We start from the raw sequence: 54,339 nt of genomic DNA, 5'->3' as shown, positions 1-54,339 counted from the left end.
GACGGCGACGAACTCGTTCATCGTCAGCCGGCCGGTGTTGACGCCGTGGGTCCACAGCGCGGTCATGCGGTCCTCGATGCCGGCGGTGCCGTTCGGGATCCTGGTGAAGTCGTCGCGGCCCATCGCCTTCTGCTCCGCGCAGAAACAGCAATGGTCGGTGGCGGTGGTGTGCAGGTGCCCGGCCTGAAGTCCGCGCCACAGGGCGTCCTGATGCTCCTTCGGGCGGAAGGGCGGGCTCATGACATGGCCGGCGGCGAAGTCCCAGTCGGGGTTGCGGTAGACGCTGTCGTCGATCAGCAGATGGCCGGCCAGAACCTCGCCGAACACGCGCTGGCCGCCGCTCTGGCCGCGCTCGATCGCCTCCAGCGCCTCCTTGGCCGAGACATGGACGATGTAGACCGGCACGCCGAACACGCGGGCGACCTGGATGGCGCGGTTGGCGGCCTCGCCCTCCACCTCCGGCGGGCGGGACAGGGGGTGGGCTTCCGGTCCGGTCAGGCCCTGGGCCAGCAGCTTCTTCTGGAGCTGGAAGACCAGTTCGCCGTTCTCGGCGTGGACGGTGGGGATGGCGCCCAGTTCCAGGCAGCGCTGGAAGCTGTTCACCAGCGTCTCGTCGTCGGCCATGATGGCGTTCTTGTAGGCCATGAAGTGCTTGAAGCTGTTCACGCCATGGTCGGCCACCAGCGTGCCCATGTCCTGCCGCACGCTCTCGTCCCACCACGTCACGGCGACGTGGAAGCTGTAGTCGCCGGCCGCCTTCTCCGCCCAGCCGCGCCAGGTGTGATAGGCCTCCATCAGGCTCTGCTTCGGGTTGGGAATGACGAAATCGATGATCATCGTCGTTCCCCCGGCGAAGCCGGCGGCGGTGCCGCTGAAGAAATCCTCCGTCGTCACCGTGCCCATGAAGGGCAGTTCCATATGCGTGTGCGGGTCGATGCCGCCCGGCATGACGTAGCAGCCGCCGGCATCCACCGTTTCGGCCCCCGCCGGCACGTCCAGCTCGTCGCCCACCGCGGTGATGATGCCGTCCTGGCAGAGGACGTCGGCGCGGCGGGTTTGCTCGGCGGTGACGACGGTGCCGCCGCGGATCAGGATGGTGGACATGCTCGGGCGCTCCCTCAAAGGATTGGTGGGACGGAGTCGGTGGGCGTTTCGGAGAGGTCGGGTTCAGGCAGGCCGGCGGCGCGCAGGACCATGCGCAGCACCTCCGCCGTCATGGCGGCGAAGTCCTGGCGGGTCAGGCTGCGGCGGCCCAGCACCCTGCGGATCTGGACGTCGAAATCGGCGTAATGCTGGGTCACCGCCCAGATCATGAACAGGAACTGGCGGGCGTCGACCGGGGCCATGCGGCCGGCGGCGACCCAGCCGTCGATCACCGCCGCCTTGGCATCGACCAGCGATCTCAGATCCTCCGCCAGAAAGCGTTCGACCTGGGTTCCGCCATGCAGGATCTCGTTGGCGAAGACCTTGGAGGCGTGCGGGCGGGTGCGCGACGCCTCCATCTTGGCGGTGACGTAGGCGGTCAGCGCGGCGGACGGATCGGCGTCGGGGGTGAAGGAGCCGATCGGGGCCAGCCACATCTGCAGGATGTTGTCGAGCACCGCGCGGTAGAGATCCTCCTTGGTGCCGAAATAATAATGCAGGTTGGCCTTGGGCAGGCCGGCCCGCTCGGCGATGTCGGCCATGGTGGCGCCGGCGCAGCCGGCCTCGGCGAAGACGCGCTCGGCCGCCTTCAGGATGCGCTCGACGTTCTCGCGCCGGATGCGGCCCTGGGGCAGAGTGGTGTCCGTCGTGTCGGCAGCCGTTCGCGGCATTGCGTTCGCCATTGCTGTTGAGGTGCCCTATCCCGCCTCGGGAGAGGGAGAGGATCACGCGGGCGCTTTCACCTGCTCGGCCATGGCGTCGGCGCGGTCGAGCACGGCGTGCAGAAGCACCTCGCAGCCGGCGGTCACCCATTCGGGCGTCGTTTCCTCGACCTCGTTGTGGCTGATGCCGTCGATGCAGGGGATGAAGACCATGGCGGTCGGCGCGACCTTCGACAGGTAGCAGGCGTCGTGGCCGGCGCCCGACACGATGTCGCGGAAGCTGTGGCCGGTGCGCTCCACCCCCTTGCGGACGGCGGCGACGCAGCTCTCGTCGAACCTGATCGGGGCGTAGTACCAGATCTGTTTGAAATCGCTCTCCAGCCCGATCTCTCCGGCGATGCGCTCCACCTCGGCGCGCAGTTCGCCGTCCATGGCGGCGAGGATGGCGTCGTCGGGATGGCGGAAATCGACGGTGAAGAAGACGCGGCCGGGGATGACGTTGCGGCTGTTGGGGTGGATCTGCATCAGCCCGACCGTGGCGCAGGCGAGCGGGCCGTATTTCATGCCGATCCGGTTGACCGCATCGACGACGCGGGCCGCTCCCAAGAGCGCGTCCTTGCGGCGGACCATCGGGGTCGGGCCGGCATGGGCCTCCTGGCCGGTGAAGGTGATCTCGTACCAGCGCTGGCCCTGGCAGTCGGTGACGACGCCGATGGTCTTGCCCTCGATCTCCAGGATCGGCCCCTGTTCGATGTGGGCCTCGAAATAGGCGCCGACCCTGCGGCCCCCCACCTCCCGGTCGCCGGCATAGCCGATGCGGGCCAGCTCCTCGCCCATCGTCCTGCCGTCGAGGTCGGCGCGCGACAGACCGTAGTCCAGGTCGAAGACCCCGGCGAAGACGCCGGACGCCACCATGGCCGGGGCGAAGCGCGAGCCCTCCTCGTTGGTCCAGACCGCGACCTCCACCGGGGCCTCGGTGACGTAGTTCATGTCGTTCAGGCTGCGCACCACCTCCAGCCCGGCCAGCACGCCATAGACGCCGTCATACTTGCCGCCGGTCGGCTGGCTGTCGAGATGACTGCCCATGATGACCGGCGGCAGGCTGTCGTCGCGGCCGGGCCGGCGGGCGAAGATGTTGCCCATCCTGTCGACGGAGACGGTGCAGCCGGCCTCCTCGCACCAGCGCACGAACAGGTCGCGGCTCTGCTTGTCGAGGTCGGTCAGCGCCAGCCGGCACACGCCGCCTTTGGGGGTGGCACCGATCCGCGCCATGTCCATCAGGCTCTGCCACAGGCGCGAACCGTTCACGGCGACATTCTGCGGGGTGGACATGTTGCTCTCTCCTGAACGTCGTTCTTATGGGTGAGGCGGCGCTTCAATCGGCGGATTCGGGAACGCGCATCGGATTGCGGGCGTCGTTGGGCCAGGTGACGTAGGGCAGGCCGGTCTGCTCCGGCACCATGGTGATGCAGTCCGGCACCGGGCAGATGTGGCTGCACAGGTTGCAGCCGACGCAGTCCCCGTCGACCACGGTGAAGACGCGGCGGCCCTCGCCGGCCCCATTCCCTCGATCGATGCGGATCGCCTGGTGCGAGGTGTCCTCGCAGACGATGTGGCAGCGGCCGCAGTCGATGCACAAGGCGGGGTCGATCACCGCCTTGGTCGAGAAGTTCATGTTCAGGTCGTTCCAGTTGACGACGTTGCGCACCGCGCGGCCGCTCAACTCGTCGAGGGTCCGGTATCCCTTCCCGTCCATCCAGTTGGACAGGCCGCCGATCATGTCCTCGACGATCTTGAAGCCGTAGGTCATCGCGGCGGTGCAGACCTGGACGTTGGTGGCGCCGAGCGCCAGGAACTCCGCCGCGTCGCGCCATGTGGTGATGCCGCCGATGCCGCTGACCGGCAGGCCGCGCGTGTCGGGATTGCGGGCGATCTCCGCCACCATGTTGAGCGCGATCGGCTTCACCGCCGGGCCGCAATAGCCGCCGTGGCTGCCCTTGCCGTCGACCACCGGGGTCGGGGCCATGGCGTCGAGGTCCACCGCGACGATGGAGTTGACGGTGTTGATGAGCGACACGGCGTCGGCGCCGCCGCGCTTCGCCGCTTCCGCCGACCACAGGATGTTGGTGATGTTGGGGGTCAGCTTGACGATCACCGGCAGGTTGACGGCGTTCTTCACCCAGCGCGTGACCTGCTCCACCATCTCCGGCACCTGCCCGATGGCGGAGCCCATGCCGCGCTCGCACATGCCGTGCGGGCAGCCGAGGTTCAGTTCGAGGCCGTCCGCCGCCCCGGTCTCGGCGATGCGGCGGGCCAGCCCGGCCCAGGAGGTTTCCGTCATGGCCGCCATCAGCGAAACGACCATGGCGCGGTCGGGCCAGTCGCGCTTGACCTGGATGATCTCCTGCAGATTGACCTCCAGCGGCCGGTCGGAGATCAGTTCGATGTTGTTGAAGCCGATCATCCGGCGGTCGGTGTCGAGATGCGCGCCGTAGCGGCTGGAGACGTTGACCACCGGCGGATCCTCGCCCAGCGTCTTCCACACCACGCCGCCCCAGCCGGCCTTGAAGGCGCGGACGACGTTGTAGGCCTTGTCGGTCGGCGGGGCGGAGGCCAGCCAGAAGGGGTTGGGGGAGCGGATGCCGGCGATGGTGCTGCGAAGATCGGCCATGATGTGGCTCCCTTTCCTCAGGCGGTCAGGTGGCTGTGGATGGCGAGCGCGGCGAGTTTGCCGTCCTGCACCGACTGGACCGTCAGATCCTCGCCGGTCGCGACGCAATCGCCGCCGGCCCAGACCTTGGCGAGCGTGGTGCGGTAGGACGGGTCGATGGCGATCTTGCCGCCGGCGACCTGCAGGCCGTCCAGCGCATCGGCGGACAGCTTCTGCCCCACCGCCTTCAGCACCATGTCGGCCTGGAGGGTGAAGGTCTCGCCGGTGGCGGTCAGCTTGCCGTCGGTCAGGCGGGTGCGATCGAAGGTGATGGCGGTCTCGCCGATCGCCGAAGGGGCGGCGAAGGTCTTCAGCACGACGCCCTCGGTCAGGGCCAGTTCCTGCTCCCAGGCGGTGGCGCCCATCTGGGCACGGCCGCGGCGGTAGACCAGGGTGACGTCCTCCGCGCCCAGGCGCTTGGCCTGGATGGCGGCGTCGATGGCGGTGTTGCCGCCGCCAATCACCACGACCTTGCTGCCGACGGCGGGCGGCTGGCCGGGGGGAGCCTGGCGCACCCGCTCGATGAAGGCGGTGGCGTCCTCGACTCCCGGACGTTCCTCGCCGGGGATGCCGAGGCGGTTGTTGGACCCGAGGCCGAGGCCGAGGAACACCGCGTCATAGCCGGCGCGCAGGCCGTCCAGCGACAGGTCGGCGCCCAGCTTGCGGCCATGCTCAACGGTGATGCCGCCGACGCCGAGGATGAAGGCGACCTCGCGCCGGGCGAAGTCGTCGGCCATCTTGTAGGGGGCGAGGCCGTATTCGTTGAGGCCGCCGGACTTGGCCTTGGCCTCGAACACCGTCACCTCATGGCCGAGCGTGGCGAGGCGGTGGGCGCAGGACAGGCCGGCCGGGCCGGCGCCGACCACCGCCACGCGCTTGCCGGTGGCGGCGGCGCGCGGGAAGGGGTGGGCCGGTTCGCCGTCGATCAGCCGGTCGGTGGCATGGCGCTGCAGCCGGCCGATGGCGACGGGGCGATCCTCCGCCCGGTTGCGGACGCAAGCCTGCTCGCACAGGGTCTCGGTCGGGCAGACGCGGCCGCAGGTGCCGCCCATGATGTTCTCCGACAGGATCGTCGTCGCGGCGCCCTTGAGGTTGCCGGTGGCGATCGAGCGGATGAAGGCCGGGATGTCGATCCCGGTCGGGCAGGCCTTGATGCAGGGGGCATCGTAGCAGAACAGGCAGCGGTTCGACTCGGCCAGCGCCTGCACCGGCGTCATCGCCGGCGTCAGGTCGGCGTAGGGCGAGGGCGGACGGTCCGCATCGGGTTCCGGGGCGTCGGCAAGCGTAGCGATCAGGGTCATGGCGGATGGCTTCCCTTCGGTCGCAGAGCGGCGTGTCTACCGAAGCGTCAGCAACCCGCGTGCCAAAGGTTCCAACCAGCAACGATGAAGGGCGCACAGGGCCGAAAAGCTGACTGCTCGGTCAGGAACTGACGGTATGGACAGGCATGGATCGATCATGCCAGCCATGCGGATTGCACGCAACTCAGCCTTTTGGCGCCTCTTTTGGCGGCGATACGAAAGAAAACCAGTTGAATTTGGCCGGTCGTGGATAGGAAATTACGCCGTATCAAAGAGTTGCCTTGAAGAAGGGGCTGCCTTCGATTTCGGCAGCGCGCTTATGCGTCAAGGGATAGGGGTGTCGAAATGTCCGCTGTCTCCAGCCTGCTGATCGACCGCACCGCCACCCCCATCGGCGAATTGATCGTCGTCGCGGATGACGAGGGCGCCTTGCGGGCCATCGACTGGGCCGAGCATGAGGATCGGCTGCACCGACTGCTGCGCCTGCACCATCCCGAGGGGTACGAATTGCGGCCCTCAGCCGATCCGGGCGGGCTGACGCGGGCGATGGATGCGTATTTCGCGGGCGAGCTTGCGGCGATCGACCGGTTGCCGGTGCGCACCGGCGGGACGCCGTTCCAGCGCGCGGTGTGGACGGCACTGCGCGGGATTCCCTGCGGCGGGACCGTCAGCTACCGCGAACTGGCGGCGCTGGCCGGGCGCCCGGCGGCGGTCAGGGCCGCGGGACATGCCAACGGCACCAACCCGATCAGCATCGTGGTGCCCTGCCACCGGGTGATCGGCTCCGCCGGGGCGCTGACCGGCTATGGCGGCGGGGTGGAGCGCAAGCGCTGGCTGCTGACGCATGAGGGGGCGTCCTGCCCGGATCGCCCCCCACGGTTCTCCTGATTGATCCGGAGATCCGCCGTTAGGCGCCGAAGCCGCCGTCGATGGTCTGGAACGAGCCGGTGATCATCGCCGCATGCGGACCGGCGACATAGGCGGTCAGTTCGGCGACCTCGTCGGCATGGATGTAGCGCTTGATCGCCATGAATTCGCGCATGGCCGGCGCCATCGGGCCGTCGGCCGGATTCATGTCGCTGTCGGTCGGGCCGGGCTGGATGGCGTTCACGGTGATGCCGCGGTGGCCGAAATCGCGGGCAAGGCCGCGCACCATGCTCTGCATCGCCGACTTGGTCATGCCGTAGGCGGCACCGCCGGCGAAGGGCATGCGGTCGCCGTTGACCGAACCGATGACGATGATGCGGCCCCCGTCATTCATGCGCCGGGCCGCTTCGACCGACGCGTGGTAGGGCGCGCGGACATTGATGTCGATCATCCGGTCGACGGTATCGGGATCGAAGGTCAGCGGATCGCCGATGACTCCCGTGCCGGCATTGACGACCAGCACATCCAGCGCGCCGCGATCGGCCACCGTGGCGATCAGGGCATCGCGGTCGGCGCTGTCGGTTTGGATTGCTTCCGCGCCCGTCTCGGCGGCGAGGGCGTCGGCGGCATCCTTGGACGCCGCGTAGGTGAAGGCGACTTCGGCGCCGGCCTTGGCGAAGCGGCGGACGATGGCCTTGCCGATGCCGCGGCTGCCGCCGAGGACCAGAACCTTGCGGCCGGTGAACTCACCCATGATGTGCTCCTTGAGAAAATGTAGTGAGCGCTATATAAATTCAGACAGGGGGTTTGCGCAAGGAGAAAATATAGTGGTCGCTACAGAATCGTCTTCTAAGGAAACATCGGGGGCACGCGGGCGGCGGCGGTCCTTCGATGTGGACGAGGCGGTCGAAACCGCGATGAAGCTGTTCCATGCGCGCGGCTACGACGCCGTGGGCGTGGCGGAGCTGGGGGCGGAGCTCGGGATCAAGCCGCCGAGCTTCTATGCGGCCTTCGGCAGCAAGGCCGGGCTGTTCGAGCGGGCTCTTCAGCGCTATGCGGCGGGGGAGGCGAACATCTTCGCCCGTGCGCGGGAAGGCGGCGGCGGCGTTGCCGAGGTGATCGGGCGCACGCTGCTGCTGGCGGCGCGGCTCTATCCGGAGCGCAACGGCGTGGCCGGCTGCCTCGTGCTCGACGGCGCGCGCAACAGCGCCGATCCGGAGGCCTGCGCGTTGGCCGAGGCGCTGAAGAAGGCCGCCGTATCGGAACTCCGCGACTTCATCGCCGGAGAGGCGCCGGACCGGGCCGGCGAGTTGGCCGACTTCGTGGTGATCGCGATGAAGGGGATGTCGGCGGCGGCGCGCGACGGCGCGGACGAGGCGGCGCTCACCGTCTTCGCGGAGATGGCGGCCAACGCCTTCCGCCGCGAACTGGCGGCGGTATAAGGGCCGCGACTGCGGCCCCGCAGGCCCATGCCTGCGAAGGCAAGCGGCCGGACGGCCGCCGTTTGAGGGCGGGCATAAAGCCTGATGTGTCGGGCTTTATGCCCGATGATATGACTGCAAAGGCCCGGACCGGCGGTCAGGCCGGCATGGCCTCGCGCGGGATGATGGCGCCGCGGTGCTGGATGACGGCGGCGGCCAGCTTGTGGGCGGCGCGGGCGGCGTCGGCCGGGCCTTCGCCGCGCAGGCGGGCGGCGAGATAGCCGGCGCTGAAGCTGTCGCCGGCCGCCGTGGTGTCGACCACCGTGGCGACCTTCTGCGCCGGAACCTCGATGGCCCTGCCGTTCTCGATCACCACGCAGCCGGGCTGTTCCAGCTTCAGGACGATCTCGGCGACGCCGGCGTTGCGGACGCGGGCCAGAACGGCGTCGGCATCGGCGTCGCCATAGAGGTCGCGCAGGTCGGTGACGCCGGGCAGCGCGATGTCGGTCAGCCGCAGCATGCGGTCGAAGGCGACGCGGGCGGTTTCGATGTCCGGCCACAGGCGCGGGCGCCAGTTGGTGTCGAAGGCGATTTTGCCGCCGCGCGCCCGCACCCGGTGCAGCAGCTCGAACAGCCGCTCGCGCCCCTCTTCGCCCAGGATGGCGATGCTGATGCCGGAAAGATAGACGATGCCGTAGCCCTCCAGCGCCTTGGAAAGCTCCGGCGTCTGGGGCAGGGCGAACAACTCGCGCGCCGGGGCCTTGTCACGCCAGTAGAGGAAGCGGCGCTCGCCGCCGGCATCCGTCTCGATCAGGTAGAGGCCGGGCAGGCGGTTCGGCACCCGCAGGACATGGGACGTGCCGACACCCTCCGCCGCCCAGGCGGCGACCATGCCGTCGCTGATGCTGTCGTCGCCCAGCGCGGTGACATAATCGACCGGCGCGCCCAGCCGCGCCAGATAGACCGCGGTGTTCAGCGTGTCGCCGCCGAACCCCATGGTCAGCGACCCGTCCGGCCGGCGGAACATCTCGATCATGCATTCGCCGAGAGCGGCGACGCGGTTGGCGGTGTCGGTCATGCTTCTTCTCCACAAGCCGGGGATCGCCCCGGCAAATCCTTTGTCATCCTTGGTCATGCAGCCGCGGCGCGGCGCTGCCGCGCCCGCATCCGTTCGCGGTGCGCGGTGTAGAGGCCGCTGGCGATGATCACGCCCGTGCCGACGAAGGTCCAATGGTCGGGCACCGCGCCGAAGACGAGGAAACCCAGCGCCGTGGACCAGATCAGCTGGACATAGGTGAAGGGCGCCAGCACCGATGCCTCGCCCTGGCGGTAGGCCAGGATCAGCAGCCATTGCGACAGGGTGTAGACCAGCCCGATGAAGGCGCCGAGCAGCATCTCCCACGGCGTCGGCCATGCCGCGTTCAGGGGAAGCAGCGCCGTCAGCACGATCAGGCCGGTGAGCGCGCTCCACACCATGGTGGTCAGCGGGTTTTCCTGCACCGTCATCTTGCGCGTCGCGACCAGGCCCAAAGCCCAGCTGAAGGCGGTCAGGATCGGCAGGAGCGAGGCGGCCTGGAACCCCTCCGCCCCCGGCCGGATGACGATGACGACGCCGGCCAGCCCGACCATCAGCGCCGCCCAGCGGCGGATGCCGACCGTCTCCTTCAGCAGCAGGATCGACAGCGCGGTGACGAAGACGGGAGAGACGAAGCTGATCGCCGCGGCCTCCGCCAAAGGCAGATGCTGCATCGCCATGATGAAGAACAGCGCCGAGCCCAGCATCCCCATGCCCCGCAGGATCTGCAGCCCCGGTCGCGTCGTCCTGAAGACCCGCAGCGAACCGCCGCGCAGCGCCAGCGGCATCACCAGCGCGGTGAAGACGACATAGCGCATCCAGGCGATCTCGGCCGGCGGCAGGGTTTGGGCGAGATATTTCGCCGTGGCGTCGGAGCAGGACAGGCAGGCCACCGCCAGCACCACCAGCAGGATCGCCCGCATCGGCTCCGTGCCCTTGGATCCCGATGCGGCCGGCGGATTGACCGTCGGCTGGATCGGGGTCTGCGGCGCGTTCACCGGTTCGGGACCGGCTTCGGCATCGGTGCGGGGGTCGGTGTGGCGAATGGAACTGTCTGGCATGGCGCCGGCTCGTCATCGGTCATGGTCAAGGGGGGCGGACCCCTTACATAACCGCTCCCATCTGCCAAGGTGCGAATTCATCGGCGCCGACGCCGAGTTCCTCGCTCTTGGTCTTGCGGCCCGAGGCGGTGTCGAGAACCAGCTGGAAGATCGCGCGGCCGACCTCCTCGATCGAGGCGTCGCCGGTGGCGATGGCGCCGCAATCGATGTCCATGTCGTCCGGCATCCTGCGGAACAGCTCGCTGTTGGTCGCCAGCTTCAGGCTGGGCGTCGGCTTGCAGCCGAAGACGGAGCCGCGGCCGGTGGTGAAGCACAGCACGGTGGCGCCGCCCGCCACCTGTCCCGTCGCCGACACCGGGTCGTAGCCGGGGGTGTCCATGAAGACGAAGCCCTTGCCGGTGATCGGCTCGGCATAGCGGTAGACGGCGGTCATCGGGGTGGTGCCGCCCTTGGCGACCGCGCCCAGCGACTTTTCCAGGATGGTGGTCAGGCCGCCCTTCTTGTTGCCGGGCGACGGGTTGTTGTTCATCTCGCCGCCGGCGCGGCTGGTGTAGTCCTCCCACCAGCCGATGCGCTCGACCAGCGCCTCGCCCACCTCGCGGCGGATGGCGCGGCGGGTCAGCAGATGCTCGGCGCCATAGACCTCCGGCGTCTCGCTCAGCACGGCGGTGCCGCCGTTGCGGACCAGCAGGTCGACGGCATGGCCCAGCGCCGGGTTGGCGGTGATGCCGGAATAACCGTCGGAGCCGCCGCATTGCAGCGCCAGCGTCAGGTGGCTGGCCGGCAGGGCCCGGCGGGTGACGTCGTTGACCTCGGGCAGCAGCGCCTCGATCCGGCGGATGCCTTCGCGGGCGGCGGCGGCGGTGCCGCCCATGTCCTGGATGCCGATGGGGATGACGCGGGATCCCGCTTCCAGGCCGGTGGCCTCCATCAGCGTGTCGATCTGGTTCACCTCGCAGCCGAGGCCGAGCAGGATCACCGCGGCGAAGTTCGGGTGGCGGGCGTAGCCGGCGATGGTCCGGCGCAGCGTGTCCATCACCTCGCCGCTGCCGGCCATGCCGCAGCCGTAGCCGTGGGTCAGCGCGACGACGCCGTCGATGTTGGGGTAGGCGGCCAGGGCGGAGCCGCGGAAATGGTCGGCGATCATCCGCGCCGCGGTGGCGGAGCAGTTCACCGAGGTCAGCACACCGATGTAGTTGCGGGTGGCGACGCGGCCATCCGGGCGCAGGATGCCCTGGAAGGCGGCGCGCTCGGCCTCCGGGATCGGCTCGACCGGCTGGACGTCGGCGCCGAAGGCGTAATCGCGCGCGAAGTCGCTGCCCATGCCCATGTTGTGGACGTGGACGTGGTCGCCCGGCCAGATCGCCGCGGTGGCGAAGCCGATGACCTGATTGTACTTGCGCACCGGTTCGCCCGGCGCGATGGCGCGCACCGCGACCTTGTGCCCGGCCGGCACCGGCCCGCTGGTCGCGACGCCCGACACCTCATCGGGGCCGGGCAGAACGGTGCCGGGCTCCAGGTCGGCGCCGGCGACGACGACGTTGTCGGCGGGGTGCAGGCGGATGGTCGGCGATGCCATGGGGCGATGTCCTCGGGGCGCGATGATCCCTCTCCCCCAGGGAGGAGAGGGAGGGAGGCCGTTACAGCTTGTAGGCGTTCTTGGCGAGGCGGTAGGCGAGATCGACCGCCAGCTCCGCCGCCTCGTCCTCTTCCAGCCGGTGTTCGGCGACCAGCCGGGCGAGGAAGCTGCAGTCGACGCGGCGCGACACGTCGTGGCGGGCCGGGATCGAGCAGAAGGCGCGGGTGTCGTCGTTGAAGCCCACCGTGTTGTAGAAGCCGGCGGTCTCCGTGATCATCTCGCGGTAGCGGCGCATCCCCTCGGGGCTGTCGTGGAACCACCAGGCGGGGCCGACGCGCAGCGCCGGGTAATGCCCGGCGAGCGGGGCCAATTCGCGCGCATAGCTGTCCTCGTCCAGGGTGAACAGGATGATGGTCAGGTCGCGCTCGTTGCCGAAGCGGTCGAGCAGCGGCTTCAGCGCCCGCACATACTCGGTGCCGCTGGGGATGTCGGCGCCCTTGTCGCGGCCGAAACGCTCGAACAAGAGGCTGTTGTGGTTGCGGAAGGAGCCGGGGTGGATCTGCATGACCAGACCGTCCTCCAGGCTCATCCGCGCCATTTCCGTCAGCATCTGGGCGCGGAACAGCTCGGCCTCCCCGGCGGTCGCGCCGCCGCGGCGGACGATGTCGAACAGCGTCTCGGCCTCCGCGCGCGGCAGATCGGCGGTCGCCGCCGTCGGGTGGCCGTGGTCGGTCGAGGTGGCGCCGAAGCTCTTGAAATACCGGCGGCGGTCGGCGAGCGCGGCGAGATAGCCGTCCCAGGTCGCTGTGTCCTTGCCGGTGATGCGGGCCAACTCGGCGAGGTTCTCGCGGAAGCCCTCGAATTCGGGATCGACGACGGGGTCGGGGCGGAAGGCGGTGATGACCCGGCCCTTCCAGCCGCTCTCGCGGATCGCCTTGTGGTGCTCCAGCGTGTCGAGCGGCGATTCGGTGGTCGCCAGCACTTCCAGGTTGAAGCGTTCGAACAGGGCGCGCGGGCGGAATTCCGGCTTGCGCAGGCACTCTTCGATCTGGTCGTAGATGCGGTCGGCGCTGGCGGCGCTCAGACGCTCGGTGACGCCGAACACCGTCTCGAAGGCATGGGTCAGCCACATCGCTGTCGGCGTGCCGCGGAACAGGTGCCAGTTGGCGGCCAGAAGGCGCCAGATGGCACGCGAGTCGGACGAGGTTTCCCCGCCGTCCTTGCGCGGCACGCCCAGCTGCTCCAGCGGAATTCCCTGGCTGTAGAGCATGCGGAAAGCATAGTGGTCGGGCTTGACGAACAGGCTCGCCGGGTCGGGGAACGCCTCGTTCTTCGCGAACCAGGACGGGTCGGTGTGGCCGTGCGGGCTGATGATCGGCAGGGCGCTGACTTCGCCGTAGAGGCGCCGCGCGATGTCGCGCTGCGTCGGGTCGCTCGGGAACAGACGGTCGGGGTGAAGCATCGGAAGCCTCTGCGCTGCAAGTGGGTGACAAAAGCAGGGTTGGGAGAAGGCAGGGTCCGTGCGGGGACCGTCCCTACCGGCCGATTGTACAATATTAATATATCAGATATGATTGCAAGTCCAATCATGCTCCCTGCCAACTTCTCGGTTCTCAATGGCCTGCACCCCCCGTTGCGCCCGGAGCGGGAAGGCCGTTGCTGACGCTGGCGACGGGTTTGACCTTGGTGAAGCGGGGCGGGTAGATTGCAGGAAACGAGGAACGTCCCACGGGCGGAAGTCCGCCGCCCGGTTACACGCCTGCCGGAATGGAGTGATCGGTGAAGAAGGTCGCGACGACAGACGATGAAGGCGGCCTGGCCTCTGCAACCGCCGGGCGCGCCGCGGCTCCGGCAGCGACGGTCCGCCCGCCGCGCCGCGCCGCGACGGTGGCGTCGCGCATCTACCGCGACCTGCGGGCGGAGATCGTCTCGCTGAAGCGCAAGCCCGGCGATGCCATCGCTGAAAAGCAGATCGCCGAGATTTACGGCGTCAGCCGCACGCCGGTTCGCGAAGCGGTGCTGAAGCTGGCCGACGAGGGGCTGATCGAGATCTTCCCGCAATCCGGCACCTTCGTGGCGCGCATTCCGCTGGACGGCCTGCCGGAAGCCTTCGCCATCCGCAAGGCGCTGGAAGAGGCGACGGTGCGCTATGCCGCGGCGCGTGCGACGCGCAGCCAGATCGCGGCGCTGCGGGCCAATCTCGAGTTGCAGAAGGAAATGCAGGAGGCCGCCGATTTCCACGGCTTCCATCAGGCCGACGAGGCGTTCCACGCGCTGGTCGCGGAGATCGCCGGCTATCCCGGATTCTGGACGCTGATCCAGCAGACCAAGGTGCAGATCGACCGCTACCGCCTGCTGACCCTGCCGGTGCTCGGCCGCGTCGCCGAGGTGATCGCCGAGCACACCGCCATCGTCGATGCCATCGCGGTCAACGATCCCGCCGCCGCGGCCAAGGCGCTGGACGAGCATCTGGACGACCTGCAGATCTCGGTCGCCGACATCCGCCGCGACTATCCGCGCTACTTCACCGCACCCGGCGATCTCGCCTGATCCGAGGCAGGGTTCCGGGGAGAAGGGGAGCGCGGCGGTCCCCTTCTCCGGGTGCCGGTCAAGACTGCGTGGCGTCGGCCGCGGCGGCGTAGGCCACCGGCCCGTCCAGGAAATCCTCGCGGATCGGTGTGAAGATGTCGAGCAGCACGCCCGGCTCCACCGCCACCACGCCATGCAGCACGTTGGACGGCACCATATAGCCGTCGCCGGTGTTCAGCCGCCGGGTGCGGCCGTCGATGGTGACGTCGAACGCCCCCTTCTCCACCACGGCGCACTGGACATGCGGGTGGCGGTGCTGCGCGCCGATGGCGCCGGCCTCGAACTCCACCCGCACCATCATCATGGCGTCGTTGTAGCCGAGGATCTTGCGCCGCACCCCATCGCCCAGATCCTGCCACGGAATGTCGCCCGCGGTCACGAACACGTCGGTGGACATCGGTCTTCCTCCATCTTCCCCTGGGATCCCGCCGCCGCCCCGGACAGAGGGGACGGCGGGTGTCGGTTCACGTCAGCGCGCCAGCCAGCCGCCGTCGACCGGCAGGGTGATGCCGTGGACATAATCGGAGGCGTCGGAGGCCAGGAACACCGCAGGGCCGCCCATGTCGGACGGCACGCTCCAGCGCCCGGCCGGGATGCGGCCGAGGATCTCGGCGTTCCGCTTCTCGTCGGCGCGCAGGGCCGTCGTGTTGTTGGTCTCGACATAGCCCGGCGCGATGGCGTTCACGTTGATGCCCTTGCCCGCCCATTCGCAGGCCAGGAGCTTCGTGATGCCGGCGATGCCGCTCTTGGATGCCGTGTAGGACGGCACCCGGATGCCGCCCTGGAAGGACAGCATCGAGGCGATGTTGATGATCTTGCCCTTGGCGTCCTCGCCCGCGGCCCGGCGCGCGAAGACATGGCGGCCGAACGCCTGGCAGAGGAAGAACACCGACTTGATGTTGACGTTCATCACCTCGTCCCAGTCGGCTTCGGTGAAGTCGATGGAATCGGCGCGCCGGATGATGCCGGCATTGTTGACCAGGATATCGACATGGCCCAGCCCGGCGACGGCCTCCTCCATGATGCGGGGAACCGGTTCGATGCTGGTGAAGTCGGCGGCGATGGAGACGAAGCGGCGGCCGGCGCGCTCCACCATCTGTTGCGTCTCCACCGGCGCGGTGCGGCCGGCCACCGCAACGTCGGCGCCGGCCTCGGCCAGCGCCACGGCGATGGCCTGCCCGATGCCGGTGTTGGCGCCGGTGACCAGCGCCGACCGGCCGGTCAGATCGAAGGATTTGGTCATGGATCCGGTCATGGTTTCGTCGGGCCTCAGCGCAGGCGGTCCATGGGGACGAAATCCATGTCGGTGAAGTCCTGGTTGTCGCCGGCCATCGCCCAGATGAAGGTGTAGTTGCGGGTGCCGACGCCGGAATGGATCGACCAGGGCGGGGAGATCACCGCCTGCTCGTTGGCGACGACGATGTGGCGGGTCTGATCCGGCTCGCCCATCAGGTGGAAGACGCGGGCGTCCTCCGGCAGGTCGAAGTAGAAATAGACCTCGCAGCGCCGGCCATGGGTGTGGCACGGCATCGAGTTCCACATGTTGTTCGGATTCAGCACGGTCATGCCCATGACCAGCTGAGCGGTGCGCACCACGTCCGGGTGGATCATCTGGTAGATGGTGCGCTCGTTCGACTGGGCCGGGTCGCCCAGAGGCATGGCCTTGGCCTGTCCGATGGAGATCTTCATCGTCTCGAACCGCGCATGGGCCGGCGTGCTGTTCAGGTAGAACTTGGCCGGTTCGCGGCGGTCCAGGCTTTCGAAGGTGACGTCCTTGCTGCCCATCGTGACATAGAGCGCGTCGCGCGTCGCCAGTTCGAACACCGCGCCGTCGACGGTGACGCGGCCGGGGCCGCCGACATTGATCACGCCCAGTTCGCGGCGGTCGAGGAAGTTGGGCGAGCCGATCTCCTTGGACGACACCAGCTTGACCGGGCCGGCGACCGGCATGGCGCCGCCGACGACGAAGCGGTCGATGTGGCTGTAGGTGAAGACGGTCTCGTCCGCCTCGAACAGGGTCGGAACCAGGAAGTGGTCGCGCAGCGTCTCGGTATCGAAGTTGCGCGCCGCATCGGGGTGGGAGGCGTGGCGGACGGAGATTTTCATGGCGAACGGATCCTTCGAATTCGGGATGGCCGGCGAGGTCGGCAAGTCTGTCCCGATGATACTAATATACTAGTAGAACGGGCAAGGGCTAATGATGGAAATCCGGACATTTCAAAGGGCGGAGAATCGGCGGCAGAGGCGCGGGAATCCCGTGCCGGCGCGGCCGGGCGGGGTGCCCGCGTTGCGCCTGCGAGCAATCTGATATATCAGTAGTGATGCCGCCGAGCCTAAGTTCCGCCTTGTGCTCGATGATACGAGGCATTCCCCCGGAGACCGGATCCATGACCGCCCAGCAGCCCCGCAAGCGCATCGCCCTCGTCGCCCATGACGCCCGCAAGGCGGATCTCATCGCCTGGATCGGCGCCAACATCGCGGCGCTGGACGGCCACGCCTATTGGGCGACCGGCACCACCGGCCAGAAGGTGCGTACCGCCCATCCCAATCTGGACGTGACCCCGCTGAAGAGCGGTCCGCTCGGCGGCGACCAGCAGATCGGCGCCATGATCGCGGAGGGGCGGATCGACATGCTGGTCTTCTTCGTCGATCCGATGACCGCCCAGCCGCACGACGTCGACGTGAAGGCGCTGACCCGCCTCGCCACGCTGTACAACATCCCGATGGCCTGCAACGAGGCGACCGCGGACATGATCGTGTCCTCGCCGCATTTCGCCGGCGGCTACGTCCCGCGCGCGGCGAGCTTCACCGATTACGAGACGCGGAAGGTGTGAGGGCGGCTGGGCGCCGCCGGCGTCAGTCGGTGAAATATTGCGGATTGATCCGCTGGACGTCGGCGATGCCCAGCTGAAGGTCGGTCAGGTGGCGGCGCAGCTCGGCGACGGCGCGGTCCGGGTCGCGGGCGGCGATCGCCTCGACGACGGCGCCGTGTTCGGCAAGGGCCTTCTCCATCCGGCCGGCCACCGGCAGCGTCAGGTGGCGGTAGCGGTCGACCTGCCGCTTCACCTGCTGGGTCAGCGTCCAGAAGCCGGGATAGCCGGATATCTCCGCCAGAAGCGCGTGGAAATCCTCGTCGGCATCGTGGAAGCCGTCGAAATTGCCGGTCTCCTGCATTTCCCGCTGCAGTTCCAGGTTGGCGCGCAGGCGGGCCACCTGGCTGCCGGTCGCCTGTTCGGCGGCATAGCGCACCGTCGCCTCCTCCAGCGCGCGGCGGATGGCGATGGCCTCGGGCAAGGCGCTCAAGGGAATGCGGGCGACGAAGGTGCCGGATTGCGGGAACACCTCCACCAGCCCTTCGTCGGCCAGCTTCAGCATCGCCTCGCGCACCGGCGTGCGGCTGACGCCATAGCTGTCCGCCACCTCCTTTTCGATCAGCGGTTCACCCGGCTTGCGGTGCAGGGAAACGATTTCGTCGCGCAGGTCGCGGTAGATCGCGCCCGACACGGTGCCGCCGCGATGGGCCGGCCGGGCCCTGGCGCTGGCGGGCCGGCGGCGGCGGCGCGCCGTTGCCGTCGCATCCGCCGGATTCATATCGCCCGCGTTGGAGTCCATGTTCGATCCGTTCATGTCAGCGGCGTGACGCCGTGCTTACTAATATATCTCTTGCGCTCCCCATGCGGAAAGTCTTTTGCCGGAAGAAATGCAATTTTGTCTTGTGCGGGCAAGGGCTTGGGGGAGGGATCGTCCGCGACGCCCGCTCCCCCAGGGCCCGTGACGCTCCCCTTACAGCTTGGCCGCCGCGTCGAACACCGCGTGGCTGTAGGCGCCCTCCGGCTTCCTGGAGATCACCGGCGCAGAGGCGCCCGACATCAGGATGTCCACCGTGCGGTTGAAGTCGGCCGTGTCGAGATAGCCGGTGCCCTTGGCGCCGCCGTCGATCAGCTTGGCGACCTCCTGCATCATGGTGGTCTGGTGTTCCTCGGTCTGGGCGCCGGTGGTGTCGTTCTCCAGCACGATCTTCACCGCCTCCTCCTGGTTCTTGGCGGCATATTCCCAGCCCTTGGCCGAGGCCTTCACGAACTTCGCCAGCTTTTCCACCGTCCTGGGATCGGACAGCGCCTTTTCCGTGGCGTAGAGGCCGTCCTCCAGCGTCGCGACGCCCTGGTCCTGGTACTTGAAGACGGTCAGCTCGTCCGCCTTAATGCCGGCTTCGATCAGCTGCCAGTATTCATTGTAGGTCATGGTGGAGATGCAGGCCGCCTGCTTCTGCAGCAGCGGGTCGACGTTGAAACCCTGCTTCAGCACCTTCACGTCGGGGTTGGAGCCGGAGGTGGAATAGCCCAGCTTGCTCATCCAGGACAGGAACGGATATTCGTTGCCGGAGAACCAGACGCCCAGCGTCTTGCCCTTGAAGTCCTTCGGATCCTTGATGTTGGCGTCCTTGCGGCAGGTCAGCATCATGCCCGACTTCTGGAACATCTGGGCGATGTTGACCAGCGGAACGCCCTTTTCGCGGCTGGCGAGCGCCGACGGCATCCAATCGACGATCACGTCGGCGCCGCCGGCGGCGATGACCTGGGTCGGATTGATGTCGGGACCGCCGGCCTTGATGGTGACGTCCAGCCCGGCGTCCTTGTAGAAGCCCTTGGCCGCCGCGACGTAATAGCCGGCGAACTGGGCCTGGGTTACCCATTTCAGTTGCAGCGTCAGCGGATCGGCGGCGGCGGCCGGCGTTCCCCAGCCGGCGAGGCCGGTGAGCGCGGTGGCGGCGAGCAGGACGGCGGAGGCAAGGGTCTTCATCGCGTTCGATCCTCTTCTGGCTGGAGTCTGGATTGGCTTGAAGCAAGGCGTTCAGCGTTTGCGCAAAGACGGGTGCCAGGCGGTGACGCGCCGCTCCGCCAGCGCCAATGCGCCGTAAAGCAGCGATCCGGTAAGCGCGGCGACGGCGATCGTCGCCCACACGACATCCAGATTCATCCGGGCGACCTGGGTGGAGATGCGGAAGCCCATCCCCACCACCGGCGTCCCGAAGAACTCGGCGACGATGGCTCCGATCAAAGCCAAGGTGGAGTTGATCTTCAGTCCGTTGAACAAAAAGGGCAAGGCGCAGGGAAGCCGCAGCATCGCCAGCGTCCGCCAATAGCCGGCGCCGTAGGACCGCATCAGGTCGAGCTGGATGCGCTCGGCGCTCCGCAGCCCGGCCAGCGTGTTGATCAGCATGGGGAAGAAGGTCATCACCACGATGACGGCGGCCTTGGACTGCCAGTCGAAGCCGAACCACATCACCATGATCGGCGCGATGCCCACCACCGGCACGGCGCTGGCGAGATTGCCGAGCGGCAGCAGCCCGCGTGCCAGGAAGGGCACCCGGTCGGCCAGGATCGCCACGAGGAAGCCGGCGCCGCAGCCGATCAGATAGCCGCGCAGGACGGAGATCAGCACCGTCTGGCGGAAATCGTCCCACAGATCGGCGGCATGGGCGGCGAAGGCGGCCAGCACCGCGCTGGGCGGCGGCAGCAGGATGGCCGGCACCTGGAAACCGCGGGTCAGGATCTCCCACAGCATCACCAGCGCCAATCCGAACAGGGCCGGACCGGCCAGCCGCGCCGGACCGCTCACCTCCGCCAGCAGTGCCAGCACCCGCCACAGCAGCAGGGTAGCGCCGGCCACATAGACCCACAGCCCGCCGGCCTGGGCGACGCCATGGCCCTGGTTCAGCAGAACCAGCGGCGCGGCATAGGCGGCGGCGACGCCGGCCAGCAGCAGCAAAGCCTCTCCCAAAGCGGAGCCGGGCAGGCGGCGCGCGAGGATGGCGGCAACGGTCACCGCGAACAGGATCGATGCGGCCGGCAACTGCGCCACGAACAGGGCGCCGCCATCCCGGACGGCGAAGGGCAGCAGCGGGGCGGCCAGCATGACGAGCGGCCAGGGCGCCATATCGGGGCGGGCCGTATTGGGGCGGCTGTTGGTGGAAGGGCTCATCGCGCGCCTCCCCGGCCGCCCGGCAGCAGCGCCCGCTCGGCCAGCCCGACCGCGCCGACCAGCGTGACGCTCAGCAGCGCGGCCATCACCAGCGCGCTCCAGATCTGCACGGTCTGGCCGTAATAGGAGCCGGACAGCAGCCGGGCGCCCAAGCCCGCCTGCCCGCCGGTCGGCAGCTCCGCGACGATGGCGCCGACGACGCTGGCGGCGACCGCGATCTTCAGGCTGGTGAACAGGTAGGGCAGGGAGGCCGGCAGGCGCAGCAGGCGGAAGGTCTGGGCCGTCCCGGCGCTGTAGGTCCGCATCAGGTCCAGCGTCAGCGGATCGGCGGAGCGCAGTCCCTTGACCATGCCGATGGTGATCGGGAAGAAGCACAGATACATGGCGATGATCGCCTTGGGCAGCAGGCCGGTGAAGCCGATGTTGCCGAGGATCACCACGATCATCGGCGCGATGGCCAGGATCGGCACGGTCTGGGAGGCGATGACCCAGGGCAGCAGGCTCGATTCCAGCGTGCGCGCCTGGACGATCCCCGCCGCCAGCGCCACGCCCAGCACCACCCCCATGCCGAAGCCGGCCAGCGCCGCCCCGGCGGTGACGCCGGTGTGGTAGAGCAGATTGCGGATGCTGGTCACCGGATGGCCGGTCAGGGAGTTGTAGAGGTCGAGCGCCACCTGGTCCGGCGTCGGCAGGATCGGCCGCTTCATCGCCAGCGTGGCGCGGATCAGGTCGGCGGCGGTCCAGCTTTGGCCGGCGCGGTTCAGCGCATCCGCCGCCATCGGCGCGTTCAGCCAGACGGCCCCCGAATACCACAGCACCAGCACCGCCAGCGCCATGACCGCCACCGGCAAGGAGCCCTTAGTCGTCATAGCTGTGGCCCTCCATCAGCCCTTCGCGGACGCGGTGGGCGATGCGCTGGAATTCCGGGCTTTCGCGGATGTCCAGCCTGCGCTCGCGCGGCAGGTCGCAGTCGATGACGTCGAGGATGCGGCCGGGCCGCGGGCTCATCACCACGATGCGGGTGGAGAGGAACACCGCCTCGGCGATGGAATGGGTGACGAAGATGCAGGTCTTGCGGGTGCTGAGCCACAGGCGGGTGAGCTGCAAATTCAGGTGGTCGCGGGTGATCTCGTCGAGCGCGCCGAACGGCTCGTCCATCAAGAGCAGGTCGGGATTGAAGGCGAGAGCGCGGGCGATGGACACCCGCTGCTGCATGCCGCCCGACAGCTGCCAGGGGAATTTGCGCTCGAATCCCGCCAGGCCGACCAGTTCCAGCTGTTCGCGGGCGCGGGCTTGCCGTTCGGCCTTGGGCAGACCCATGATCTCCAGCGGCAGCGTGACGTTGCGCTCCACACTGCGCCACGGATAGAGCGCCGGGGCCTGGAAGACATAGCCATAGGCCCGCTTCAGCCGTGCCTGTTCCGGCGTCATGCCGTTGACCGTCACCTCGCCGGAGGTCGGCTGTTCCAGGTCGGCGACCACCCGCATCAGGGTCGTCTTGCCGCAGCCGCTGGGGCCGATCAGCGAGATGAAGTCGCCCTTGGAAATGGACAGGCTGACGTCGCTCAGTGCGTAGACCGGATGGTCGGCGGCCTGATAGGTCAGGGTCAGGTTGCGGATGTCGACGATGGTGCGCGGCGCCGCCTGGGTGGCAGGCGGACCCAGAGTGAGCGGTGCGGGCTGGGCGGCTGGCACGGCGTTCGTCCCTTCGCGTTGTCGTCTGTCGCGGGGGACGGGAGCAAGAAGCGAGCCAGACGGCGCGGCGGTGGGAGTGCTGGTGGCTACTGGATTGATTCGGCAGTTTTAAAACCTGTCCGTTGGGACAGGAACTGACGGGGCGGACAATGTTCGTCCGCGTGCGTTTCGTCAGGCGCGCACAATTTTCGGGCTGAGGCTGAGTGGGTGGTGAATTTTCAGGCAGGGACGGGAATGGCTCCCTTTCCTCCTAGGAGAGGGGGATTGGTGGTTGGGGAGAGGGAACCTATGTCCTTGCCAGTCCCGCCCCGTCGCCGCTAACTGTCGGGACGGCCAATGAACTCCTGGTTCCCATGCTCGACAGTTTCCTGCTCGCCTTCACCGCCCTGTTCTCCATCGTCAATCCGCTGGCGATGGCGCTGATCTTCAGCCAGGTGACGGCGGACAGCAGTCCGCGCGACCGGGCGTGGCTGGCCGGGCTGGTCAGCCTCTATTCGGCCATCGTCATGCTGACCGCGCTGTGGGCGGGCGCCTATGTGCTGAACTTCTTCGGCGTGTCGATGGCGGCGCTGCGGATCGCCGGCGGCTTCGTCGTCGCCGAACGGGCCTGGGCGCTGCTGACCGCGCCGGAACGGCACGAGGAGCGCAAGCAGGAACAGGCGGCCCCGACCGGCGATAACGACCGGCTGGCGGAATCGGCCTTCTTCCCGATGACGATTCCCTTCACCACCGGGCCGGGCACCATCGCCGTCGCCATCGCACTCGGTTCCACCCGCCCGGCGAGCGGGTCCGGCGCGCTGATGGAGTTCTTCCTGGGCATGTCGGGGGCGGCGCTGGCGATCGCCGCGCTGATCTGGCTGTCCTACCGCTCCGCCGACCGCATCGTCGCCTTTCTCGGCCCGCGGCGGGTGCGGGTGCTGACCCGGCTGTTCGCCTTCCTGCTGTTCTGCGTCGGCGTCCAGATCCTGCTGACCGGTGTTCTGGACGCCTTCCCGCTGCTGTCGCAGAAGGGCTGAGTCTTCTTATCGGGCATAAAGCCTGACATGTCGGGCTTTACGCCCGCCCTCGAACGGCGGGCGCGGCCGTCCGGCCGCTTGCCTTCGCAGGCATGGGCCTGCGGGGCCTCGGTCGCGGCCCTTACCGCCGAGCGTAAGGCTCGGCGGTATCAGCCCTTCGGACGCAGATCCTGCACGCGCTTGGCCTTGCCGATGGAGCGGGCGATGCCGCCGGGTTCGACGATCTCGACGCGGGTGCTGATGCCGATCAGCGACTTGATCGAATGCTGCAGGTGCTTGGCGTGGCCCTCCCATTCCGACGGGTGGATGTCCTCGTGCATCTCCACCCGGACGGCGAGGTTGTCCATGTGCCCGTCGCGGCTCACCACCAGCTCGTAATGGGGGGCGAGGGCGGGGATCTTGCAGATCAGCTCCTCGACCTGGGTCGGGAAGACGTTCACGCCGCGGATGATGAGCATGTCGTCGGAGCGGCCGGTGATCTTGTCCATCCGCCGCATGCCGCGGGCGGTGGGCGGCAGCAGCCGGGTCAGGTCGCGGGTGCGGTAGCGGATGACCGGCATGCCCTGCTTGGTCAGCGTGGTGAAGACCAGTTCGCCGTAGGAGCCGTCGGGCAGCACCTCGCCGGTGTCGGGGTCGATGATCTCGGGATAGAAATGGTCCTCCCAGATCACCGGGCCGTCCTTGGTCTCCACGCATTCGGACGCGACGCCCGGCCCCATCACCTCCGACAGGCCGTAGATGTCCACCGCGTGGATGTTGAAGGTGCGCTCGATCTCCTCGCGCAGCGCGCCGGTCCAGGGCTCGGCGCCGAAGATGCCGACGCGCAGGCTGGTGCCGCGCGGGTCGATGCCCTGGCGGCGCATCTCGTCGGCGATGTTCAGCATGTAGGACGGCGTGACCATGATGATGGTCGGCTTGAAGTCCCGGATCAGCTGGACCTGCTTCTCGGTCTGGCCGCCCGACATCGGCACCACGGCGCAGCCCAGCCGCTCCGCCCCGTAATGGGCGCCGAGGCCGCCGGTGAACAGGCCGTAGCCGTAGGCGATGTGGACGATGTCGTTGCGCGTGCCGCCCGCCGCGCGGATCGAGCGGGCGACGACTTCCGCCCACACGTCGATGTCGCCCTTGGTGTAGCCGACCACCGTCGGCCGCCCGGTGGTGCCGCTGGAGGCATGGACGCGCACGATGTCCTCCATCGGCACGGCGAACATGCCGTAGGGGTAGGCGCGGCGCAGGTCGTCCTTCACGGTGAAGGGGAACAGCGCCAGATCCTTCAGTTCCTTGAAGTCGTCGGGATGGACGCCCTTCGCCTCGCACTTGGCGCGGAAGGATTCGACGTTGGCGTAGGAATGACGGAGCGACCATGCCAGCCGCTCCGTCTGCATCGCCGTGATCTCGTCGCGGCTGGCGAACTCGTAGCGGTCCATGCCGGCCTTGGTCTGGTTCACGCCGCTGTCGGTCATGATGGACATGGTGCGCTTCTCCCCTTCGTAACGATGCCCGGCGCTTGGCGGCCGGTTGCCGGTTTTCGTTCAGACCCGCTCCACCATCATGGCGATGCCCTGGCCGACGCCGATGCACATGGTGCAGAGCGCGCGGGCCGCCTTGCGGTCCTCCAGCTCCATCACCGCGCTGGCGACCAGACGGGTGCCGCTGGCGCCCAGCGGATGGCCCAGCGCGATGGCGCCGCCATTCGGGTTCACATGCTCGGCATCGTCGGGCAGGCCCAGCATCCGCAGCACGGCGAGGCCCTGGGCGGCGAAGGCCTCGTTCAGCTCGATCACGTCGACGTCGCCGATGGTCAGGCCGAGGCGGGCCAGCAGCTTCTGCGTCGCCGGGGCCGGACCGATGCCCATCACGCGCGGGGGGACGCCGGCCACGGCGGTGCCGAGGATGCGGGCGCGCGGGGTCAGGCCATAACGCTTCACCGCATCGGCCGAAGCCACGATCACCGCGGCGGCGCCGTCATTGACGCCGGACGCGTTGCCGGCGGTCACGCTGCCGCCCTCCTTGCGGAAGGGGGTGGAGAGCTTGGCCAGCGCCTCCAGCGTGGTGTCGGGGCGCGGATGCTCGTCGGCGGCGACCACCGTCGGCTCGCCCTTGCGGCGGGGGATGCGGACCGGGACGATCTCGCGGGCGAGGCGCCCGGACTCCTGGGCGCGGCCGGCGCGCTGCTGGCTGCGGACGGCGAAGGCGTCCTGGTCGGCGCGGGAGACGGCGTAGTCGGCGGCGACGTTCTCCGCCGTCTCCGGCATGCTGTCGACGCCGAACCTCGCCTTCATCAGCGGATTGACGAAGCGCCAGCCGATGGTGGTGTCGAAGATCTCCGCCTGCCGGGAGAAGGCGCTGTCGGACTTGCCCATGACGAAGGGGGCGCGGGTCATGCTCTCCACCCCGCCGGCGACGATCAGCTCGGCCTCGCCGGACCTGATGGCGCGGGCGGCCATGCCGATGCTGTCCATGCCGGAGCCGCAGAGGCGGTTGACCGTGGTGCCCGGCACCGTCTCGGGCAATCCGGCCAGCAGCGCGGCCATGCGGGCGACGTTGCGGTTGTCCTCGCCGGCCTGGTTGGCGCAGCCGAGGATCACGTCGTCGACGGCGGACCATTCGATGCCGGGATTGCGCTCCATCAGGGCCTTCAGCGGCACCGCGGCGAGGTCGTCCGGGCGCACCGGGGCCAGCCCGCCGCCGTAACGGCCGAAGGGTGTGCGGACGGCATCGCAGATGTAGGCTTCACGCATGGTTCGCTCCAGAAACAAACAAATGGGGATCGTGGGCGTGGCTGCCAGGGGCGGTCACGTTTCCCGGATCACTCGACCGGGATCACGGTCCCCGAGATGCGCGCCGACTGGCCGCGGAACAGGCCGACGACCGTGCCATCCTGGTTGGTGACGGTGACGTCGTAGACGCCGGAGCGGCCCCGCTTGTGGACCTCCCGGCACTCGGCGGTCAGCACGTCGCCCAGCTTCGCCGGAGCCGGGAAGGTGATGGAGCAGCCCGCCGCCACCGTCACCTCGTTCGCCGCGTTGCAGGCATAGGCGAAGGCGGTGTCGGCCAGCGTGAAGGTCATGCCGCCATGGCCGATGTCGTGGCCGTTCACCATGTCCTTGCGCACGGTCATCGTCATGCGGGCATAGCCGGGGGCGATCTCCAGCAGCTCGATGCCATGGGCCTGGGCGCAATGGTCGCGCTCGTACATGCCGCGTCCGACCGCTTCGGCCAATTTCTGAAGATCGGCGGATTGGGGGTCGGTGTGGATCTCAGCCATGGAAGCGGTTTCCTCCGGAAATCTTGCGGCGCAGAAGCGCCGAGGCGCGGTAGCGGTCCTCGCCATAGGTGCGGGCCAGGGCGTCGAGCACGCCCAGGACATGGGGCAGGCCAACGCGGTCGGCCCAGGCCAGCGGACCCAGCGGGTAGTTCACGCCCTTGGTCATCGCGGTGTCGATGTCGGCGGCGCTGGCCACCCCCTGCATCGCCGCGTCCGCCGCCTCGCTGGCGAGCATGGCGACGGTGCGCATCACCACCAGACCGGGGGCGTCGTCGATCACCGACACCGACTTGCCCAGCGCCTGGAACAGCCCGACGGCGGCGGCGAGCGCCTCGGACGGCGTGCCGTCGGCGGGGGCCAGCGCCACGCGGGCGGCCTTGGCATAGTCGAGCGCGAGGTCGAACAGCACCAGCGGGGCGATGCCCTCCTCGGCCCCGCGGGCGGTGGCGGTGCGGCCGTCGGTCAGGGCCAGCGTGACGCCGTCCACCAGCAGCACGCCGTTGCCGGCGGTCTCCTCCACCGGGATGCCGGCCTCGCGCAGCAGCCCGGTCAGAGCCGCGGCGGGGCCGAGGCCGCCCTGCACGGTCACGCGCCGCGGCCTGGCGGCGGGTTCGGCGCTGCGCGGCACCGGCTTGGCGGCGCCGGGGGCGTGGTCGTAGAAGCCCCGGCCGGTCTTGCGGCCGAGGCGCCCGGCCTCGACCAGTTCCTGCTGGATGAGCGAGGGCTGGAAGCGCGGGTCGCCGAAATAGGCGGCGTGGACCGAGCGGGTGACGGCGAAGTTCACGTCATGGCCGATCAGGTCCATCAATTCGAACGGCCCCATGCGGAAGCCGCCGGCCTCGCGCATCACGGCGTCGATGGTGGCGGGATCGGCCGCCTGTTCCTGCACCAGCCGCAGCCCTTCGGCGTAGAAGGGGCGGGCGACGCGGTTGACGATGAAGCCGGGGGTCGAGCGGCAGCGCACCGGGCTCTTGCCCCAGGCCTTCGCGGTGTCGGACAGCGTGTCGAGCACCGATGCATCGGTGGCGAGCCCGCTGACGATCTCCACCAGAGCCATCAGCGGCGCCGGGTTGAAGAAATGCAGGCCCGCCAGCCGTTCCGGCCGCCGCACCCCGGCGCCGATGGCGGTGACGGACAGCGACGAGGTGTTGGTGGCGAGGATGGCGTCCTCGCCGACGATGTCCTCCAGCTCGGCGAACAGGCGGCGCTTGACGTCGGGATCCTCGACGATGGCCTCCACCACCAGTCCGGCGGGGGCGAGGTCGGACAGACCGTCGACGGCGCGCAAGCGGGCCACGGTGGCGTCGCGCTCCGCCGCCGTGCGCTTGCCCTTTTCGACCAGGGCGGTCAGGGCCTTGGCGATGGACGCGACGGCGGCCTGGGCGGCGCCGGGGCGGGTATCGACCAGCAGGACCGGGTGGCCGGCCTGGGCCGCGACCTGGGCGATGCCCTGGCCCATGGCGCCGGCCCCGACCACCGCGACGGTGACGGAGGGATCGAGCGCCGCCATCACCGCCCCTCGAACTTCGGCGCGCGTTTCTCGACGAAGGCGGCGACGCCCTCGCGGTAATCCTGCGTGCGACCGGCCTCGCGCTGGAGGTCGCGCTCCAGGTCGAGCTGGGTGTCGAGATCGTTGGCGGAGGAGGCGTTGAGCGCCTGTTTGATGAGGGCGAGGCCGCGCGTCGGCTGGGTGGCGAGCTGGCGGGCGAGCGCGCCGGCCTCCGCCATCAGCTTGTCGTCGTCCACCGCCTTCCAGATCATGCCCCAGGCTTCCGCCTGCTCGGCCGAAACCTTGTCGCCCAGCATGGCGAGGCCCATGGCGCGGGCTTGGCCGACCAGACGCGGCAGGGTCCAGGTGCCGCCGCTGTCGGGGATCAGCCCGATCTTGCAGAAGGCCTGGATGAAGCTGGCGGAGCGCGCCGCCAGCACGATGTCGCAGGCCAGCGCGATGTTGGCGCCCGCCCCGGCGGCGACGCCGTTGACGGCGCAGACCACCGGCATCGGCAGGGCGCGCAAGGACCGGACCAGCGGGTTGTAGTTTGTCTCGATCGACACGCCGAGGTCGGGGCCCTGGGCGCCCGGCGCGACGGCGCGGTCGGACAGATCCTGCCCGGCGCAGAAGCCGCGCCCGGCGCCGGTCAGCAGCAGGCAGCGCACGGCCTTGTCGTCGCGCACCTCGCGGACGGCCTCGCGCAGCTCCTCGTGCATGGCCGCGGTGAAGCTGTTCAGCCGGTCGGGCCGGTTCAGCGTGATCGTGGCGACGCCGTCGGCGATGTCGAGGAGGATGGTCTTTTCAGTGGTCCCCATTTTCTCGCTCACTGCGCGGCCTCCAGAACCGGAACGCGGCTCTGCACCACGCGGAAGCGGTTGGCGACGAAGGCGAGGTCGCACAGCGCGGCGTTGGCCGCCGGGTTGGCGCCGGTGCCGTGGAAATCGCTGAAGGCCGCCGACTGGTTGACGAAGACGCCGCCGGTGAGGTTGACCGACAGGGCGACGCCGGCCTCGACGAACAGGTCGGTCGCCTGCTCGATCAGCTGCGGGTCGGTGCTGTAGAGGCCGGTGGTCAGCGCGCCCTTGCTGCGGGTCAGGCGGGCGGCGCGTTCCAGGCTGTCGGCGGTGCTGTCGGTCTTCACGATGATGGAGATCGGGCCGAACAGCTCATGGCCGTACTTGTCCTCGTCGGCCGCATCCATGGTCAGGATCAGCGGGGTGCGGATGCGGGCGTCGGGGAATTTCGGATGGGTGATGGCGCGCGACGGCAGCACGACGGTGCCGAGCTTCGCCGCCTCGTCGATGCGGGCCAGCGTGGCGTCGGACTGGATGGCGCCCAGCACCTCCACCGCGCGTTCCGGGTCGGACAGGAACTTGTCGACGCCGGCGGCCAGCGCCGAGACGACCTGATCGAAGCTCATCCGCTCCGGCCCGGCCTGGATGCCGTCCTTGGGCACGAAGATGACCTGGGTCGTCGTGCACATCTGCCCGGAATAGAGGCTGAGCGTGAAGGCGAGGTTGCGCACCATGCCCTTGGGGTCGTCGGTGCCGTCGATCACCACCGTGTTGACGCCGGCCTTCTCGGTGTAGACCTGGGCCTGGCGGGCGTTCTGCTCCAGCCAGTCGCCGAAGCCGGTCGAGCCGGTGTAGTCGATCACCGCCACTTCCGGCCGCAGGGCCAGATCCTTGGCGATCGAGTCGCCGATCGCCAGCGTGACGAGGTTGGGGTCGAGCCCGCAGTCCGCCAGCACCTCGCGCGCGACCTTCACGGTGATGGCCAGCGGCAGGATGGCGGTCGGGCCGGGCTTCACGATCACCGCGTTGCCGGTGACGAGGCTGGCGAACAGGCCGGGATAGCCGTTCCAGGTCGGGAAGGTGGCGCAGCCGATGACCAGCCCGACGCCGCGGCCGACCACCTCGAAACGCTTGTCCATCACCAGCGGCGGGTTCTTGCCCTGCGGCTTCTCCCAGCGGGCGGCCGGGGTCTGGTCGGTCATCGCCTTCCAGCCATAGGCGACGGCTTCCAGCCCGCGGTCCTGGGCGTGCGGGGCGCCGGCCTGGAAGGCCATCATGAAGGCCTGCCCGGTGGTGTGCATCACCGCGTTGGCGATCTCGAAGCTGCGGGCGTTCAGCCGCTTCAGAATTTCCAGGCAGACGCCGGCCCGGCCGTTCGGACCCGCCTTGCGCCAGCCCGGCATCGCCGCCTTGGCCGCCTTCACCAGCGCATCGACGTCCGACACCGGATAGGTGATGCCGAGGTCGAAGCCGAAGGGCGAGCGCTCACCCCCCGCCGTTCCGGTGACGCCCGGCTGGTCCAGCTCGAAGGGCTTGTCGCGGCAGGCGGCGAAGGCCGCCTCGCCATCGGCCGCCGCCGTCTCGCCATAGGCGCGCGGGCTCGGCATTTCGGGGAAGGCCGACCAGTAGGCGCGGCTGCGGCAGGCCTCGACGGCCTTCTGCAGCGTCGCCTCGTGCGTCTCGAACAGCGCTTGCGGGGTGGTGGTCATGGCGGGGCGTTTCCTTTTTCTCGTTGGCTGGGCGGCGTCGGATCAGGCGGCGTCGAAGTCGATGACGACCCGCTCGGTCAGCGGGCGCGACTGGCAGGTCAGGACATAGCCGGCCTCGACCTCCCACGGTTCGAGCGAGTAGTTCTCGGCCATCTCCACCTTGCCTTCGCGGATCTTGGCGCGGCAGGTGCAGCAGACGCCGGACTTGCAGGAATAGGGCAGGTCGGCGCCGTGCCGGTGGGCGGCGTCGAGGATGCTCTCGCCGTCGTAGGCCAGCGTGAATTCCTTGCGCTTGCCGTCCTGGAGGATGGCGATGCTCACGGCGTCGGTGGGGGTGTCGGCAGCCGCCTTCTTCACGGCCGGGCGCGCGGAGGTCGGGGTGCCGAACAGCTCGACATGGATGTTGGCGGGCGGCGTGCCGCAGGCGGCCAGGGCGTCGCGCACCTCCTCCACCATCGGCTGGGGGCCGCAGAGGAAGGCGGCGTCGATGTCCTCCGCCTTCAACGGGCCGGCGCACAGCTCGCGCACCAGACCGGCGCCGATGCGCCCGCCCAGCAGCCCGGCCTCTTCCGGCTCGCGGCTCAGCACATGGTGGATGACCAGCCGGCCCATGTAGCGGTTCTTCAAATCCTCCAGTTCTTCCCGGAAGATGATGGAGGAGACGGTGCGGTTGCCGTAGACCAGCAGGAAGCGGCTCTTCGGCTCCTGCGCCAGCACGGTCTTCAGGATCGACATCACCGGGGTGATGCCGCTGCCGGCGGCGAAGGCGACATAGGTGCGGGCGGCGTTCGGGTCGATGGGCGTATGGAAGCGCCCCATCGGCGTCATCACCTCCAGCACGGCGCCCGGCGCCAGCGACTGGTTGGCGTGGGTGGAGAACAGGCCGCCATCGACCCGCTTCACCGCCACGCGCAGCTCGCCGTCGCCCACGCCGGAGCAGATGGAGTAGGAGCGCCGCACCTCCTGGTCGCCGATATGGGTCTTGAGGGTGAGGTACTGGCCCTGGACGAAGCGGAAGCGGTCGGCGAGATCGGCCGGCACGTCGAAGGCGATCGACACGGTGTCCGCGGTTTCCCGCCGGCACTCGCGGATGGTCAGCGGGTGGAAGCTGGGGGTGGTCATGGGGTGGTCCTCGGTCGGGCCGGTTGGGGGCGGGCCGGTGGAGTGGTGGGGGCAACGCGGCCGGCGCTTCCACTCAATGGCATTTGAACACGTCGAACGGTTCGAGGCAGACGTTGCAGGCGTGCAGAGCCTTGCAGGCGGTGGAACCGAAGCGGCTGATCTGGCGGGTATCCTCCGATCCGCAGCGCGGGCAGGCGATCGTTTCCTCCGGTGCGGTCAGGGCGCGCTTGCCCGATGCCGGCGGCGGAACGATGCCGACCTCGGCCAGCTTCTCGCGGCCGGTGTCGCTGATCCAGTCGGTCGTCCAGGGCGGGGCGATCACCACCGAGACGCGGGCGTTGAGCCCGGCACGGGCGAGCGCGGTTTCCGCCTCCAGCACGATGACATTCGTCGCCGGGCAGCCGGAATAGGTCGGCGTCAGGGCCACCGACAGCTGCCCCTCCGCGTCCGCCGACACCGCGCGGACGATGCCGAGATCGACGATGCTCAGCACCGGGATCTCCGGATCCATCACCCCGGCCAGCGCGTCCCAGGCGGCCTTCACCACCGCATCGGCGCCCGGTTCCGGTCCCCAGCAGCCTGCTGCATCCGGCATCTCGCCCTCACCACGTCGCGTCGGGATAGGCGCGCGGCAGGAACTGCATCTCGGCCAGAAGATAGCCCAGATGCTCGCTGTGCTCGCCGCGGCGGCCGCCCTTCTGCATCCAGCCGTCGGCCGGGCGGTCGAGCGTCGCCTCCTCCAGCACCGCGTCGACGCGGGCGGTCCAGGCGGCCTTCAGCTCGGCCGGGTCGGGGAGGATGCCGGCGGCGACCAGCGCCTGTTCGGCCTCGTCCCGCTCGAACATCTCGCCGGTGTAGGGCCAGAGGCGGCCGAGGGCGTCGGCGACCTTGGCATGGCTGACGTCGGTGCCGTCGCCCAGCCGCACCACCCAGTCGCCGCTGTGGCGGACATGATAGCGCACCTCCTTCACCGCCTTGGCGGCGATGCCGGCCAGCGTCGCGTCCGTCGAGGCGCAGAGCCGCTCGTACAGCTCCACCGCCCAGGAATCGTGCAGGAACTGGCGGACGATGGTGTGGCCGAAGTCGCGGTTGGGCTGCTCGGCCAGCAGGTGGTTGCGGTAGTCGAAGACGTCGCGCCGGTAGGCGAGGCGGTCCTCGTCGCGGCCCTTGCCCTCCAGTTCGCCGGCATAGGTCAGCAGCATCCGGGCGTGGCCGACGAGGTCGAGCGCGACGTTGGTCAGCGCGATGTCCTCTTCCAGCTCCGGCGCATGGCCGCACCATTCCGACAGCCGGTGCCCCAGCACCAGCGACGTGTCGCCCAGCCGCAGCGCGGTGGCGAACAGCGATTCCCTGAGAAGATCCGTGCTCATCAGATGTGCGTCCCGCTAGATGTTTTTGACGTCGGCGGGGATGTCGTAGAAGGTCGGATGGCGGTAGACCTTGTCGTCGGCCGGATCGAACAGGCTGGCCTTCTCCGACGGGTCGGAGGCGGCGATGCTGGCGGCGGGAACCGCCCAGATGCTGACGCCCTCGCCCCGGCGGGTGTAGACGTCGCGGGCGTTGTCCAGCGCCATGCGGGCGTCGGCGGCGTGCAGGCTGCCGACATGCTTGTGCGACAACCCGTTCTTCGGCCGGATGAAGATCTCGAACAGCGGCCAGTCCTTACGATCGGTGTTTGGGCGATCCATCGTCTCTTCCCCTCGGAATTCCTTGGTCAGCCGGCCTTCTTCAGGGCGCGCTGCTTGCGTTTGGCGGCATGGGCGACGGCGGCCTCGCGCACCCAGGCGCCGTCGTCCCACGCCTTGCGGCGGGCCTCGATGCGCTCGCGGTTGCAGGGGCCGTTGCCCTTCAGGATCTCGTTGAACTCGGTCCAGTCGATGGCGCCGAATTCGTAATGGCCGGTCTCGGCGTTGAAGCGCAGCTCCGGGTCCGGGATGGTCAGCCCGAGGAACTCCGCCTGCGGCACCGTGGCGTCGACGAAGCGCTGGCGCAGCTCGTCGTTGGAGAAGCGCTTGATCTTCCAGGCCATGTTCTGGGCGGAGTGGGCGGACTGGTCGTCCGACGGGCCGAACATCATCAGCGACGGCCACCACCAGCGGTTCAGCGCGTCCTGCGCCATCCGCTTCTGCTCCGGCGTGCCCTGGGCCAGCGCCAGCATCAGCTCGTAGCCTTGGCGCTGGTGGAAGCTCTCCTCGCGGCAGATGCGGACCATGGCGCGGGCGTAGGGTCCGTAGGAGCAGCGGCAGAGCGGCACCTGGTTCATGATCGCCGCGCCGTCCACCAGCCAGCCGATGGCGCCGATGTCGGCCCAGGTCGGGGTCGGGTAGTTGAAGATGCTGGAATACTTGGCCTTGCCCGACAGCAGCTGGCCGACCAGCTCGTCGCGCGAAACGCCCAGCGTCTCCGCCGCGCTGTAGAGGTAGAGACCGTGTCCGCCCTCGTCCTGCACCTTGGCCAGCAGGGCGACCTTGCGGCGCAGCGTCGGCGCGCGGGTGATCCAGTTCCCTTCCGGCAGCATGCCGACGATTTCCGAATGGGCGTGCTGCGAGATCTGGCGGACCAGCGTGCGGCGGTAGCCCTCCGGCATCCAGTCGCGCGGCTCGATCTTCTCTTCGGCGTCGACGCGCTCCTGGAAGCGGCCCTGGAGAGCGGCTTCCTGTTCCGTCACCAGCCGGGGAGACGGTTGAGCGCACTGCTCGGTCTTGGCATCCAAACCCTGCGTGTACATCGGCATCCCCGAGATGGATTGCGCGTCCAGCGAACAATTTCTCAAGGAAAAATATGATACAGATCAAGGCCTGTAAAGCGGAATTGTGTGTCGCTTTAGGGGTGGGGCGGAGGGAATGGTAAAGATATAATGTTATCAAATAATTAGGGTAATGACCGAAGGATCGGCTTGGGTGGCGTGCTGCTGGAAAATGGCGCATGGAGGCGCCCGCCGATACAGAGGCGGTGCATATTCCCGGAATTTGTGCGATGCGGAAGAGGCGGGCTGAAGGGGGAGGGGCGCCGCCTCGGGCGTAACCGACCATGCCGGTGGGACTATCCCCTCTCCCACCGGGTGAGGGGGGATCTGCCGCCGGGCCGTCGCCAACCCGGAGTGAGCTTACGCCTTCGGGCGGCCTTCGTCGTCCGGGCGGGCGCCGTTGTCGTGATGTTGGACGCCGGAGAAGGTGCGCTCCAGGCGGCGGGGAGCGCGGATCAGGTGGAGATACAGCTCGTCGAACTGGCCGACGGAGGCGAGCTGGCGCACATCGTTGACGGTGATGCGCTGGCCGTTCAACTCGATCAGGCCGCTGTCGCGCAGGCGGCGGAGGGTGCGGTTGATGTGGACGATGCTCAGCCCCAGCGCATCGGCCAGAATTTCCTGCGTCACCGGCAGCACGAAATGACCGTCGGTCGCCATGTTGACGATGCTGAGCCGGCGCAGAAGCTCCACGATCAAGTGGGCGGTGCGCTCCAGCGCGGTGCGCCGGCCCAGGCTGAGCAGGCGTTCGGCGACGATGGCCTCCTCCCGCGCGCCGGACCAGGCGAGGGCGGCGGCAAGCCGCGGGAAGGAGCGGAAAAGCTCGCCGATCCGTTCCGGCGGAAAGCTCGCCACCTCCACCGCGGTCAGGGTGGTGACGCTGTGGTCGGCGGCTTCGAACAACGTGCAATACATGCCGATGATATCGCCGGGGAGGACGAAGTTCACCACCTGCCGCCGCCCGTCCGGCAAGGCTTTGTGACGGATCGCCCAGCCGTCGCGCATGATGCGGACATCCCGGAAAATCTCGCCCTGTTGGAGAAGATCGGTCCGGGGTGGCTCTCGCACGACCGTCCTTTCCAGATCGGAAAGGTGTAATTTCTCCTCATCCGACAGAACGAGGTAGCTGCTCAATTTGAGCCACAATGGAGTGGGGTCGAGGGTGCGGCTCGCCTGGGCGCGAGGCATGGTCGTCTCTTTGCCTTCTTTGTCCTATTATTGGCACCTTAATAAACGGAAGCGCAGATCAACATGTTCCCCATTGTGTCGAAGGTTTAAGGCTTTCGGTAAATGGGGATACAGCATAGGTTAATTGGCCGGATATTTTTCTCGAATGTGTTGTGACGCACTCCTGACCCTGCTGTTGTTCCTATGCCTTTTGCGATGTCGGACAGGCAGCACCGGCACCGGAGGGCGGTGCAGGGAACAACCGGACGGGGGGCGTGATGACGGCGGAGGAAGAGGCGGCGGGCATGGCCGCTCTCTCGATTTGTGAATCGCTGGTGATTGCAATGGTTGAAAAGGGCCTCCTCACGCCCGACGAGGCGCGGGGCGCACTGGAAGACGCCGCGGCGGCCCATCTGCGGCAGGAGACACGAGACCCGGCAGGCCGCCAGGAGATGGCGGTGCGCGCCATAGAGCGGCTCGCTCTCCAGGTCTATGCCGCCGGGCAGTTCCAGAGCGGGTAGCGTGCCGACGGCAGGAAGCGGCCGGCTGCCGCGACTCAGCCTTCCATGAAGGCCGAATCGCTGCGGCCGGCGCTCCCGGTTGCGGGGTCCGCGGAGGGGCCATGGGAGGAGCCGGGGTTGCGGTCCGGTCCGCCCAGCAGCGCGTCGCTCAGCAACCGCGCCACCTCCTTGGCGGCGATGGGCTTGTGCAGGATGCGGTAGCCGCTGGCCTCGGCATCGACGATGCGTTCGGGCGCGGTGTCGCCGGTCAGCACGACGCTGAGAGGCGCCGCGTGCCCCTGTTCCGTCAGCGCGGCCTCCACCGCATGGATCGCCTGCAGCCCGGTGGCTCCCGCCTCCAGCCGGAAATCGGCGATCACCAGATCGGGCGGGCGCGGCTGCATCCGCAGCAGGTGGAGCGCATGGCCGGCGCTGTCCGCCGCGATGGCCCGCCAGCCGAGATCCTCGATCAGCAGGGTCAATCCCTCGCGCACCAGCGGGTCGTCGTCGATCACCAGCGCGATGCCGCGCCCCGGTTGCGGGGCCTGCTCCGCCGCCGCCGCCGCAGGGGCGATGGCCGGCGCGGCCAGGGCCGGCATCGGGATCTCCAACGTGAAGCAGGAGCCGCGGTTGGGCCGGGACGCGACATGCACCCGGTACCCCAGCAGCCGCGCCAGCCGCTCGACGATGGCGAGTCCCAGTCCCAGCCCCTTGCCGCGGTCGCGGGCGGGGTTGGAGACCTGGTAGAACTCGTGGAAGATGCGTTCCAGATGCTCCGGCTGGATGCCGATGCCGGTGTCGAAGATCTGGATCCGCAAAACCCCGGAGCCGCGGCGGCAACCCAGCAGGATGCGGCCACGGTCGGTGTAGCGCAGCGCGTTCTCCACCAGATTGCGGATGATCCGCTCCAGCAGGGCAGGGTCGGCGTTCAGCGTCACGTCGGTGGGGACGCTGCGGAAGGCGACGCCCTTCTCCGCGGCGCGGAGCCGGTATTCCTCCTCCAGCCGCGCGAAGATGGCGCCGAGCGACACCGCCTGCACGCTGGGGGAGACGGTGCCGGCATCCAGCTTTGAGATGTCCAGGATGGCGTCGAGCAGCCGGCACAGCGCATCCATCGACGCCTCCAGGCTGCCGACCAGCGTCGAGGCGGGATGGTCGCCCAGCCGCATCGCCAGCGCCGAGGTCAGCAGGACCAGCGACTGCACCGGCTGGCGCAGGTCGTGGCTGGCGGCGGCCAGGAAATGGGTCTTGGCGGCGTTGGCGCGCTCCGCCGCCATCAGCGCCATCACCGCCTCCTGGCGTGAGCGTTCCGCCTCGTTGCGGGCGCTTTCCGCCTCGGCGCGCGCCTGTTCGGCCCGTTTGGCCAGCGTGCGCTGGATGGTGATCTCCTCCGCCGCGCGCATCTCGCGCTCGCGCTGGATCGCCGCGATATGGTCCAGCATGGCATTGAAGCCGCGGGCCAGCGCAGACACCTCGTCGTTGCCGCGCACCCTGGCGCGCTGGCCGGTGAAGCCGTCGGTGGCGATCGAGCCGGCCAGCCGTTCCAGTTCGCGCAGGGACCGGGTCATGTGGCTGCCGACGGCGCGGCTGCCGATGTAGATCGCCAGCAGGGCGGCGAGGGCGACCATCCCGTAGGTGGGCAGCATCCAGGACAGCAGGGCGGTGGTCGGCGTGGCCGGCGCCTCCAGCCGGAGATAAATGCCGAGGGCCGACAGCCGATCCGACACGGTGAGCGGGACCGTCACTGCAATCCTGTCAGGGGCCAGCGGCTGCGGTTCGTCCCCCGTGTGCCGCAGTTCCGCTTTCGGATGCAGCACCAGGGAGTCGAGCAGAACCTTGTAGAGCAGCGCCCCTTCCGGCGAGCTGGTGCGGGAATAGATCAGCATCTCCGCCGCCAGCAGGTAATGGGTGCCGTTCTGATGGACCACGGTGGCGGCCGGCTTTCCGGCGGCGATGGCCGCGCGCAGCCAGGCCATGTCGGCGGGCTCGATGGACAGCGTGGCGGACTGGAGCCCGTTGTCGGCGATCGGATCCCCTTCGAAATCGGTGAAGACGATCGCCACCGGCACGCTGGCGATGTGATTGAAGCTGCCCAGGAAGGGGACCAGATAGGTTTCCTTGCCCGCGGAATCGACCAGCGCGGTGGCAAGCACGCTGTTGTCGGCCAGATCGCGCACGGTGGTGGCCAGCGTGTTGAGCAGCCCTTCCGTCTGGCGGGCGGCGAGGTTGGCGTTCGCTTCCACATTGGCGAGATGCTGGCCCGCCAGATGGCGGCTCGACACGACATAGAGGCTGGCGCCGATCAGGATGGCGATCAGCACGCCAAGCATCAGCGACACCAGCGCGAAGCGGCGGGCCAGCCGGCCGGAGGTCAGCATCCGCTGCGTCACGCTGGGGGCCGCGCTTGGCGGGATGGCGTTGGGGGGGCGGAAGGGATCGGGTCCGCTCATCGGCGCGCTCATTCCACCGGAACCAGCACGCCGTCGGCGCGGAAACGCGCCATCAGCAGGTCTTGCGGTCCCAGCGCCTCGTGCCGGCCGGGAGCGAAGGGGCGCTCGAAATCGCGGATCACCCCGCGGTAGGGACCGACCTGCTCCAGCGCGTCGCGCACGGCGGCCCGGTCGGTGGTGCCGGCGCGGTCGATCGCCAGCGCCAGGATGCGGGTCAGGTCGTAGGCGTGCAGGAAGCCGACCGGCGACACGATGTCTTCCGGCCGGTGGATGCCGAACAGGCGTCCGGCGGTCTCCAGGACCGGAGCCAGGCGTTCGGGCGGGATGAGGAAGGGGCTGACCGTCTGGATCACGGTGAAGTCGACGTTCTGCAGCGCCGGACCGGCCTGTCCCACGAAATCGCCGCCGGTGACGCCCCAATGGCTGAGGATCGGCAGCCGCCGGCCGGTCGGCAGGGCCGCCACCTCGCGCACCAGAACGGCGGCCTCGTCGTCGTTGGCGACCAGCAGGATGGCCTGGGCGCCGGCGGCCTCCAGCTCCTCGTATTTTTCGATCAGCGAGCGGTCGCGCCAGTTGTACCAGGCCGTGGCGACGATGCGGGGGCTGTCGCGCCCGGCGAGATGCCGGTTCGCCGCCTCCAGGTTGGAGCGTCCCCAGGCGGTATTGGTCAGCAGCAGGCCGATGCGGGTCAGCCCGCGGTCGGCGGCGCGCGTCAGCAGGAAGGGCATGGCCAGCCCGTCGCGCAAGGACAGGCGGAAGATGTAGTTGGGCTTCATCCCGTTGTCGATGATGCCGTCCGCCGACGACCAGGGCGCCAGGAACAGGGTGCGGGTCTGCTGCAGGATCGGCAGTTCCTCGATCACCACCGGGCTGTACCGGCCGCCGAACACCGCGACCAGCTCGGGGATGGTGGCGAGTTCCCGGATGTTCTTGATGCCGCGGGCGGAGATCGACCGGTGTTCGCGCGTGATCAGCGTCAGCGGCCGCCCGCCCAGCACGCCGCCCTGGCGGTTGATGTCGTCGATGGCGGTCAGGATGCCGCGCTCAATGGCTTCGGCCGAGGTGCTGTTGGTAAGCCCGAATTCGCCGTCCAGCGCCAGGATCACGGGTTCGGGCTTGGTCGCCGGCCTGTCGGCATCGGCCGCAAGCGCCGGCGCAGCCCAGGCGAGCGCAAGCAGAAGAAGTGCTGGCTTGAGAAGGCGGGTGGCTGCGGCAAACATTGTCCGTCGTTCGTTTGATACGGCGGACGGAAGGCGGGAGCTTCCGCGCGCGGAACGCGGCACTATGGGTGGGTGGAAGCCGTCGGGTCAATCTGCCCTTCGGCCGATCGGCGGCGCGGCCGATCCCTTGCCGTTCCGGCGGGTTCATCCCGGCCAGGACGGTTCATCATCGCGGACGGCACGCCAAGGGGCGGATGCGCCGCCCGAAAATTGGGCGGCGCAGGGTCGAAAGGCGGCGTCAGACCAGCTTGGCGGTCAGGCTGATCTGGGTGCCGGCGAGCGCCTTCGATACCGGGCAGTTAGCCTTGGCGCCGGCCGCCTGTTCCTGGAAGGCGGCGTCGTCGATGCCGGGGATCTCCGCCTCGCACTCCAGCTCGATCCGGCTGATGGCGAAGCCGGCGCCGGCCTTTTCCAGATGGACCTTGGCGGTGGTGTGGACGCGGGTGGGGGTGTGGCCGGCCTGGGCGAGTCCGGCGGACAGCGCCATGGAGAAGCAGCCGGCATGTGCCGCCGCGATCAGCTCCTCCGGATTGGTGCCCTGTCCGTTCTCGAAGCGCGACGGGAAGGAATAGTTGCCTTCAAAGGCGCCGCTGCCCAGCCGCATCGTGCCGCTGCCCGATTTCAGGTCGCCGCGCCATTCGGCGTCCGATTGCCGCATCGCCATGTCGGTTTCTCCCCTCTCAGGTCATGGTGGTTCCGGCCCGCGCATCGGGACCGGTCGGGCCTGACCTAGGGCGGCGGGGCGTCGCGGCCAGCCGCATAACACCTTCGCGTTGAACCGGCGCTCAGTGAACCGGCGCTCAGGCTTCCTGGACGGTTTCGATTTCCGACAGGTCGGACAGGCGGCGGGCCAGCCGTTCGGTGCAGCGGACCTCCAGGATGCCGAAGCCGGCATTGGGGGCGATGGCGTGCAGGTCGCCGGCCATGCCGTTCTCGCTGGCCAGCCGCCGCACGCGCTCCACCATGGCGTCCCGTTCCGGCCGGCCGGGGCGCAGTCCGGGCAGCGGCCGGGTGAAGTGGATCTTGTAGCGTTTGAAGATCGAAGGGGCCATCGGGTCACGGGTGCGAGGTGGGGGAGGCCGCCCGGGCAGAAGCCCGTGGGCGCCGTCCCCCGGAACTTGCACAGGTCTCGCACAGGCCGGGCATGGGATGCCAGCCCGAAAAGGCCCTATTTCCGCCGGCTACTTCCCGGGCTCGACATTCTCCGCGCCGGCGCGGGTGCCGCCGAAGCGGTCGGCGCCCTTGGCGTCGGGAGCATCCGGCTTCTTGTGGTTGCCGGTGTTCTGCTCGCCCTCGGTGTGGCGGATGGTCTCTTCGGTGTGGGGCTGCTTGTTCTGCGAACCGGTCATCGGAAGAAGTCTCCCATTATATAAGGTGTCCTCCCATCAACCGGATCGGGCGCCGATGGTTTCGGGCGCCCTACCGTTCCCGCGCGACCGCCTGCGCCACCGTCATCCACCGCTCCTCCTCGCCGGCCCCTTCATCCCCGCCGCGCAATGCACGCAAGGGGGGCCAGACGCCGAGCCGGCTGGAGCGCCGCAACGCGAAGAAGCGGTCGAGTTCCTCGTCGGTCGGCAGGCGGTCGCCCTTGCGCTGGTTGCAGCGGCGGTGCGCCAGCACGACATTGGCCGGATCGTCGATCCCGCCATAGGCCTGGGGGATGAGATGGTCGAAGGTCGCCTTCGCCCCCACCGGCCCGTCGCAGAAGAAGCAGCGCCCGCCCTGCTGGACGTCCATCAGTTCGGCATCGTCCGGGGTGACGGGCATGGCGCTCGCTCTTTCAAAGCGTTGCTGCTTCGAGGCGTTACAGGTCGCGCTCGACGCTGCCCCACAGGTCGTACTCGTCGGCATGCTCGATGGTGACGTCGACCATGTCGCCGGGCTTCAGGCCGGTCTCGCCGTTCAGGAAGACGTTGCCGTCGATCTCCGGCGCGTCGGCATAGGAGCGGCCGATGGCCCCATCCTCGTCGACCTCGTCGATCAGCACGCCCAGCGTCCAGCCCACCTTCTGCTGGAGCCGTTCGGCGCTGATCGCCTTCTGCGTCTCCATGAAGCGCTCCCAACGCTCCTGCTTGACCTCTTCCGGGACGGCGCCGGGCAGGTCGTTGGCGGTGGCGCCCTCCACCGGCTCGTACTTGAAGCAGCCGACGCGGTCGAGCTGGGCCTCCTTCAGCCAGTCCAGCATGAACTGGAAGTCCTCCTCCGTCTCGCCGGGGAAGCCGGTGATGAAGGTGGAGCGCAGGACCAGATGCGGGCACTCGTCGCGCCACTTGCGGATGCGGTCCAGCTGCTTTTCCTGGGCGGCCGGACGGCGCATCGCCTTCAGCACGGCGGGCGAGGCGTGCTGGAACGGGATGTCGAGATAGGGAAGGATCTTGCCCTCTGCCATCAGCGGGATGACCTCGTCCACATGCGGGTAGGGGTAGACGTAGTGCAGGCGGACCCACAGGTCGAAATTCGCCAGCTCGTTGCACAGGTCGAAGAAGCGGGTGCGGACCTCGCGGTCGTACCATTTCTCCGCCTTGTACTTCACATCGACGCCGTAGGCGCTGGTGTCCTGGGAGATGACCAGCAGTTCCTTGACGCCGGCGACCGCCAGCTTTTCCGCCTCGCGCAGGACCGAATGGATCGGCCGGCTGACCAGATCGCCGCGCAGGCTGGGGATGATGCAGAAGCTGCAGCGGTTGTTGCAGCCTTCGGAAATCTTCAGGTAGGCATAGTGGCGCGGGGTCAGCCGCAGCCCTTCCGGCGGCACCAGATCGGTGAAGGGGTTGTGCGTCGGCGGCACCGCCTCGTGCACCGCGGTGACCACCTGTTCATACTGGTGGGGACCGGTGACGGCCAGCACGTCGGGGTGGATCTGCCGGATCAGGTCCGATTCCACGCCCATGCAGCCGGTGACGATGACCCGCCCGTTTTCCTTGATCGCCTCGCCGATGGCGTCCAGCGACTCCTTCTTGGCGCTGTCGAGGAAGCCGCAGGTGTTGACCAGCACGACGTCCGCGCCGTCGTAGCTGGGGGAGATCTCGTACCCCTCCGCGCGCAGGCGCGTCAGGATGCGCTCTGAATCGACGAGCGCCTTCGGGCAGCCGAGACTGACGATGCCGACCTTCGGGGCGCCCATGGTCTGGGCGGCGGCCGGCGATGCGGACTTCGGAACGGGAGATGTGGTCATCGCGCGCGTATACCGCCAAATCGAAGATTACACCAGTGAAACATGGCGACGAAGCGAGTCAGCATGGCCGATATGTCGATTTTGCCTGTGTTTAACAAGGGCTTCCGGCAGCCGGGCCTTGGCCGGGACATCTTCATCGTTGCGACAATTCGAAACAAGTGAGTGAAGTGATCACAGTTCCGTTTTCACATCATTCACGCTATAGTATCTGTCGATCAAATGATCGACGTGGCTGCCGCCTATCAGCGAAGCCGTCAGACTCTTTGTATGGCCATCGTATAGCCACTAAACTTTATAGAGTGGAAAAAATGGACTTCGCAAAAGTACGCGGTGGTGCCGCGGGACGGTTGTCGATGCGGAAGAGCGGTGCGCTGGATCGCCCTCAGGTCGGTTCTTCCGTCGGAGCGGGTTTGATCGGAACCGGATCTGTGGGAGCCGTGCCTATTGGAGCCGCGGCAATTGGAGCCGGAATGGACATCCCCCACTCGGATCATACCGGCGGCGCGTCGCCGCAGGCCATTGCCGACGTGATGCTGCAGATTGCCCACATTGCGGATAGCCTGGGTTACACTCACGGGCTGAAGCCGTCGCAGTGGACCGCGTTGCGCTATTTCGCCGGCGCCAACAACAGCCAGCGCACCGTGTCGGCCTTCGCCGACTTCCACGCCACCACGCGCGGCGCGGCCTCGCAGATGGTGGAAGTGCTGGTGGGAAAGGATCTGCTGGTCCGCGTTCCGGTTCCGGAGGATCGCCGCGTCACCCAGCTGCATCCGACGCCGAAGGCGCTGGAACTGCTGCGCCACGATCCGCTCAACGACTTCGCGGGCGTCATCAACGCCTTGCCGGCCGACGACCAGTACCGCTTGGCCGAGACGCTGACCAGCCTGCTGCGGGGCCTGCTGGAAAAGCGCCAATCGGTTTGATGCCACCGGGGCGGCCTTTCCGGCCGCGCCCCTCAGGGCTTGCGGCAGACGGCGACCGCGTCTTCGAGTCCGCGCCGTTCCCGTTCGCTCAGGCGATTGGCGGCGAAGCCTTCCCACAGCCCCTTCCGCGCCAATTCCGACTGCACGCACCCGCAGTTGGCGGCGCAGGCCGCCGACGCGATGCCGGCGCGCTCGCAGTTCGCGACGCAGGCGGCCTGGAAATCGCGCACCGCCGGCGCCTCCACCGGCAGGAGCAGTGCCGCGGCCCAGGCGATGCCGAACAGAAGCGGCTGGTGCAGCAGATAGACCGCAAGGCTGTGCCGTCCGGCCAGCGCCAGCGTCCGCCCGGCAGCGCCGTTCACCGCCACGCCCTCGCCCATATCCGGCCATAGCCGCGCCAGCCCGATTCCCGCCAGAACGGCGCCGATCCAGGGCAGGACCGGCACGAAGTCGTTGGAATCCGGCACCACGCTGGTCAGCCCGATCCAGCGCAGCCATGGGCTGTCGAAGATGGGGAAGGACAGCGAGGTGCCGGCCAGCACCGCCGCCGCCGCCGCCATCAGGGTCAGCGCCGCCGGCAGGCGGACGAAGGCGAGGCCGACGATGCTCGCCAGCGCGATGTGGTGCAGCACGCCGAAGAAGATCGGGCTGTCGGGAAACAGGGCATAGGACGCCGCCGAAACCGCCGCCGCCCCGGCCGCCACCCGCCCCAGCCGGCGCAGGAAGCGCCCGGCGTCGAGGCCGTCGCGGGTCGCCAGCACCAGCCCGACGCCGGCCAGCAGCAGGAAACTCGACAGGATCATGGTGCGGGCGGCGAGCCAGAGCGGATCGCCCAGCAGGTCGAATCGGGCGAGTCCGAAGAAGGTGGCGTCCCAACTGGCGTGATAGAGGGCCATGGCGACCAGCGCCAGGCCGCGCGCGACGTCGATCGCCGGGCGGCGCGATCCGCCCGTTTTGGAACCGCCTGCCGCGCCCGAAGTCGAGCCTTCCGCCGGCACACCGTCGACCGCACTCATGATCCCGTCATCCCCACGCCGAAAATCCATCCTTCCTGCCGCCGTGCCGTCCCGTCCAGCCCCGGCGGCGCCCAGGCCAGCGGGATGGCGGCGAGCCGGCGCAGGCCGGCGGCCGAGACCAGCGCGTCGCTGTCATGATCGCTGATGGCGCCGGTCCGTTCCAGCGGACGCGAGCCCAGCCGGTGCAACGCCTCGTCCAACTCGGCGGCGTCGCGGATCTTGCGCTGGCCGAAGCCGGTGTGCTTCAGGAACAGGCGCGGGTAGATCTCCACCATCGCGCTGCCGCCCGGCACCGGATTCTCGAAGGGCCAGACCGCCAGCCGTCCGGGCAGCGCCGCGCGGAGCGCGCGCAGCACACGCATTCCGGCCAAGGCGCCCTTGCCGACCTGACGCGAGCCGATCAGCTTGTACGGACTCTGCGGATGGCCGAGCCCGTCGGCGCGGCAGGCCCATTCGGTCGCCCGGTGCGGATCCTCGTACCAGTCCGGCTGCGGCCCGCGGTGCCAGAAGCCGGCGCCATGCAGCGGATGGACGGCGAAAGGGCCGCCGCCGAAATCGGGCTCACCGGCACAGGCCTGCTCCACCGCGTCCCACAGCTCGAAGACGGTGGCCGCCTCCCCGGCGGGAAAGCCGCGCGCCGCGACCGCGAAGGGCAGGGAGAAGGCGCAGTCGATGCCGACCAGCGCCGGTTCGCGCGCCAGTTCCGCCTTGAGCCAGTCGAACAGCGCCGTCCGCGACCACCAGCCGCCGGGGCCGTCCACCAGAACCGGGGGCGCATCGCCGTCCAGGCACTCCGCCACCGCGATGCCGGCATAGCGCTTGCCGCGGGCGCCGGACCAGTCGATGGCGATGAAGCGGGGGAAGACCGGTGCCGCCGAAGCCCCGGCCATCATGCCGGACACCGGCCGTGGCGGTCAGGGAGCGGGGGCGCGTTCCATCGCTGCCGCTTCCCGGCCGTGGCCCTCCGCCGCGAGGCCGGAATGGAGAAAGTCGGCCAACAGCCGGTTGACCGCTTCGGGTTCCTCATGCTGCACCCAGTGGGAAGCCTGCGTCAGGTGACTGACCTGCACTGTATCGCACGGAGCCGCCGCGTCTTCCGCCAAACTTCGATCCAGGAACGCGTCGCGGTCGCCCCAGACGATCAGCGTCGGCACCCGGACGCGCCGACGCCAGGGGCAGGGCAATCCATCGCGACCATAACGCCATGGCCATGATCAACGAAGGGTGGAAGCGCTCAGACGATAACGGAGACGAGGCCGCCCGGCGACCCGCCATAGCCGCCGGCCGCCGCGACGGGCGTGACGCCGCCGCTGGCGGGTGCCGTGCCGGTGGAAGCGCCGGATGAGACGCTGGGGGATGCAGCCGGTCCGCCGCTGCCGGGGGCGCTGGCGAAGGACACGCCCGGCGGCGTGCCGCCCGATCCGGCTCCGGCAGCGCTTCGGGCGGTTGACGGGCCTGTTCCCGATGCCGTCCCGGCCGTTCCATCGGTGGAAGCGGCTGACGGATCGGCCGCGCCGCTGGCCGTCCGCGCCCCGGCGGCGGATTTCCTCTGGCCGTCCTGGGCGAGACGGTCGGCGGCGCGGCGATATTCCTCGACGACGCGCCGGGACGGGATCTGGTCCTGGGTTTCGCCGGTATCGAAGTCGCGGAAATGGAGCACTGCGACCCGCGCGCCCTGGTCGTAGCGCAGATAGGGGCTGATATAGCCGGGGCCGGAGGGCTTCCCCGCTTCCGTCCCGGCGGCGCCGGTTTGGGCGGGGCGCGTGGAGTCGGCCGAGGAGGCGCCGCCGGCCTCGGTCGGCTGGAAGGCCGTCGGGCGGACTGCCGTCGTGCTGGAAACGCCACGGATCTCCATCGGTGCCTCCCGCGTCTGTTGTCCGCCGACTGGAGCGGGCCGCTGCCGGGCGCTCCGTTTCGCTCTCCTGCCGTTCAGGCCGTGCGACCGGCGCCGATCAGACCGTGATGTTCAGGTTCTGGCCGCGTGTCGGGGTGGTGTTGCCGCCGGAACCGGCCTGGACGTTCTGCGCCTCCTGCTGGCGGCGGGTGCGTTCGTCCTGGTCTTCCTGTGCGGATTCGACCTGCGAGGTGGACCGCTGCGCCGCGGCCGGGCCGCTGCTGAGCGGGGTGACGTAGGGCTGCTGCTGATAGCCGCCGATACCGCCGATGCTGCTCACGCCCATGATGGTTCCTCCGGTCGCCGGGGCGACGCTTCTTGGACCAGCCGGCGGACAGGTCTCGGCTCCGGCCTTCCGACCGGGGGCGTCGGGGTCCCGGCTGCACCCCAAACTAGGCAAATTTTGCCCGATCGAAAGGGTTGGCGCCAGCGAAATCGACTCGTTGAACAATCATTAACGGGAATGTCAACGGACAAAGCGCCTTAAGTGGCGAACGTCACAACTCTTTTTCCATGCGATGTTCCGGCTCGGCAACCGCGGCGCCGGACTCCGGCGGCGACTCGGCATTGCGCCACAGCGCCGCTTCCACCGCCAGCGTCCAGAAGCTTTCCGCCGCCTTGCTCTGGCGGGCGCGGGGACGGACCAGCCGGATCTGCACCGGCACGGTCCAGCGCGTGTCGGCGGCGGGAACGCCTGCCCGAACCAGGGTTCCGCGGGCCAGATCCTCGGCGATCAGGCTTTCCGGCAGCCACGCCACCCCGCGCCCGTCGCGCGCCAGCGTGCGCAGAACCGCCGCGAGGTGGGAGGTGAAGACGGTGTCCAGCGAGCCCGGCAACGGCTGCGCCGCCCGCACCGCCTCCAGGATGCGGCCCATGCCGGACTCGCGGCTGTAGGACAGATGCGGCAGCGCCGCGGTCTCGCCGTCGGCCAGCAGATGGCGGGGCCGGCCCTCGGCATCCGGGGCGGTGACCGCCAGCAGCCGGTCGCTGCCGACGACGATGGAGCGGAAGGATTCCGCGTCCAGCCGTCCCGCCGCCGCCGGATGGGCGTGGCACAGCAGGAATTGCGCCTGTCCGGCCAGCATCAGCCGCTCGCAGGACTCCATGCTGTCCGACGACAGGGTGATGGCGCCCAGCCGCGCCCGCGCCTCCAGCGTCCGCAGCCAGGAGGGGAAGAAGGTCAGCGACAGCGCGTGCGTCGCGGCGAAGCGCAGGGTCGCCGCCTCCGACTGGGCGGCGAGCCGCGCCTCCTCGCGCCCCTGCAGCAGGCGGCGCACCGTCTCGTCGGCGAAGGGGCGGAAGCGGCGCCCGGCCTCGGTCAGGGTCACCGGCTGGCCGCTGCGGTCGAACAGCGGGGTGCCGGCCCAATCCTCCAGCGCGCGGATGCGGCGGCTGAAGGCCGGCTGGGTCAGGTGGCGCGCGTCGGCGGCGCGGGAGAAGTTGCCGCAATCCACCAGCGCCAGGAAATCGTCGAGCCAGGAGAGTTCCATCGCCCAATCTTCGTCACGTCGGCCGCGCCGGGATCCATGCGAGGCCATGCCGAACCTGCATGATGCGTTCCGGCCTTGGCATTGGCCCGGCGCCTCGCACCATCCCTACAGTGCCGGCACGAAACGCGCCACCACGCTGCAAGGGGAACCGCCATGCGCATCGTCGAAATCCGCGAGCAGACCGCCGGCATCAAGTCCGACATCGCCAACGCCTTCATCGATTTCAGCCAGATGACCTGCAGCGTGGTGGCGGTCGTCACCGACGTGCTGCGCGACGGCAAGCCGGTGATCGGCTACGGCTTCAACTCCAACGGCCGCTACGCCGCGGGCGGGCTGCTGCGCGAGCGCTTCATTCCCCGGCTGATGTCCGCCGCTCCCGACAGCCTGCTGGACGACAGCGGCGAAAACCTGGACCCGTTCCGCATCTGGGCGCGGCTGATGACCAACGAGAAGCCGGGCGGCCATGGCGAGCGCTCCGTCGCCGTCGGCACCATCGACATGGCGGTGTGGGACGCCGTGGCGAAGATCGCCGGCGTGCCGCTCTACCGCCTGCTGGCCGACCGCTTCCGCGGCGGGGTGGCCGACGACAGCGTGTGGGTCTATGCGGCCGGCGGCTATTACTATCCCGGCAAGGATGTGAGGGCGCTGCAGGACGAGATGCGCAGCTACCGCGACCGCGGCTACAAGGTCGTTAAGATGAAGATCGGCGGCGCTCCGCTGGAAGAGGATCTGCGCCGGATCGACGCGGTTCTGGAGGTGGTCGGCTCGGGCGGGAACCTGTGCGTCGACGCCAACGGCCGCTTCGACCTCGACACCGCCATCGCCTATGCGGAGGCGCTGAAGCCCTACGGCCTGTTCTGGTACGAGGAGGCCGGCGATCCGCTGGACTATGCGCTGCAGGCCGAACTCGCCAACCATTACGACCGCCCGATGGCGACCGGCGAGAACCTGTTCTCCCACCAGGACGCCCGCAACCTGATCCGCCACGGCGGCATGCGTCCCGACCGCGACTGGCTGCAGTTCGACTGCGCGCTGAGCTATGGGCTGGTGGAATACATGCGCACGCTGGACATGCTGAAGGAGAACGGCTGGTCGAGCCGCCGGGTGGTGCCGCATGGCGGGCACCAGATGTCGCTGAACATCGCCGCCGGCCTGCATCTGGGCGGCAATGAATCCTATCCCGACGTCTTCAAGCCCTTCTGCGGCTTCGCCGACGGCATCGCGGTGGAGGATGGCCGGGTGCGGCTGCCGGATCTGCCCGGCATCGGGTTCGAGGCCAAGTCGGAGCTGTTCGCGACCATGAGCGGCCTGCTGGAGACTAGGTAAAATTTGTCAGATATGGACTCCAAACCTGTTCGTATGGGAGACGGTTCGCCATGCGTCGATTCGACCATTGACCGAGCGTGTCACTGTGTCAATCTGTTGGTGGTCGCAACGTTTCAGAAAGGAGGTGATCCAATGTCTTATGGAGCAAGTCCGGTTGTCGCCGCATTGTTCGGTCTCGCCGTACTCCTGACGGCGGGGATCGCCAACGCGGAGTGTTCGTCCAGCCATAGCGCGAGCGCATCGCCGCCGCCGGCCTCCAGCACCGTCGGATCGGTCGGAACCCCGGCGCCGAGCAGCACGCGCGGCGGGTGATCGCCGCACGCTGACGACCAGGAACATCCATGCTTTGGAACGGGCCGCCCCTCATCGGGCGGCCCGTTTCTTTTGTGCCGTACGGGTCGCGGCTTCCGCCAGCCTCCGATATCCGCCGGGCTACGATTTCAAGTTGTCGGCGGGCATGCCGAAAAATGTCACAATGCCGAATGGATCTTGCTTTTTCGCTTGGTGGAAGCCCCTATATTGAAATTTTCGCCCTTTTTCCGCTACCGTCGCGCGTGAAACCCCGGCACTGGGTTCGGGGCGCGTTGGAGGGCATAATGAATCAAGCGACCGATCATCACCATGGCTGCTGCCAGGGCGAACACAGCTCGCGGCGCGGGTTCCTGAAGCTGGCGACGCTGGGTGCCGGCGTGACGCTGATGGCGCCCATGATGATGAGCCGTCCGGCGCGTGCCGGCAGCGTCGATACGCTTCTGCTGTCCTGCATGGACTATCGCCTGATGGGGCATGTCGCCGATTACATGAACGCCCGCAACATGCAGGCGAAATACGACCACGTCATCCTGGCCGGCGCCAGCCTGGGTGCGCTGACCGACAAGAAGCCGGCCTGGGGCGAGGCATTCTGGGACCATGTCGCGGTCGCCAAGGAACTGCACCACATCAAGCGCCTGATCGTCATGGATCACCGCGACTGCGGCGCCTACAGGGTCTTCCTCGGCGTGGACGTGGCGTCCGACCCCGCCAAGGAGGCGGAGGTCCACGGCCAATACCTGGTCAAGCTGAAGGACATGGTCAAGGAACGCCACCCCGACCTCGAGGTCGAACTGCTCCTGATGGGCCTGGACGGCAAGGTCGAGACGCTGGGGGCGTAAGGGACGGCACCCTCTCCCGCCCCGAGAGAGGAGACGGGAGAGGGCCTGCGCTTCCCTCTCACATATCCAGCCCCAGGTCCAGGTTCGGGGCGCTGTGGGTCAGCCAGCCGCAGCTGATCATGTCGACGCCGGTTTCCGCGATGGCGCGGACGGTGGCGAGCGTGACGTTGCCCGATGCCTCGGTCAGCAGCCGGCCGTCCACCATCCGCACCGCGCGGCGCAGCCTGTCCGGGTCCATGTTGTCGAGCAGGACGACATCGACCGGCAGGCCCAGCAATTCGTCCAGCTGGTCGAGCGTGTCGACTTCCACCTCCACCTTCACCATGTGGCCGATGGCGGCGCGGACGCGCTCCACCGCCGGACGCACGCCGCCGGCGACCGCGATGTGGTTGTCCTTGATCAGCACGGCGTCATCCAGCCCGAAACGGTGGTTGAAGCCGCCGCCCAGCTTCACCGCATGCTTCTCCAGCACGCGCAGGCCGGGGGTGGTCTTGCGGGTGCAGACGATGCGGGCCCTGGTGCCTTCCACCTCGCGCACCAGCGCGCGGGTGGCGGTGGCGATGCCGGACAGCCGGCCCATCAGGTTCAGCGCCGTGCGCTCCGCCGTCAGCAGGGCGCGCGCCTTGCCGGTCAGGGTGGCGATGGTGCCGCCGGGGGGCACGTCGTCGCCGTCGGCACGCTCCACCGTCACCGAGACGGCGGGGTCGAGCAGGCGGAAGGCGGTCAGCGCCGCTTCCAGCCCGGCGACACGGCCGTCCTGGCGGGCGGCGATGCGGGCGGTCGCCACCGCGTCGGCCGGGATGATGCTGTCGGTGGTGATGTCGCCGGCCCGTCCCAGATCCTCGGCCAGGGCGGCACGGACGATGGGCTCGACGGTCAGAGGATGCAGCATGCGGCGTCTCCGGGCAGGGGGCCGGCGGCGCCGGCCAGATCGCTGAGGGTCAGGGTGCGGCGGCCAGCGCCAATGTCGTGACCGATGTCATGGTCGGGATTCGCCAGGGGATGGTCGCTGCGGCAATGGGCGCCGCGGCTCTCCTTCCGCGCCAGCGCGGCATGGACGACCAGCCGGCCGACCAGCAGCCGGTTGCGCGCCTCGCCCCACTGGCGGACGATGGCGGGAGAGGCATGGGCGTCGCCGTCCTCGCAGCGCAGCGTGTCCAGCGCCGCCGCCAGCCGGTCGAGCTTGCGCCGGGCGGCAAGCAGCCCCAGGCCGTCGCGGACCAGCCCGGCCCCTTCATAGAGCGCCGTCCGCGCCTCTCCCCCGATGGCGTCGAGCAGGGCAGGGCCGACGTCGGCGGCGACCGCCGGCGGGCGGGGCAGGGCGAAGGGCGGCAGCGGAGCCAGGGGGCGTTCGGCCACGTCGCGGGCGACGCGGGCGCCGAAGACCAGCGCCTCCAGCAGCGAATTGCTGGCCAGCCGGTTGGCGCCGTGGACGCCGGTGCAGGCGACTTCGCCGCAGGCCCACAGCCCCTCCAGGCTGGTCCGCCCGTCGGCGTCGGTGACCACTCCGCCCATATGGTAATGGGCGGCGGGCGCCACCGGCATCGGCCCGGCGAACGGATCCAGCCCATGGTCGGCGCAGAGCGCCAGCACGGTGGGGAAGCCGTCCGGCTTGGCGGCCAGCGCCGGGCGCAGGTCGAGGAACACCGGCTCCCCCGCCGCGACGCGCCGGCCGATGGCGCGGGCGACCACGTCGCGCGGCGCCAGTTCCGCCAGCGGATGCTCGTCGGGCATGAAGCGGCGGCCATCCCGGTCGAGCAGGAGGGCGCCCGCGCCGCGCAGCGCCTCGGTCAGCAGCGGCACCGGGTCGGCATCGACGGCGAGCGCGGTGGGGTGGAACTGCACGAACTCCAGATCGGCCAGCCGGGCGCCGGCCCGTGCGGCGATGGCCAGCCCGTCGCCGGTGGCCTCCGCCGGGTTGGTGGTGCGGGCGAAGGCGCCGCCGATGCCGCCGGTCGCCAGGATCACGCGGGGGGCGCGGTGCAGCACCCAGCCTTGCCCGTGGCAGGCCAGCAGGCCGCAGACCCGGCCGTTGCGGATGGCGAGATCGACGGCGAAGGCATCCGTCTCCACCCGAACGGACGGCGTGGCGCGCAGGCGCTCGGCCATGGCCGTGACCAGCGTGCGGCCGGTGGCGTCGCCCCCGGCATGGACGATGCGCGCCGCGCCATGGGCGGCCTCGCGGCCCAGCAGCGGCGAGCCGTCGGGCGCGCGGTCGAAGGGCAGGCCGTCCTCCAGCAGGCGGCGGACCAGGGCGGCGCCGTCGCGGGTCAGCAGGGCCGCCATCGCCGCATCGACCAGCCCGGCCCCGGCGGCGACGGTGTCGGCGGCATGATCCTCCGGCCGGTCGCCGGGGCCGACCGCGGCGGCGATGCCGCCCTGGGCATAGAGGCTGGAGCCGCCGGGCAGGCCGGCGGTCTTGGTGATGAGCGTGACGGCGCGGGGCGCCAGCTGCAGCGCCGCGGTCATCCCGGCAAGACCGGAGCCGACGACGATCACCTCGGCGTCACGGACATCGTAAGGCGTGCTGAAGGTCATGGGGGACTCCTCGACGCAACGCGAACAGCTTCCGTCTCCCCCCAGATCACGCACGAACATTGGCTGCGTTGACGCGACGGGCGGAGCTTGGCCCGCCGGAAGCGGGGGGGGGAAGGTTAGGATGACGGGGGCTGGCGTAGCCGAAGACGTTCGGCGAATGCGTCCCCCTCACCCCGTCCCTCTCCCCGGGGGGGAGGAGGATTTAAGGGCGCCTACTTCGGCTTCACCGCCAGCATGCGCTCCACCGAGCGGCGGGCGCGGGCGGCGAGGGCTTCGGGGATTTCCACCCTCGGTTCCAGGGTCCGCAGCGACTCCAGGATGCCCGACAGCGTCACCGTCTTCATGTGCGGGCAGAGGTTGCAGGGCCGCACGAACTCCGTCTCCGGCGAGGCGGCGGCGACGTTGTCGCTCATCGAGCATTCGGTGACCATCAGCACCCGCGGCGGCTTCTCCGAGCCGACGAAGTCGATCATGCGGGCGGTGGAGCCGACGAAATCGGCGGCCTGCAGCACGTCGGGCGGGCATTCGGGGTGGGCGATCACGGTCAGCCGGTCGAACCGCCGGCGGAACTCGTCGATCTCCGCCCCGGTGAAGCGCCCATGCACTTCGCAATGGCCCTTCCAGGCGATGATCTCGACCTTGGTCTGGGTCGCGACGTATTTCGCCAGATACTCGTCGGGCAGGAAGATCACCCGGTCGACGCCCAGCGATTCCACCACCTCCACCGCGTTGCCCGAGGTGCAGCAGATGTCGACCTCCGCCTTCACCTCGGCCGAGGTGTTGACGTAGGCGACCACCGGCACGCCGGGATGCGCCTCGCGCAGGAGGCGGACGTCGGCGGCGGTGATGCTGTCGGCCAGCGAGCAGCCGGCGTTGCGGCTGGGGATCAGCACCGTCTTGGCCGGGTTCAGCAGCTTCGCCGTCTCCGCCATGAAATGCACGCCGGCCAGCACGATCACGTCGGCATCGGTCTGGGTCGCCTTGGCGGCCAGCGCCAGGCTGTCGCCGACGATGTCGGCCACGCCGTGGAAGATCTCCGGCGTCTGGTAGTTGTGCGCCAGGATGACAGCGTTGCGTTCCCGCTTCAGCTCGTTGATGGCGTGGACCAGCGGCGCGTGGAAGGGCCATTCGATGGCCGGCACCACCCGCTTCATGCGGTCGTAGATCGGCGCGGTCGCCGCGGCGACGGCGGGGGTGTAGGCGAGTTCGGCGGCCTCGGGCATCTGGCTGCTCCGCTGTATGCTCGTTATGAGCAAA

55 protein-coding genes (2 of these 55 only partly in view) are annotated in these 54,339 nt (G+C 69.1%); 9 read left to right on the top strand and 46 right to left on the bottom strand.

From position 1 onward, the window contains the following. The 5 genes in view from hydA to DM194_RS23010 are tightly spaced (at most 54 nt apart) and all read right to left on the bottom strand, a layout consistent with a single transcriptional unit that may run on beyond the window. Window positions 1–1,104: the 5' portion of a dihydropyrimidinase gene (hydA, locus tag DM194_RS23030; protein ID WP_111069903.1), read on the bottom strand. The gene continues 339 nt to the left of window position 1, outside the view; the window shows 1,104 of its 1,443 coding nt (coding positions 1–1,104); its start codon is at window positions 1,102–1,104; the stop codon falls past the left edge of the window. A gap of 14 nt (window positions 1,105–1,118) precedes the next feature. After that, a complete protein-coding gene (locus DM194_RS23025; protein WP_246024606.1) occupies window positions 1,119–1,814 on the bottom strand; it encodes a TetR/AcrR family transcriptional regulator in 696 nt (231 codons plus the stop codon). A 54-nt stretch (window positions 1,815–1,868) separates the two neighbouring features. Next, the gene (locus DM194_RS23020; protein ID WP_111069901.1) at window positions 1,869–3,137 is read right to left on the bottom strand and encodes a Zn-dependent hydrolase; all 1,269 of its coding nucleotides are present in this window, start codon (window positions 3,135–3,137) and stop codon (window positions 1,869–1,871) included. A 43-nt stretch (window positions 3,138–3,180) separates the two neighbouring features. Beyond that, the gene (gene preA, locus DM194_RS23015; protein ID WP_111069900.1) at window positions 3,181–4,476 is read right to left on the bottom strand and encodes an NAD-dependent dihydropyrimidine dehydrogenase subunit PreA; all 1,296 of its coding nucleotides are present in this window, start codon (window positions 4,474–4,476) and stop codon (window positions 3,181–3,183) included. A gap of 17 nt (window positions 4,477–4,493) precedes the next feature. Next, the gene (locus DM194_RS23010) at window positions 4,494–5,816 is read right to left on the bottom strand and encodes an NAD(P)-dependent oxidoreductase (protein WP_111069899.1); all 1,323 of its coding nucleotides are present in this window, start codon (window positions 5,814–5,816) and stop codon (window positions 4,494–4,496) included. A 345-nt stretch (window positions 5,817–6,161) separates the two neighbouring features. Between DM194_RS23010 and ogt the strand changes: the two genes are divergently transcribed. Beyond that, on the top strand, window positions 6,162–6,704 hold the full coding sequence (gene ogt, locus DM194_RS23005; RefSeq protein WP_111069898.1) for a methylated-DNA--[protein]-cysteine S-methyltransferase: 543 nt from the start codon (window positions 6,162–6,164) through the stop codon (window positions 6,702–6,704). Between the two features lie 19 nt (window positions 6,705–6,723). Here the strand turns inward: ogt and bdcA are convergent, their stop codons facing one another. Continuing rightward, a complete protein-coding gene (bdcA, locus tag DM194_RS23000; RefSeq protein ID WP_111069897.1) occupies window positions 6,724–7,437 on the bottom strand; it encodes an SDR family oxidoreductase in 714 nt (237 codons plus the stop codon). A 139-nt stretch (window positions 7,438–7,576) separates the two neighbouring features. On the opposite strand from bdcA, the gene DM194_RS22995 reads away from it, so the two are divergent. Further along, window positions 7,577–8,125 (top strand): TetR/AcrR family transcriptional regulator, encoded by a 549-nt coding sequence (locus DM194_RS22995; RefSeq protein ID WP_246024605.1) that lies wholly within the window; start codon window positions 7,577–7,579, stop codon window positions 8,123–8,125. Between the two features lie 136 nt (window positions 8,126–8,261). Here the strand turns inward: DM194_RS22995 and DM194_RS22990 are convergent, their stop codons facing one another. The 4 genes from DM194_RS22990 to uxaC all read right to left on the bottom strand — a co-directional run bounded on the left by DM194_RS22990 (window position 8,262) and on the right by uxaC (window position 13,281). After that, window positions 8,262–9,182: a sugar kinase gene (locus DM194_RS22990; RefSeq protein WP_111069895.1), complete on the bottom strand. Its 921-nt coding sequence runs from the start codon at window positions 9,180–9,182 to the stop codon at window positions 8,262–8,264. 53 nt (window positions 9,183–9,235) lie between these two features. Next, window positions 9,236–10,240: a DMT family transporter gene (locus DM194_RS22985; protein WP_111069894.1), complete on the bottom strand. Its 1,005-nt coding sequence runs from the start codon at window positions 10,238–10,240 to the stop codon at window positions 9,236–9,238. 43 nt (window positions 10,241–10,283) lie between these two features. After that, window positions 10,284–11,819, bottom strand: a complete 1,536-nt coding sequence (locus DM194_RS22980) for a UxaA family hydrolase (RefSeq protein WP_111069893.1) — start codon at window positions 11,817–11,819, stop codon at window positions 10,284–10,286. A gap of 61 nt (window positions 11,820–11,880) precedes the next feature. Next, window positions 11,881–13,281, bottom strand: a complete 1,401-nt coding sequence (gene uxaC, locus DM194_RS22975; RefSeq protein WP_111069892.1) for a glucuronate isomerase — start codon at window positions 13,279–13,281, stop codon at window positions 11,881–11,883. Window positions 13,282–13,598: 317 nt separating this feature from the next. On the opposite strand from uxaC, the gene DM194_RS22970 reads away from it, so the two are divergent. Beyond that, window positions 13,599–14,369 (top strand): GntR family transcriptional regulator, encoded by a 771-nt coding sequence (locus tag DM194_RS22970; RefSeq protein ID WP_425457326.1) that lies wholly within the window; start codon window positions 13,599–13,601, stop codon window positions 14,367–14,369. Window positions 14,370–14,427: 58 nt separating this feature from the next. Here the strand turns inward: DM194_RS22970 and DM194_RS22965 are convergent, their stop codons facing one another. The 3 genes from DM194_RS22965 to kduI all read right to left on the bottom strand — a co-directional run bounded on the left by DM194_RS22965 (window position 14,428) and on the right by kduI (window position 16,514). After that, complete coding sequence (locus DM194_RS22965; RefSeq protein WP_111069891.1) at window positions 14,428–14,805, bottom strand: cupin domain-containing protein; 378 nt, start codon at window positions 14,803–14,805, stop codon at window positions 14,428–14,430. Between the two features lie 72 nt (window positions 14,806–14,877). After that, a complete protein-coding gene (gene kduD, locus DM194_RS22960; RefSeq protein ID WP_111070280.1) occupies window positions 14,878–15,651 on the bottom strand; it encodes a 2-dehydro-3-deoxy-D-gluconate 5-dehydrogenase KduD in 774 nt (257 codons plus the stop codon). A gap of 26 nt (window positions 15,652–15,677) precedes the next feature. Beyond that, window positions 15,678–16,514: a 5-dehydro-4-deoxy-D-glucuronate isomerase gene (kduI, locus tag DM194_RS22955; RefSeq protein WP_111070279.1), complete on the bottom strand. Its 837-nt coding sequence runs from the start codon at window positions 16,512–16,514 to the stop codon at window positions 15,678–15,680. A 281-nt stretch (window positions 16,515–16,795) separates the two neighbouring features. On the opposite strand from kduI, the gene DM194_RS22950 reads away from it, so the two are divergent. Continuing rightward, the gene (locus DM194_RS22950) at window positions 16,796–17,242 is read left to right on the top strand and encodes a methylglyoxal synthase (protein WP_111069890.1); all 447 of its coding nucleotides are present in this window, start codon (window positions 16,796–16,798) and stop codon (window positions 17,240–17,242) included. A 22-nt stretch (window positions 17,243–17,264) separates the two neighbouring features. Here DM194_RS22950 and DM194_RS22945 read toward each other — a convergent pair whose 3' ends face one another. The 5 genes from DM194_RS22945 to DM194_RS22925 all read right to left on the bottom strand — a co-directional run bounded on the left by DM194_RS22945 (window position 17,265) and on the right by DM194_RS22925 (window position 22,055). Then, window positions 17,265–18,020, bottom strand: a complete 756-nt coding sequence (locus DM194_RS22945; RefSeq protein ID WP_111070278.1) for a GntR family transcriptional regulator — start codon at window positions 18,018–18,020, stop codon at window positions 17,265–17,267. 171 nt (window positions 18,021–18,191) lie between these two features. After that, window positions 18,192–19,208: an ABC transporter substrate-binding protein gene (locus DM194_RS22940; RefSeq protein WP_111069889.1), complete on the bottom strand. Its 1,017-nt coding sequence runs from the start codon at window positions 19,206–19,208 to the stop codon at window positions 18,192–18,194. A 51-nt stretch (window positions 19,209–19,259) separates the two neighbouring features. Beyond that, a complete protein-coding gene (locus tag DM194_RS22935; RefSeq protein ID WP_111069888.1) occupies window positions 19,260–20,390 on the bottom strand; it encodes an ABC transporter permease in 1,131 nt (376 codons plus the stop codon). Then, the gene (locus DM194_RS22930) at window positions 20,387–21,259 is read right to left on the bottom strand and encodes an ABC transporter permease (RefSeq protein WP_111069887.1); all 873 of its coding nucleotides are present in this window, start codon (window positions 21,257–21,259) and stop codon (window positions 20,387–20,389) included. The genes DM194_RS22935 and DM194_RS22930 overlap by 4 nt, the downstream gene beginning before the upstream one ends. Continuing rightward, window positions 21,249–22,055, bottom strand: coding sequence for an ABC transporter ATP-binding protein (locus tag DM194_RS22925; RefSeq protein WP_425457328.1), 807 nt, complete (start codon window positions 22,053–22,055; stop codon window positions 21,249–21,251). The genes DM194_RS22930 and DM194_RS22925 overlap by 11 nt, the downstream gene beginning before the upstream one ends. A 383-nt stretch (window positions 22,056–22,438) precedes the next feature. On the opposite strand from DM194_RS22925, the gene DM194_RS22920 reads away from it, so the two are divergent. Further along, window positions 22,439–23,101, top strand: coding sequence for a MarC family protein (locus tag DM194_RS22920; RefSeq protein ID WP_111069885.1), 663 nt, complete (start codon window positions 22,439–22,441; stop codon window positions 23,099–23,101). Between the two features lie 149 nt (window positions 23,102–23,250). On the opposite strand, the gene paaK is transcribed toward DM194_RS22920, so the two are convergent. The 12 genes from paaK to DM194_RS22860 all read right to left on the bottom strand — a co-directional run bounded on the left by paaK (window position 23,251) and on the right by DM194_RS22860 (window position 35,237). Beyond that, the gene (paaK, locus tag DM194_RS22915) at window positions 23,251–24,573 is read right to left on the bottom strand and encodes a phenylacetate--CoA ligase PaaK (RefSeq protein ID WP_111069884.1); all 1,323 of its coding nucleotides are present in this window, start codon (window positions 24,571–24,573) and stop codon (window positions 23,251–23,253) included. 60 nt (window positions 24,574–24,633) lie between these two features. Next, window positions 24,634–25,842 (bottom strand): 3-oxoadipyl-CoA thiolase, encoded by a 1,209-nt coding sequence (pcaF, locus tag DM194_RS22910; RefSeq protein WP_111069883.1) that lies wholly within the window; start codon window positions 25,840–25,842, stop codon window positions 24,634–24,636. A 68-nt stretch (window positions 25,843–25,910) separates the two neighbouring features. After that, window positions 25,911–26,369, bottom strand: a complete 459-nt coding sequence (paaI, locus tag DM194_RS22905; protein ID WP_111069882.1) for a hydroxyphenylacetyl-CoA thioesterase PaaI — start codon at window positions 26,367–26,369, stop codon at window positions 25,911–25,913. Next, window positions 26,362–27,879, bottom strand: a complete 1,518-nt coding sequence (paaH, locus tag DM194_RS22900; protein ID WP_111069881.1) for a 3-hydroxyacyl-CoA dehydrogenase PaaH — start codon at window positions 27,877–27,879, stop codon at window positions 26,362–26,364. The genes paaI and paaH overlap by 8 nt, the downstream gene beginning before the upstream one ends. Further along, window positions 27,879–28,676 (bottom strand): 2-(1,2-epoxy-1,2-dihydrophenyl)acetyl-CoA isomerase PaaG, encoded by a 798-nt coding sequence (paaG, locus tag DM194_RS22895; protein ID WP_111069880.1) that lies wholly within the window; start codon window positions 28,674–28,676, stop codon window positions 27,879–27,881. Before paaG ends, paaH begins: the two co-directional genes overlap by 1 nt. A gap of 8 nt (window positions 28,677–28,684) precedes the next feature. Then, a complete protein-coding gene (paaN, locus tag DM194_RS22890) occupies window positions 28,685–30,364 on the bottom strand; it encodes a phenylacetic acid degradation protein PaaN (protein WP_111069879.1) in 1,680 nt (559 codons plus the stop codon). A gap of 42 nt (window positions 30,365–30,406) precedes the next feature. Further along, complete coding sequence (gene paaE / locus DM194_RS22885) at window positions 30,407–31,486, bottom strand: 1,2-phenylacetyl-CoA epoxidase subunit PaaE (RefSeq protein WP_111069878.1); 1,080 nt, start codon at window positions 31,484–31,486, stop codon at window positions 30,407–30,409. A 73-nt stretch (window positions 31,487–31,559) separates the two neighbouring features. Further along, window positions 31,560–32,081, bottom strand: coding sequence for a 1,2-phenylacetyl-CoA epoxidase subunit PaaD (gene paaD, locus DM194_RS22880; RefSeq protein ID WP_111069877.1), 522 nt, complete (start codon window positions 32,079–32,081; stop codon window positions 31,560–31,562). A 7-nt stretch (window positions 32,082–32,088) separates the two neighbouring features. Then, on the bottom strand, window positions 32,089–32,856 hold the full coding sequence (gene paaC, locus DM194_RS22875; protein ID WP_111069876.1) for a 1,2-phenylacetyl-CoA epoxidase subunit PaaC: 768 nt from the start codon (window positions 32,854–32,856) through the stop codon (window positions 32,089–32,091). A 15-nt stretch (window positions 32,857–32,871) separates the two neighbouring features. Further along, window positions 32,872–33,174, bottom strand: coding sequence for a 1,2-phenylacetyl-CoA epoxidase subunit PaaB (gene paaB / locus DM194_RS22870; protein ID WP_111069875.1), 303 nt, complete (start codon window positions 33,172–33,174; stop codon window positions 32,872–32,874). A 26-nt stretch (window positions 33,175–33,200) separates the two neighbouring features. Beyond that, window positions 33,201–34,214 carry a 1,2-phenylacetyl-CoA epoxidase subunit PaaA gene (gene paaA, locus DM194_RS22865; RefSeq protein ID WP_111070277.1) on the bottom strand — a complete coding sequence of 338 codons (1,014 nt, stop codon included), beginning with the start codon at window positions 34,212–34,214 and terminating at the stop codon, window positions 33,201–33,203. Window positions 34,215–34,592: 378 nt separating this feature from the next. Continuing rightward, window positions 34,593–35,237, bottom strand: coding sequence for a Crp/Fnr family transcriptional regulator (locus DM194_RS22860; protein ID WP_246024604.1), 645 nt, complete (start codon window positions 35,235–35,237; stop codon window positions 34,593–34,595). A gap of 440 nt (window positions 35,238–35,677) precedes the next feature. Between DM194_RS22860 and DM194_RS22855 the strand changes: the two genes are divergently transcribed. Continuing rightward, a complete protein-coding gene (locus DM194_RS22855; RefSeq protein ID WP_176581490.1) occupies window positions 35,678–35,920 on the top strand; it encodes a hypothetical protein in 243 nt (80 codons plus the stop codon). 35 nt (window positions 35,921–35,955) lie between these two features. On the opposite strand, the gene DM194_RS22850 is transcribed toward DM194_RS22855, so the two are convergent. From DM194_RS22850 to rimO, 7 genes are all read right to left on the bottom strand, one after another. Further along, complete coding sequence (locus DM194_RS22850; RefSeq protein WP_246024603.1) at window positions 35,956–38,349, bottom strand: hybrid sensor histidine kinase/response regulator; 2,394 nt, start codon at window positions 38,347–38,349, stop codon at window positions 35,956–35,958. Between the two features lie 8 nt (window positions 38,350–38,357). Next, on the bottom strand, window positions 38,358–39,569 hold the full coding sequence (locus tag DM194_RS22845; RefSeq protein WP_246024602.1) for an ABC transporter substrate-binding protein: 1,212 nt from the start codon (window positions 39,567–39,569) through the stop codon (window positions 38,358–38,360). Window positions 39,570–39,807: 238 nt separating this feature from the next. Continuing rightward, window positions 39,808–40,233, bottom strand: a complete 426-nt coding sequence (locus DM194_RS22840) for an OsmC family protein (RefSeq protein WP_111069873.1) — start codon at window positions 40,231–40,233, stop codon at window positions 39,808–39,810. 136 nt (window positions 40,234–40,369) lie between these two features. Beyond that, complete coding sequence (locus tag DM194_RS22835; protein WP_111069872.1) at window positions 40,370–40,621, bottom strand: hypothetical protein; 252 nt, start codon at window positions 40,619–40,621, stop codon at window positions 40,370–40,372. Between the two features lie 129 nt (window positions 40,622–40,750). After that, window positions 40,751–40,918 (bottom strand): hypothetical protein, encoded by a 168-nt coding sequence (locus DM194_RS28500; RefSeq protein ID WP_176581489.1) that lies wholly within the window; start codon window positions 40,916–40,918, stop codon window positions 40,751–40,753. 70 nt (window positions 40,919–40,988) lie between these two features. Beyond that, entirely contained in the window at window positions 40,989–41,336 is a 348-nt protein-coding gene (locus DM194_RS22830) for an HNH endonuclease (protein WP_111069871.1), read from the bottom strand. A gap of 37 nt (window positions 41,337–41,373) precedes the next feature. Beyond that, complete coding sequence (rimO, locus tag DM194_RS22825) at window positions 41,374–42,693, bottom strand: 30S ribosomal protein S12 methylthiotransferase RimO (protein ID WP_111069870.1); 1,320 nt, start codon at window positions 42,691–42,693, stop codon at window positions 41,374–41,376. A 521-nt stretch (window positions 42,694–43,214) separates the two neighbouring features. Here rimO and DM194_RS22820 point away from each other — a divergent pair. Further along, a complete protein-coding gene (locus tag DM194_RS22820) occupies window positions 43,215–43,667 on the top strand; it encodes a MarR family winged helix-turn-helix transcriptional regulator (protein ID WP_111069869.1) in 453 nt (150 codons plus the stop codon). Between the two features lie 32 nt (window positions 43,668–43,699). On the opposite strand, the gene DM194_RS22815 is transcribed toward DM194_RS22820, so the two are convergent. The 6 genes from DM194_RS22815 to DM194_RS22790 form a co-directional block, all read right to left on the bottom strand. Continuing rightward, window positions 43,700–44,683: an acetyltransferase domain-containing protein gene (locus DM194_RS22815; RefSeq protein WP_246024600.1), complete on the bottom strand. Its 984-nt coding sequence runs from the start codon at window positions 44,681–44,683 to the stop codon at window positions 43,700–43,702. Then, window positions 44,680–45,576: a hypothetical protein gene (locus DM194_RS22810; RefSeq protein ID WP_246024599.1), complete on the bottom strand. Its 897-nt coding sequence runs from the start codon at window positions 45,574–45,576 to the stop codon at window positions 44,680–44,682. The genes DM194_RS22815 and DM194_RS22810 overlap by 4 nt, the downstream gene beginning before the upstream one ends. 21 nt (window positions 45,577–45,597) lie before the next feature. Continuing rightward, entirely contained in the window at window positions 45,598–45,837 is a 240-nt protein-coding gene (locus DM194_RS28320; protein ID WP_162630174.1) for an alpha/beta fold hydrolase, read from the bottom strand. 80 nt (window positions 45,838–45,917) lie between these two features. Then, window positions 45,918–46,538 carry a hypothetical protein gene (locus tag DM194_RS28315; protein WP_162630173.1) on the bottom strand — a complete coding sequence of 207 codons (621 nt, stop codon included), beginning with the start codon at window positions 46,536–46,538 and terminating at the stop codon, window positions 45,918–45,920. 97 nt (window positions 46,539–46,635) lie between these two features. Continuing rightward, complete coding sequence (locus DM194_RS22795) at window positions 46,636–46,863, bottom strand: hypothetical protein (protein WP_111069866.1); 228 nt, start codon at window positions 46,861–46,863, stop codon at window positions 46,636–46,638. 211 nt (window positions 46,864–47,074) lie between these two features. After that, complete coding sequence (locus DM194_RS22790) at window positions 47,075–48,067, bottom strand: LysR substrate-binding domain-containing protein (RefSeq protein ID WP_111069865.1); 993 nt, start codon at window positions 48,065–48,067, stop codon at window positions 47,075–47,077. Between the two features lie 153 nt (window positions 48,068–48,220). Here DM194_RS22790 and DM194_RS22785 point away from each other — a divergent pair, with 153 nt between their 5' ends. Together DM194_RS22785 and DM194_RS22775 are read left to right on the top strand one after the other, a co-directional pair. Then, the gene (locus DM194_RS22785) at window positions 48,221–49,393 is read left to right on the top strand and encodes a mandelate racemase/muconate lactonizing enzyme family protein (RefSeq protein WP_111069864.1); all 1,173 of its coding nucleotides are present in this window, start codon (window positions 48,221–48,223) and stop codon (window positions 49,391–49,393) included. A 596-nt stretch (window positions 49,394–49,989) separates the two neighbouring features. Beyond that, window positions 49,990–50,544 (top strand): carbonic anhydrase, encoded by a 555-nt coding sequence (locus DM194_RS22775; RefSeq protein ID WP_111069862.1) that lies wholly within the window; start codon window positions 49,990–49,992, stop codon window positions 50,542–50,544. 58 nt (window positions 50,545–50,602) lie between these two features. Here the strand turns inward: DM194_RS22775 and nadC are convergent, their stop codons facing one another. From nadC to nadA, 3 genes are all read right to left on the bottom strand, one after another. Beyond that, window positions 50,603–51,436, bottom strand: coding sequence for a carboxylating nicotinate-nucleotide diphosphorylase (gene nadC / locus DM194_RS22770; protein ID WP_111069861.1), 834 nt, complete (start codon window positions 51,434–51,436; stop codon window positions 50,603–50,605). Beyond that, window positions 51,421–53,082 carry an L-aspartate oxidase gene (locus DM194_RS22765; protein WP_111069860.1) on the bottom strand — a complete coding sequence of 554 codons (1,662 nt, stop codon included), beginning with the start codon at window positions 53,080–53,082 and terminating at the stop codon, window positions 51,421–51,423. The genes nadC and DM194_RS22765 overlap by 16 nt, the downstream gene beginning before the upstream one ends. A gap of 212 nt (window positions 53,083–53,294) precedes the next feature. Beyond that, a protein-coding gene (gene nadA, locus DM194_RS22760) for a quinolinate synthase NadA (protein WP_425457325.1) crosses the window boundary here: on the bottom strand, window positions 53,295–54,339 show its 3' portion. The gene runs 5 nt beyond the window's last position; 1,045 of the gene's 1,050 nt are visible here — the last part of the coding sequence; its start codon lies off the right edge, out of view; it ends in the stop codon at window positions 53,295–53,297.

Origin of the sequence: Azospirillum ramasamyi (assembly GCF_003233655.1) — a bacterium.
Lineage (GTDB): Bacteria > Pseudomonadota > Alphaproteobacteria > Azospirillales > Azospirillaceae > Azospirillum > Azospirillum ramasamyi.
This window is presented reverse-complemented; position numbering and strand designations above follow the sequence as displayed.

Excerpts from the sequence above, each read along its gene's own strand:
- DM194_RS23025 (WP_246024606.1), bottom strand. The coding sequence starts at position 1,814 with ATGCCGCGAACGGCTGCCGACACGACGGACACCACTCTGCCCCAGGGC.
- DM194_RS23020 (WP_111069901.1), bottom strand. The coding sequence starts at position 3,137 with ATGTCCACCCCGCAGAATGTCGCCGTGAACGGTTCGCGCCTGTGGCAG.
- preA (WP_111069900.1), bottom strand. The coding sequence starts at position 4,476 with ATGGCCGATCTTCGCAGCACCATCGCCGGCATCCGCTCCCCCAACCCC.
- DM194_RS23010 (WP_111069899.1), bottom strand. The coding sequence starts at position 5,816 with ATGACCCTGATCGCTACGCTTGCCGACGCCCCGGAACCCGATGCGGAC.
- ogt (WP_111069898.1), top strand. The coding sequence starts at position 6,162 with ATGTCCGCTGTCTCCAGCCTGCTGATCGACCGCACCGCCACCCCCATC.
- bdcA (WP_111069897.1), bottom strand. The coding sequence starts at position 7,437 with ATGGGTGAGTTCACCGGCCGCAAGGTTCTGGTCCTCGGCGGCAGCCGC.
- DM194_RS22990 (WP_111069895.1), bottom strand. The coding sequence starts at position 9,182 with ATGACCGACACCGCCAACCGCGTCGCCGCTCTCGGCGAATGCATGATC.
- DM194_RS22985 (WP_111069894.1), bottom strand. The coding sequence starts at position 10,240 with ATGCCAGACAGTTCCATTCGCCACACCGACCCCCGCACCGATGCCGAA.
- DM194_RS22980 (WP_111069893.1), bottom strand. The coding sequence starts at position 11,819 with ATGGCATCGCCGACCATCCGCCTGCACCCCGCCGACAACGTCGTCGTC.
- uxaC (WP_111069892.1), bottom strand. The coding sequence starts at position 13,281 with ATGCTTCACCCCGACCGTCTGTTCCCGAGCGACCCGACGCAGCGCGAC.
- DM194_RS22965 (WP_111069891.1), bottom strand. The coding sequence starts at position 14,805 with ATGTCCACCGACGTGTTCGTGACCGCGGGCGACATTCCGTGGCAGGAT.
- kduD (WP_111070280.1), bottom strand. The coding sequence starts at position 15,651 with ATGACCAAATCCTTCGATCTGACCGGCCGGTCGGCGCTGGTCACCGGC.
- kduI (WP_111070279.1), bottom strand. The coding sequence starts at position 16,514 with ATGAAAATCTCCGTCCGCCACGCCTCCCACCCCGATGCGGCGCGCAAC.
- DM194_RS22950 (WP_111069890.1), top strand. The coding sequence starts at position 16,796 with ATGACCGCCCAGCAGCCCCGCAAGCGCATCGCCCTCGTCGCCCATGAC.
- DM194_RS22945 (WP_111070278.1), bottom strand. The coding sequence starts at position 18,020 with ATGGACTCCAACGCGGGCGATATGAATCCGGCGGATGCGACGGCAACG.
- DM194_RS22940 (WP_111069889.1), bottom strand. The coding sequence starts at position 19,208 with ATGAAGACCCTTGCCTCCGCCGTCCTGCTCGCCGCCACCGCGCTCACC.
- DM194_RS22935 (WP_111069888.1), bottom strand. The coding sequence starts at position 20,390 with ATGAGCCCTTCCACCAACAGCCGCCCCAATACGGCCCGCCCCGATATG.
- DM194_RS22930 (WP_111069887.1), bottom strand. The coding sequence starts at position 21,259 with ATGACGACTAAGGGCTCCTTGCCGGTGGCGGTCATGGCGCTGGCGGTG.
- DM194_RS22920 (WP_111069885.1), top strand. The coding sequence starts at position 22,439 with ATGCTCGACAGTTTCCTGCTCGCCTTCACCGCCCTGTTCTCCATCGTC.
- paaK (WP_111069884.1), bottom strand. The coding sequence starts at position 24,573 with ATGTCCATCATGACCGACAGCGGCGTGAACCAGACCAAGGCCGGCATG.
- pcaF (WP_111069883.1), bottom strand. The coding sequence starts at position 25,842 with ATGCGTGAAGCCTACATCTGCGATGCCGTCCGCACACCCTTCGGCCGT.
- paaI (WP_111069882.1), bottom strand. The coding sequence starts at position 26,369 with ATGGCTGAGATCCACACCGACCCCCAATCCGCCGATCTTCAGAAATTG.
- paaH (WP_111069881.1), bottom strand. The coding sequence starts at position 27,879 with ATGGCGGCGCTCGATCCCTCCGTCACCGTCGCGGTGGTCGGGGCCGGC.
- paaG (WP_111069880.1), bottom strand. The coding sequence starts at position 28,676 with ATGGGGACCACTGAAAAGACCATCCTCCTCGACATCGCCGACGGCGTC.
- paaN (WP_111069879.1), bottom strand. The coding sequence starts at position 30,364 with ATGACCACCACCCCGCAAGCGCTGTTCGAGACGCACGAGGCGACGCTG.
- paaE (WP_111069878.1), bottom strand. The coding sequence starts at position 31,486 with ATGACCACCCCCAGCTTCCACCCGCTGACCATCCGCGAGTGCCGGCGG.
- paaD (WP_111069877.1), bottom strand. The coding sequence starts at position 32,081 with ATGCCGGATGCAGCAGGCTGCTGGGGACCGGAACCGGGCGCCGATGCG.
- paaC (WP_111069876.1), bottom strand. The coding sequence starts at position 32,856 with ATGAGCACGGATCTTCTCAGGGAATCGCTGTTCGCCACCGCGCTGCGG.
- paaB (WP_111069875.1), bottom strand. The coding sequence starts at position 33,174 with ATGGATCGCCCAAACACCGATCGTAAGGACTGGCCGCTGTTCGAGATC.
- paaA (WP_111070277.1), bottom strand. The coding sequence starts at position 34,214 with ATGTACACGCAGGGTTTGGATGCCAAGACCGAGCAGTGCGCTCAACCG.
- DM194_RS22860 (WP_246024604.1), bottom strand. The coding sequence starts at position 35,237 with ATGCGCGACGGCTGGGCGATCCGTCACAAAGCCTTGCCGGACGGGCGG.
- DM194_RS22855 (WP_176581490.1), top strand. The coding sequence starts at position 35,678 with ATGACGGCGGAGGAAGAGGCGGCGGGCATGGCCGCTCTCTCGATTTGT.
- DM194_RS22850 (WP_246024603.1), bottom strand. The coding sequence starts at position 38,349 with ATGAGCGGACCCGATCCCTTCCGCCCCCCCAACGCCATCCCGCCAAGC.
- DM194_RS22845 (WP_246024602.1), bottom strand. The coding sequence starts at position 39,569 with ATGTTTGCCGCAGCCACCCGCCTTCTCAAGCCAGCACTTCTTCTGCTT.
- DM194_RS22840 (WP_111069873.1), bottom strand. The coding sequence starts at position 40,233 with ATGGCGATGCGGCAATCGGACGCCGAATGGCGCGGCGACCTGAAATCG.
- DM194_RS22835 (WP_111069872.1), bottom strand. The coding sequence starts at position 40,621 with ATGGCCCCTTCGATCTTCAAACGCTACAAGATCCACTTCACCCGGCCG.
- DM194_RS28500 (WP_176581489.1), bottom strand. The coding sequence starts at position 40,918 with ATGACCGGTTCGCAGAACAAGCAGCCCCACACCGAAGAGACCATCCGC.
- DM194_RS22830 (WP_111069871.1), bottom strand. The coding sequence starts at position 41,336 with ATGCCCGTCACCCCGGACGATGCCGAACTGATGGACGTCCAGCAGGGC.
- rimO (WP_111069870.1), bottom strand. The coding sequence starts at position 42,693 with ATGGGCGCCCCGAAGGTCGGCATCGTCAGTCTCGGCTGCCCGAAGGCG.
- DM194_RS22820 (WP_111069869.1), top strand. The coding sequence starts at position 43,215 with ATGGACATCCCCCACTCGGATCATACCGGCGGCGCGTCGCCGCAGGCC.
- DM194_RS22815 (WP_246024600.1), bottom strand. The coding sequence starts at position 44,683 with ATGAGTGCGGTCGACGGTGTGCCGGCGGAAGGCTCGACTTCGGGCGCG.
- DM194_RS22810 (WP_246024599.1), bottom strand. The coding sequence starts at position 45,576 with ATGATGGCCGGGGCTTCGGCGGCACCGGTCTTCCCCCGCTTCATCGCC.
- DM194_RS28315 (WP_162630173.1), bottom strand. The coding sequence starts at position 46,538 with ATGGAGATCCGTGGCGTTTCCAGCACGACGGCAGTCCGCCCGACGGCC.
- DM194_RS22795 (WP_111069866.1), bottom strand. The coding sequence starts at position 46,863 with ATGGGCGTGAGCAGCATCGGCGGTATCGGCGGCTATCAGCAGCAGCCC.
- DM194_RS22790 (WP_111069865.1), bottom strand. The coding sequence starts at position 48,067 with ATGGAACTCTCCTGGCTCGACGATTTCCTGGCGCTGGTGGATTGCGGC.
- DM194_RS22785 (WP_111069864.1), top strand. The coding sequence starts at position 48,221 with ATGCGCATCGTCGAAATCCGCGAGCAGACCGCCGGCATCAAGTCCGAC.
- DM194_RS22775 (WP_111069862.1), top strand. The coding sequence starts at position 49,990 with ATGAATCAAGCGACCGATCATCACCATGGCTGCTGCCAGGGCGAACAC.
- nadC (WP_111069861.1), bottom strand. The coding sequence starts at position 51,436 with ATGCTGCATCCTCTGACCGTCGAGCCCATCGTCCGTGCCGCCCTGGCC.
- DM194_RS22765 (WP_111069860.1), bottom strand. The coding sequence starts at position 53,082 with ATGACCTTCAGCACGCCTTACGATGTCCGTGACGCCGAGGTGATCGTC.